General features: G+C 68.9%; 51 protein-coding genes and 2 pseudogenes (1 of these 53 only partly in view). 30 read left to right on the top strand and 23 right to left on the bottom strand.

Going from position 1 to position 57,240, the window contains the following annotated elements:
• The coding region (locus AOQ37_RS42110) for a hypothetical protein (protein WP_445407019.1) at positions 1–256 on the top strand (256 nt) is incomplete at its 5' end.
• A 105-nt stretch (positions 257–361) separates the two neighbouring features.
• Here the strand turns inward: AOQ37_RS42110 and AOQ37_RS07605 are convergent.
• From AOQ37_RS07605 to AOQ37_RS07650, 10 genes are all read right to left on the bottom strand, one after another.
• On the bottom strand, positions 362–724 hold the full coding sequence (locus tag AOQ37_RS07605) for a glutamate ligase domain-containing protein (RefSeq protein WP_107085136.1): 363 nt from the start codon (positions 722–724) through the stop codon (positions 362–364).
• Positions 724–1,272 (bottom strand): cysteine peptidase family C39 domain-containing protein, encoded by a 549-nt coding sequence (locus tag AOQ37_RS07610; RefSeq protein ID WP_234436835.1) that lies wholly within the window; start codon positions 1,270–1,272, stop codon positions 724–726. Before AOQ37_RS07610 ends, AOQ37_RS07605 begins: the two co-directional genes overlap by 1 nt.
• Positions 1,273–1,284: 12 nt before the next feature.
• Positions 1,285–2,376 carry a D-alanine--D-alanine ligase family protein gene (locus AOQ37_RS07615; RefSeq protein ID WP_062642542.1) on the bottom strand — a complete coding sequence of 364 codons (1,092 nt, stop codon included), beginning with the start codon at positions 2,374–2,376 and terminating at the stop codon, positions 1,285–1,287.
• Positions 2,373–3,173 (bottom strand): diaminopimelate epimerase, encoded by an 801-nt coding sequence (dapF, locus tag AOQ37_RS07620; protein ID WP_062642543.1) that lies wholly within the window; start codon positions 3,171–3,173, stop codon positions 2,373–2,375. The genes AOQ37_RS07615 and dapF overlap by 4 nt, the downstream gene beginning before the upstream one ends.
• A gap of 61 nt (positions 3,174–3,234) precedes the next feature.
• Positions 3,235–3,480 carry a hypothetical protein gene (locus tag AOQ37_RS07625; protein WP_062642546.1) on the bottom strand — a complete coding sequence of 82 codons (246 nt, stop codon included), beginning with the start codon at positions 3,478–3,480 and terminating at the stop codon, positions 3,235–3,237.
• 82 nt (positions 3,481–3,562) lie between these two features.
• The gene (locus AOQ37_RS07630) at positions 3,563–4,105 is read right to left on the bottom strand and encodes an NUDIX hydrolase (protein ID WP_062642548.1); all 543 of its coding nucleotides are present in this window, start codon (positions 4,103–4,105) and stop codon (positions 3,563–3,565) included.
• Positions 4,102–4,488, bottom strand: a complete 387-nt coding sequence (locus AOQ37_RS07635; RefSeq protein ID WP_234436836.1) for a hypothetical protein — start codon at positions 4,486–4,488, stop codon at positions 4,102–4,104. The genes AOQ37_RS07630 and AOQ37_RS07635 overlap by 4 nt, the downstream gene beginning before the upstream one ends.
• Before the next feature lie 95 nt (positions 4,489–4,583).
• Complete coding sequence (locus AOQ37_RS07640; protein ID WP_062642552.1) at positions 4,584–5,429, bottom strand: helix-turn-helix domain-containing protein; 846 nt, start codon at positions 5,427–5,429, stop codon at positions 4,584–4,586.
• Between the two features lie 27 nt (positions 5,430–5,456).
• Positions 5,457–5,969, bottom strand: coding sequence for a DUF6879 family protein (locus AOQ37_RS07645; protein ID WP_199824955.1), 513 nt, complete (start codon positions 5,967–5,969; stop codon positions 5,457–5,459).
• Positions 5,947–6,177, bottom strand: a complete 231-nt coding sequence (locus AOQ37_RS07650; protein ID WP_062642556.1) for a hypothetical protein — start codon at positions 6,175–6,177, stop codon at positions 5,947–5,949. The genes AOQ37_RS07645 and AOQ37_RS07650 overlap by 23 nt, the downstream gene beginning before the upstream one ends.
• Before the next feature lie 967 nt (positions 6,178–7,144).
• On the opposite strand from AOQ37_RS07650, the gene AOQ37_RS07655 reads away from it, so the two are divergent.
• From AOQ37_RS07655 to AOQ37_RS07665, 3 genes are read left to right on the top strand one after another with little or no spacing between them, the layout of a single operon-like run.
• Positions 7,145–8,539: a CapA family protein gene (locus AOQ37_RS07655; protein WP_062642558.1), complete on the top strand. Its 1,395-nt coding sequence runs from the start codon at positions 7,145–7,147 to the stop codon at positions 8,537–8,539.
• A 27-nt stretch (positions 8,540–8,566) separates the two neighbouring features.
• Positions 8,567–10,300, top strand: coding sequence for an ABC transporter permease (locus AOQ37_RS07660; protein ID WP_062642561.1), 1,734 nt, complete (start codon positions 8,567–8,569; stop codon positions 10,298–10,300).
• Positions 10,301–10,357: 57 nt separating this feature from the next.
• A complete protein-coding gene (locus AOQ37_RS07665; protein ID WP_062642563.1) occupies positions 10,358–11,593 on the top strand; it encodes an ABC transporter ATP-binding protein in 1,236 nt (411 codons plus the stop codon).
• Between the two features lie 47 nt (positions 11,594–11,640).
• Here AOQ37_RS07665 and AOQ37_RS07670 read toward each other — a convergent pair whose 3' ends face one another.
• Both AOQ37_RS07670 and AOQ37_RS07675 read right to left on the bottom strand, forming a co-directional pair.
• A complete protein-coding gene (locus tag AOQ37_RS07670) occupies positions 11,641–12,636 on the bottom strand; it encodes a LysR family transcriptional regulator (protein ID WP_062642565.1) in 996 nt (331 codons plus the stop codon).
• A 104-nt stretch (positions 12,637–12,740) separates the two neighbouring features.
• On the bottom strand, positions 12,741–13,856 hold the full coding sequence (locus AOQ37_RS07675; protein ID WP_062642568.1) for an ABC transporter substrate-binding protein: 1,116 nt from the start codon (positions 13,854–13,856) through the stop codon (positions 12,741–12,743).
• A 293-nt stretch (positions 13,857–14,149) separates the two neighbouring features.
• On the opposite strand from AOQ37_RS07675, the gene AOQ37_RS07680 reads away from it, so the two are divergent.
• The 6 genes from AOQ37_RS07680 (at position 14,150) to AOQ37_RS07705 (ending at position 23,009) form a co-directional block, all read left to right on the top strand.
• Positions 14,150–15,364: an MFS transporter gene (locus tag AOQ37_RS07680; protein WP_159401315.1), complete on the top strand. Its 1,215-nt coding sequence runs from the start codon at positions 14,150–14,152 to the stop codon at positions 15,362–15,364.
• Between the two features lie 141 nt (positions 15,365–15,505).
• Positions 15,506–16,648, top strand: coding sequence for an alpha/beta hydrolase (locus AOQ37_RS07685; protein WP_199824957.1), 1,143 nt, complete (start codon positions 15,506–15,508; stop codon positions 16,646–16,648).
• Positions 16,645–18,303 (top strand): thiamine pyrophosphate-binding protein, encoded by a 1,659-nt coding sequence (locus tag AOQ37_RS07690; RefSeq protein ID WP_062642571.1) that lies wholly within the window; start codon positions 16,645–16,647, stop codon positions 18,301–18,303. The genes AOQ37_RS07685 and AOQ37_RS07690 overlap by 4 nt, the downstream gene beginning before the upstream one ends.
• A 26-nt stretch (positions 18,304–18,329) precedes the next feature.
• Positions 18,330–19,349: an LLM class flavin-dependent oxidoreductase gene (locus AOQ37_RS07695; protein WP_159401316.1), complete on the top strand. Its 1,020-nt coding sequence runs from the start codon at positions 18,330–18,332 to the stop codon at positions 19,347–19,349.
• 47 nt (positions 19,350–19,396) lie between these two features.
• The gene (locus AOQ37_RS07700) at positions 19,397–20,995 is read left to right on the top strand and encodes a carboxylesterase/lipase family protein (RefSeq protein ID WP_062642576.1); all 1,599 of its coding nucleotides are present in this window, start codon (positions 19,397–19,399) and stop codon (positions 20,993–20,995) included.
• A gap of 394 nt (positions 20,996–21,389) precedes the next feature.
• Positions 21,390–23,009, top strand: coding sequence for a subtype B tannase (locus AOQ37_RS07705; RefSeq protein WP_062642578.1), 1,620 nt, complete (start codon positions 21,390–21,392; stop codon positions 23,007–23,009).
• Positions 23,010–23,109: 100 nt separating this feature from the next.
• Here the strand turns inward: AOQ37_RS07705 and AOQ37_RS07710 are convergent, their stop codons facing one another.
• The 3 genes from AOQ37_RS07710 to AOQ37_RS07720 form a co-directional block, all read right to left on the bottom strand.
• On the bottom strand, positions 23,110–26,346 hold the full coding sequence (locus AOQ37_RS07710; RefSeq protein ID WP_306305207.1) for an efflux RND transporter permease subunit: 3,237 nt from the start codon (positions 26,344–26,346) through the stop codon (positions 23,110–23,112).
• 181 nt (positions 26,347–26,527) lie between these two features.
• The gene (locus AOQ37_RS07715; protein WP_062642588.1) at positions 26,528–27,202 is read right to left on the bottom strand and encodes a response regulator transcription factor; all 675 of its coding nucleotides are present in this window, start codon (positions 27,200–27,202) and stop codon (positions 26,528–26,530) included.
• Positions 27,199–28,416, bottom strand: coding sequence for a sensor histidine kinase (locus tag AOQ37_RS07720; protein ID WP_063781130.1), 1,218 nt, complete (start codon positions 28,414–28,416; stop codon positions 27,199–27,201). Before AOQ37_RS07720 ends, AOQ37_RS07715 begins: the two co-directional genes overlap by 4 nt.
• Before the next feature lie 154 nt (positions 28,417–28,570).
• Between AOQ37_RS07720 and AOQ37_RS07725 the strand changes: the two genes are divergently transcribed.
• The gene (locus AOQ37_RS07725) at positions 28,571–29,185 is read left to right on the top strand and encodes a TetR/AcrR family transcriptional regulator (RefSeq protein ID WP_062642592.1); all 615 of its coding nucleotides are present in this window, start codon (positions 28,571–28,573) and stop codon (positions 29,183–29,185) included.
• Between the two features lie 48 nt (positions 29,186–29,233).
• A complete protein-coding gene (locus tag AOQ37_RS07730; RefSeq protein WP_062642594.1) occupies positions 29,234–30,844 on the top strand; it encodes an MDR family MFS transporter in 1,611 nt (536 codons plus the stop codon).
• Between the two features lie 133 nt (positions 30,845–30,977).
• Here the strand turns inward: AOQ37_RS07730 and AOQ37_RS40365 are convergent, their stop codons facing one another.
• On the bottom strand, positions 30,978–31,145 hold the full coding sequence (locus tag AOQ37_RS40365) for a hypothetical protein (protein ID WP_159401317.1): 168 nt from the start codon (positions 31,143–31,145) through the stop codon (positions 30,978–30,980).
• A 664-nt stretch (positions 31,146–31,809) separates the two neighbouring features.
• On the opposite strand from AOQ37_RS40365, the gene AOQ37_RS07735 reads away from it, so the two are divergent.
• From AOQ37_RS07735 to AOQ37_RS07780, 10 genes are all read left to right on the top strand, one after another.
• Entirely contained in the window at positions 31,810–32,649 is an 840-nt protein-coding gene (locus AOQ37_RS07735) for a polyphosphate polymerase domain-containing protein (protein ID WP_234436854.1), read from the top strand.
• Positions 32,646–33,323 (top strand): DUF4956 domain-containing protein, encoded by a 678-nt coding sequence (locus AOQ37_RS07740; RefSeq protein WP_062642596.1) that lies wholly within the window; start codon positions 32,646–32,648, stop codon positions 33,321–33,323. The genes AOQ37_RS07735 and AOQ37_RS07740 overlap by 4 nt, the downstream gene beginning before the upstream one ends.
• Positions 33,323–35,080: a CotH kinase family protein gene (locus AOQ37_RS07745; RefSeq protein WP_062642597.1), complete on the top strand. Its 1,758-nt coding sequence runs from the start codon at positions 33,323–33,325 to the stop codon at positions 35,078–35,080. The genes AOQ37_RS07740 and AOQ37_RS07745 overlap by 1 nt, the downstream gene beginning before the upstream one ends.
• An 85-nt stretch (positions 35,081–35,165) precedes the next feature.
• Positions 35,166–35,912: a response regulator transcription factor gene (locus tag AOQ37_RS07750; RefSeq protein WP_062642599.1), complete on the top strand. Its 747-nt coding sequence runs from the start codon at positions 35,166–35,168 to the stop codon at positions 35,910–35,912.
• The gene (locus tag AOQ37_RS07755) at positions 35,909–37,507 is read left to right on the top strand and encodes a sensor histidine kinase (RefSeq protein ID WP_199824958.1); all 1,599 of its coding nucleotides are present in this window, start codon (positions 35,909–35,911) and stop codon (positions 37,505–37,507) included. Before AOQ37_RS07750 ends, AOQ37_RS07755 begins: the two co-directional genes overlap by 4 nt.
• Before the next feature lie 42 nt (positions 37,508–37,549).
• Entirely contained in the window at positions 37,550–38,386 is an 837-nt protein-coding gene (locus tag AOQ37_RS07760; protein WP_062642601.1) for a fumarylacetoacetate hydrolase family protein, read from the top strand.
• Between the two features lie 153 nt (positions 38,387–38,539).
• Positions 38,540–39,829 (top strand): bifunctional glycosyltransferase family 2/GtrA family protein, encoded by a 1,290-nt coding sequence (locus AOQ37_RS07765; protein ID WP_062642603.1) that lies wholly within the window; start codon positions 38,540–38,542, stop codon positions 39,827–39,829.
• 17 nt (positions 39,830–39,846) lie between these two features.
• Complete coding sequence (locus AOQ37_RS07770; protein ID WP_078890071.1) at positions 39,847–42,045, top strand: glycosyltransferase family 39 protein; 2,199 nt, start codon at positions 39,847–39,849, stop codon at positions 42,043–42,045.
• Positions 42,046–42,095: 50 nt separating this feature from the next.
• The gene (locus AOQ37_RS07775; protein ID WP_062642607.1) at positions 42,096–42,839 is read left to right on the top strand and encodes a response regulator transcription factor; all 744 of its coding nucleotides are present in this window, start codon (positions 42,096–42,098) and stop codon (positions 42,837–42,839) included.
• Positions 42,836–44,374, top strand: coding sequence for a HAMP domain-containing sensor histidine kinase (locus tag AOQ37_RS07780; protein ID WP_062642609.1), 1,539 nt, complete (start codon positions 42,836–42,838; stop codon positions 44,372–44,374). The genes AOQ37_RS07775 and AOQ37_RS07780 overlap by 4 nt, the downstream gene beginning before the upstream one ends.
• Positions 44,375–44,395: 21 nt before the next feature.
• On the opposite strand, the gene AOQ37_RS07785 is transcribed toward AOQ37_RS07780, so the two are convergent.
• The 4 genes and pseudogenes from AOQ37_RS07785 to AOQ37_RS07800 all read right to left on the bottom strand — a co-directional run bounded on the left by AOQ37_RS07785 (position 44,396) and on the right by AOQ37_RS07800 (position 48,387).
• Positions 44,396–46,045: a sodium:solute symporter family transporter gene (locus AOQ37_RS07785; RefSeq protein ID WP_062642611.1), complete on the bottom strand. Its 1,650-nt coding sequence runs from the start codon at positions 46,043–46,045 to the stop codon at positions 44,396–44,398.
• Entirely contained in the window at positions 46,042–46,284 is a 243-nt protein-coding gene (locus AOQ37_RS07790; protein ID WP_062642613.1) for a hypothetical protein, read from the bottom strand. The genes AOQ37_RS07785 and AOQ37_RS07790 overlap by 4 nt, the downstream gene beginning before the upstream one ends.
• A 186-nt stretch (positions 46,285–46,470) precedes the next feature.
• Positions 46,471–47,874: an MFS transporter gene (locus AOQ37_RS07795; protein WP_062642615.1), complete on the bottom strand. Its 1,404-nt coding sequence runs from the start codon at positions 47,872–47,874 to the stop codon at positions 46,471–46,473.
• 307 nt (positions 47,875–48,181) lie between these two features.
• Positions 48,182–48,387, bottom strand: a pseudogene (locus tag AOQ37_RS07800) (dsRBD fold-containing protein).
• A gap of 158 nt (positions 48,388–48,545) precedes the next feature.
• Between AOQ37_RS07800 and AOQ37_RS07805 the strand changes: the two are divergent.
• From AOQ37_RS07805 to AOQ37_RS07820, 4 genes are all read left to right on the top strand, one after another.
• A complete protein-coding gene (locus AOQ37_RS07805) occupies positions 48,546–49,007 on the top strand; it encodes a hypothetical protein (protein ID WP_062642617.1) in 462 nt (153 codons plus the stop codon).
• Between the two features lie 37 nt (positions 49,008–49,044).
• On the top strand, positions 49,045–49,722 hold the full coding sequence (cseB, locus tag AOQ37_RS07810) for a two-component system response regulator CseB (protein WP_062642619.1): 678 nt from the start codon (positions 49,045–49,047) through the stop codon (positions 49,720–49,722).
• 4 nt (positions 49,723–49,726) lie between these two features.
• Complete coding sequence (locus AOQ37_RS07815; protein ID WP_062642621.1) at positions 49,727–50,932, top strand: ATP-binding protein; 1,206 nt, start codon at positions 49,727–49,729, stop codon at positions 50,930–50,932.
• A gap of 145 nt (positions 50,933–51,077) precedes the next feature.
• The gene (locus AOQ37_RS07820) at positions 51,078–52,094 is read left to right on the top strand and encodes a ribosome-inactivating family protein (protein ID WP_062642623.1); all 1,017 of its coding nucleotides are present in this window, start codon (positions 51,078–51,080) and stop codon (positions 52,092–52,094) included.
• A gap of 26 nt (positions 52,095–52,120) precedes the next feature.
• On the opposite strand, the pseudogene AOQ37_RS39670 reads toward AOQ37_RS07820, so the two are convergent.
• Positions 52,121–52,213 (bottom strand): annotated as a pseudogene (locus AOQ37_RS39670) (EamA family transporter); the annotation flags it as partial.
• A 234-nt stretch (positions 52,214–52,447) separates the two neighbouring features.
• Positions 52,448–53,158, bottom strand: a complete 711-nt coding sequence (locus tag AOQ37_RS07825; RefSeq protein ID WP_062642625.1) for a TetR/AcrR family transcriptional regulator — start codon at positions 53,156–53,158, stop codon at positions 52,448–52,450.
• A 158-nt stretch (positions 53,159–53,316) separates the two neighbouring features.
• Between AOQ37_RS07825 and AOQ37_RS07830 the strand changes: the two genes are divergently transcribed.
• The 4 genes from AOQ37_RS07830 to AOQ37_RS07845 all read left to right on the top strand — a co-directional run bounded on the left by AOQ37_RS07830 (position 53,317) and on the right by AOQ37_RS07845 (position 56,782).
• Positions 53,317–54,567 carry an acyl-CoA dehydrogenase family protein gene (locus AOQ37_RS07830; RefSeq protein WP_062642627.1) on the top strand — a complete coding sequence of 417 codons (1,251 nt, stop codon included), beginning with the start codon at positions 53,317–53,319 and terminating at the stop codon, positions 54,565–54,567.
• 37 nt (positions 54,568–54,604) lie between these two features.
• Positions 54,605–55,180 (top strand): flavin reductase family protein, encoded by a 576-nt coding sequence (locus AOQ37_RS07835; protein ID WP_078890106.1) that lies wholly within the window; start codon positions 54,605–54,607, stop codon positions 55,178–55,180.
• Positions 55,181–55,252: 72 nt separating this feature from the next.
• Positions 55,253–56,134 carry a nuclear transport factor 2 family protein gene (locus AOQ37_RS38485; RefSeq protein ID WP_078890072.1) on the top strand — a complete coding sequence of 294 codons (882 nt, stop codon included), beginning with the start codon at positions 55,253–55,255 and terminating at the stop codon, positions 56,132–56,134.
• A gap of 48 nt (positions 56,135–56,182) precedes the next feature.
• Complete coding sequence (locus AOQ37_RS07845) at positions 56,183–56,782, top strand: NADPH-dependent FMN reductase (RefSeq protein ID WP_062642628.1); 600 nt, start codon at positions 56,183–56,185, stop codon at positions 56,780–56,782.
• 87 nt (positions 56,783–56,869) lie between these two features.
• On the opposite strand, the gene AOQ37_RS07850 is transcribed toward AOQ37_RS07845, so the two are convergent.
• Positions 56,870–57,240: the 3' end of a carotenoid oxygenase family protein gene (locus AOQ37_RS07850; protein ID WP_234436838.1), read on the bottom strand. It continues 1,189 nt past the right edge of the window; the window shows 371 of its 1,560 coding nt (coding positions 1,190–1,560); its start codon lies beyond the right edge, outside the window; it ends in the stop codon at positions 56,870–56,872.

Here is a 57,240-nt window from a genome sequence, read left to right on the forward strand (position 1 = left end):
TGTTAGGAGTTCTAAGGGCTTGCAGGGAATCAAGGTGTTGCCTCCCGTCCTGAGGCTCGTTGGTGTCGTAGGCGCATCGCGGATGAGACTCGGTGACCAACTCGCCGTGAAGTTCGCGGTGTTGCCCCCGCATCTGGATGAGCGGCAGCGACTGTTGTTGATGGCCGTGGAGGCCCGGGTGCTGGGGCACGGCGGTGTCGGGGCCGTGGCGGCGAAGGCCATGTGTAGGCGCTTCGCGGAGATGAAGAGTTCGTAGCCGGACTCCAGGGGAATTGACCCATCGCTCAGGAAGGGGTGGGAGGCTTGGAGTTCGGTGACGCCGGGGGACACAGTGGCGACCGCGTCCTGGACGATTTGGAACTCACAACCCTGTAACAGGTTGCCCTGTGAGGGCTTGGGCGATCTGCCAGAGCTGGCCGCCGCGGGACGCCTTGACGAGTACGACGTCGTCGGGGCGGAGGATGGAGTCGAGGTAGGCGGCGGCGGTGGCGTTGTCGGCGACCATTGCGATGTCCGGCACACCTGCCGCACCTGCCGCGAGGGCGAGTTGCTTGGCGAGGTCTCCGCCGACGGCCACGACGAGATCGACGCCGTTCTCGGCTGCCATGCGCCCGACCTCGCGGTGGGCTTCGACGGCAGCGTCGCCCAGTTCCAGCATCTCTCCGAGTACGGCGATCCTTCGGCCGGCTGCGGCCTCGGTCGTGTCGCCGTTTGTCTCGGTCATCAAGACTCTCCGTTGTGAATGAGGGGCGCGAAGGTGATCGCGCGGCCGGTGTAGGAGGGGGACAGTCGGCTGAGGCGGATGTGATGGTGTGTCTGGCCCCAGGCCGACGGGTCTCGGAAGTGGATCGTCGGGTCGGGGCCGTCCTCGTAACCGCGAAGGATGACGAGGTGGCCGCCGACGCGGCCGTCGTCGGGGAACTGCTCGGTCACGGACACGATGAGCGGGGCGTCATCGAGCCGCCTCGTCAGGTCTTCGACCGGTACGGGCTCGGCCGTCGAGGGGACTCCGAGGTCGGTCGCCAGGCTCGCGATCCCCGCGTGAACGGCTCCACGCGGGGTCAGTACCTCATGCTTCACCGCGAGTTTCAGGAGCTCCGTGATCGTGGGTGCTTCGCGCCCGTAGGCGAGCAGGATCATTCTCAGCGAGGCCAGGCCACACGCCCGGTTGGACCATTCGATCCTGTCCCCGAGTGCCCATCCGCCGTGCCGATCCCATTCGGCGGGGGCGATGAGCTGACGGCACAGGGGGACATCGTGGACGCGCGGCACAGCGGCGGGCTCCTACGGTGAGACGGCAGCCTCCCGAGCCCGTGTGGTGCTGGCGAACGCGGGAGTGGGCAGGGGGACATCGTATGGCGGGCGGGCCAGGGCCTCGTGGAGCATCGCCAACACGACGTCCGTGTGCGTGAGTCCGACCATCGCGGCGCCCACCGCGAAGTTGCTGTCTCGGGACATTCCCGGTGTGCTGTTGACCTCCAGCACGATCGGGTCGCCGTTTTTGGTGAGGATGAAGTCGATGCGTGCTGAACCGTGCAGCCCGAGTCCGTCCCACAGCGTCTGGGCGTGCCCGGTGACCTTATCCAACACCTCGGGCTCCAACTCCGCGGCGCGCACGGTGACGGCGCCCCTGGAGTCCACGTCGAGCTTTGTGTCGGCGTCGTAGAAGTCGGCGTCGGTGGCCTCGGTGGCAAGCGGCGGGAAGACGACGACCGAGCCGCCAGGCAGTTCCAGGAGCCCCACCGTCATTGGTGTCCCCGCCACGTACTCCTCGACGAGCACCTCCGCGCGCTCGTCGCCGGCCGCCTCCGCGAGAGCGCCGGGCAGGTCCGCCGGATCGTGTACGAGGCTCATGCCCACGCTGGATCCGCCGAAGGGCGGTTTGACCATAGCGGGGTGCCCGTTCCAGGTCACCGGGCCGCCGGACCAGACGTGCCAGCCGGGCGTGGGGACGCCGAGGGTCAGCATCACCCGCTTGCAGAGGATCTTGTCGGCGGCCACTGCGGATGCCGCGACTCCACTGCCGCAGTAGGACACGCGCAGGTAGTCGAGCAGCCCCTGCAACCGGCCGTCCTCGCCATAGGGGCCATGGAGATTGGAGAGGGCTACGTCGTACCCGACCAGGTCGATGATGAAGTCGGGCTCGCACGGGTCCAGCACCTTCCACCGGACTCCGATCTCTTCCAGCGCCGTGCCCAGGGCGGTGACAGATCGCTGCTCGGCCGGGCATTTCGAGTGGTAGAGCCTGTCCTCGGCGGACACGGGCCCGTAGATGAGGGCGACCCGGAGGCCCTGGCGGCTCTGCCCCCACTTGCGAAGTTCCTCGGTGGCCTTCTGCAGCGAGAGATCCGAGCTGGGTGTGAGGAAGAGCGTCATGCGAGTACCCCTTCGAAGGTGTCGGTGACTGGGCCGCCGACCCAGTGCGTTCGGGTCGGCCGGGCGTCGTGCGGCCGGATGGTGAGCGGTTGGCCGGCGAGGTTGTGGACGGTGACGGCGCGGGCGGTCACCAGCCCGCGCATGGTGGCGACGACGACGGCTGCCACCGCCCCGCTTCCGCACGAGAGGGTTTCGGCCTCGACTCCGCGCTCGTAGGTGCGGATCTTCAGTGCCTGATGGCCGGCGGACTGAACGAAGTTGACGTTCGTCCCGAGCGGGGCGACGTCGGCGTGGTGGCGCACGAGGCGCCCGACCGTCACCGCGTCGAGGGCGTCCACGTCGTCCACGATGGCGACGACGTGTTCTGTGCCGGTGTGGGCGCTGTCGAACCAGGTCGGTCTGCCGTTGATGACGGCCTGTAGACGCCGAGGGTGGACTGCGCCGACCTCGGCTGTGACCCATACGGAGTCGTCGGACACGACCGCCTCGTGCTCCACGCCGGCCATGTGGAGACTCAGCTCGCGAAAGCCGTGATCACGGTGCGCGGCCCAGGCGGAGCACCGCAGGGCGTTGCCGCACATGGTCGCGGTCGAGCCGTCCGCGTTGAAGCAGGTGACGTCGAGGATGGCTGGGCTGTGGCTGACCAGTCTGCTGATGACCAGGCCGTCCGCACCCACGCCGGTACGCCGGGCGCACAGGCGTTCTGCCTCCTTTTGCCACTCCTTGTCATCGTCCGGTCTGAGGTCGGAGAGCAGGATGAAGTCGTTTCCCGCGCCGTGGATCTTGCGGAAGCGCATGGCGAAGCTCCTCGCGTGGTGAGGTGAGAGTGAGGGTGCGGCGCCCAAGCAGGGCCGGGGGTCAGCGGAAGTCGATGGGCCGGTATGTGGTCCGGGCTTCTCGCATGACCCAGGGCTCCCGTCCGGCGAAGATCAGTACGCGGTGGGCTGCGGTGCCGGCGGATCTCATGTCCCGGACTCGCCGGTACTCGCCGTCGAGGTAGACGAAGTCACCGATGCGGACATCGCTCGGCGGTCGGGTGTTTCCCACCGTTCCGGCGGGCGGCGGGGGCAGGGGAGGCGGCTCCTTGGTCCTGTGCTCGTACATCAGCCCCTCCAGATGCCGAGCAGGAGAGAGCCGCCGAGTGCGACGAGGCTTACCACGTAGGCGAGTTGCTGGTTGCGGGGACTCATAGGGTTCCGATCAGGTGGTGCTCCACGCGGCTGCGGACTGACGGGATGCCAATGTTGGGGAGGGGCACCCAGGCCGCTGCACCGGTCTCGATCATTGACGGGAACACGGCGCCGGAGTGGGCCCGGAAGAGGTAGCGGATGCCGACCCGGAGGCGGGGCCCGTACTGGTGCTGTCCTGGTCTGGTCACGTCGACCAGGAAGGGTCCCTCGGCGCCGGGCTGCGTCCATACGTCGCGGATGCCGATTTCCTCGGCCAGCAGGCGCAGGGCCGCCTCACTGAGGGAGTCGTCCACCTCCTCCGGCTCCGCCTCCGCTAGGGCATAGCCTCTGTCGTGCCGCAGGCACAGGACGCGATTGTGCTCGTCGACGACGACCGCGCCCGTTGTCACGAGGGGACAGCGCTGGTCGTGGGTGCAGGCTCGGCGCTGTGAGTGGTCGCGGGCCGCGTCGTAGACCGGCATCAGCGCCATCCTGTCGTCGGGGTGCTCGTAGATGTAGTGGGAGAGTTCCCGCACGATCTGGTCGTCCCTCACGCTCACGGGGCATCCAGCCCGTTCCGCTCGGAGTAGATCCACAGCAGGCGCCGCGTCAGGAGGGCGGCACTGCGGAGGTAGAGGTAGGTCCCGAAGGTGGGCGTCTCGGGGGTCGGCCGGTTGGTGAGGTCGACCAACTTGGTTCCCTCGCGGAGGAGTTTGCGCACCTCGCTGTCGTCGTCGGCGCCCAGGTCCTCGCGGAGCAGGCGATTCAGGTGACGGGCGATCGCCGGCAGCTGCTGGTCCATCGCCGCGCGGGTCGTGGTGCCCATCCGCAGGCCGAGGACGGTATTCGTCTGCGAGGAGATCGCTTCTACGTCGATGAGGGTGTCGTCACCCTCGATGTCCTCGGCCGTCTCGAACGTCTTGCCCGTACTTGCCACAGTCATCACTGGCCCCTCCGGAGCACGCTTTCTGCCGTGCCCACAACGCTAGGAAGGGAAGTGGATGGGGCTCCATGAGTGTGCCGGAACTTGCCGGGCATTCACCCTAGAGATTCGATGGCAGCGGTGATGATTTCACGCGCTGCGGCGCCGTAGACGGCTAGTTCTGTCAGCTCGCCGAATGTTTTGGCATACATGGCAAGTTCGGGCTTCTGGACGACGGTGAGATGAGCCGAGACCAGTTCGACATTCACCAACTCGTCGTCGTACAAGAAGAATCCCTCGACCGGCCACAAACCCGAGCGGTCGGCGTCCTGGGGGATGATGCCGATGCTCACCGACGGCAGCGCCATGACGCTGAGCAGGTAGCCGAGTTGGCCAGCCATCACGTCGATTCCGCCGATGCGGTACCGCAGCACGCTCTCCTCCAGCAGGATCGCGAACTTGTGGTTCCCATAGACGACCTGCTGCTTCTCCACGCGCACCTTGACGGCCGCCGGAACATCGTCGATGAGCCCTCGGCGGTTACGAATGGAGGTCAGAAGCGCGGTGATGTACGAGGCCGTCTGAACGGGGCCGGGGATGAGCCAGGGCGAGTAAATACGGAAGCGCTCGGTGCGCTCCCATAGAGGAACCACGGACTCCTGCGCCCACTTGAGCCCGTGGCGCTCCATCTTGCGCCACTCGACATACATGCCCTCAATTCCGCGAGCCGTCGAGATGAGGTCCTCTGCTTGCTCCTCCGAACCGCACGCGGAACACCAAGCGCGAAGGTCGCGCTCCGAGGGAGCGCGCGTGCCGCTCTCGAAGCGCGAAGCCTTCGACTCGTGCCAGCCCAGGCTTTGGGCCAAAGCTCGCTTGGTAAGTCCGGCGGTCTTTCGGATTTCGGCCAGACGTTGTCCGAGCGCCTTGCGGGCTTCCTGGACACTCGAAGAGGGCGATGTCATCTCGGTGCGGCCGTGCTGTTCGGGCTGTCAGACAAGCTCGAACGCCGCGTGGGGTGTCGCGCGCTGCCACACGGCCTCGAAGGCCGACTCGCAGAGCTTCGCCACCTCAGGGTCTTCCGTGAGCTCGACCTCCATGTTCTCGCCCTCGCCGTCGAAATGGTTGACGAGGACGAGGTGGGAGTCGAACAGCCAGAAGTCGTTGCCCGGAAGCGCGATGTCGGTCGCGGAGCGCCGCGAGAGCCACCGCACGCTTTCGCCGGCCGAGATGTTCAGCCCGTCCGTCACGTCGTACTCGAAGCGGATGTACTCGCTGACCGGTGTCGAGACGACGCGGGCGCGTCGGACCTCGACGCCTCGCGATGTCGCCTCCGTGACGATGGCGTGCCAGTCGGCCCAGCGCTCGGCGGGGTCGAGGACCACACCGGCCTTCCAGTCGATGAAGGCCGGGTCCGACTTCATGTAGGCGTCGCGCATCTCCAGATGGACAGCCGTCCTCTGGCAGTCGCGGAACAGCTCCTCAAACGTCGGGGTCCTCGTCATCCTTCTTCACCTCCAGGAAGAACTGCACCATGCGCCGGGGGATCTCCACCACCGACTCGTGGCCGGGGATGTCCATCTGCCCGAGACGCTCGGCGTCCTCCACCTTCCACCCCTGCACGAGATAGCTGTCCTTCTCCTCGTCGAGGTAGATGGTGGGCGAGCCGCCACTCGGACTCTCCGGGTCCTTGCCGAGCCTGCGCAGGGCCATGATGTCCTCCTCGGATGCCGGTAAGGATCTCTGTGCCAGAGTTTGCCCGCGACTGAGCTGCCGAGCCAGGAACTTGCCCAAACTTGCCAGGACTTGGGCCGGCGACCCGAGCAGGGACGTCGGCAGACGGCGTAAGGCGCGTGGATGCCGTCCGAGTCGACTGACCACCAGCTCGCCGAAAGCAGACAGGGAAGACTCCCCAACCAAGCCCACCCTTAGTCGGGCTCTGATCTGCGGCGGCAGCAGGCTAGGAGACGTTGATCAGCATCCCTATGGGTACCTCTTAGCAGCTGGGCCTCTGGCCTGTGTTCTGCCTGTTCAGAGGGTGCTCTCTCAGTTTTCGATCTTGGTGGTTCGTGGCGGTCGGAAGCGGGTTACGGCGGTGTTGATGCTGGCCTTGATGGCGGGTCGTCAGGTCTATGGCGTAGCCGGACGCGGGTCGCCGGGAGCGCATCTGTGGGAAGTATCGACCTTGCGGCAGCGAAGGTCACATGGATGGACCGTCATGGGTGCGCCGGGGTGCTCGGGACCGCTCTGCTGGTTGCGCCCTGTGGCGGATCAGACTGGAGAGGTGTGTCCTGCCGCACGGCTCTCGTCACGGGCGCCGCCTGCGGCATCGGCCGGGCTGCCACCCTATCGCTTGCCGCCGCGGGAGCCGCGGTCACTCGCGTCGACGGGGATGAGTCGGGCGTTCGGGAGATGCCGAGTATGCGCTCCTGCCGCGTGGCTTTCCTCCCAGCCCCGTGGAAGCGGACGCGCTCCTGACTTCGAAATGCCGAGCTTTTCTTTCGCTGCTGACGGCCGGCCAGAAAGGCAACCGATAACCATCGCTGATGGGTGGAGTAGCAACTGTGGACTTCTCCGGGGGATCGGCGCTGCCCTAGCCTGGCGGAACGTGATGGCAGAGGTAGTCGCCGCGCCGCCCGGTGTGGCTGCGTCCGGCATTTCGAAGGGAAGTGCAGGTCATATGGCCCATACCGGCGACTGGTCGGTCGCGATTGCAGGCGAGTGCATGGTGACCAGGCCGTTCTCGATTCACCGTGAGCATGAATTCGAGGGTATTCGGGAGCTGTTCGCCGCCGCGGACGTCGGATACGCGCATCTGGAGATGAACTTCGGGAAGTTCTCAGAGGTGTATCCGGCCCGCGGTGACTGGTACGGCAGTTACATGCTGGCCGATCCCGGTATCGCGCGGGAACTGCGCGGGCTCGGCGTGGACGTGATGTCGACGGCGAACAACCACAGCCTGGACTTCGGGGCAGGGGCCCTGTTGTCGACCCTGGAGGCTCTCCGGGGCGCTGGGCTGGCCGGTGCCGGAACAGGCCGCGACCTGGACGCCGCGCGGGCCCCCGCTTTCGTGGAGACCCCTCGGGGCCGGATGGCGCTGATCTCGACCACCTCCGGCAACCGGCCGCACGAGTGGGCGGGCCGACCCAAGGAGACCATGACAGGCCGCCCGGGCATCAACCCGCTGCGGGTCACGACCACTTACGTGGTGCCCCGAGACTCCGCACAACACCTGCGGTCCGCCGCGGACCGGTTGAACATCCTGCGGACCAGCAAGGACTGCAAGCCGGGCACGACGGGCCGGAAACTCGACGCGAACGAATTCCAGTACAACCTGCCGGGAGGCCAGTCGGCCGCCGGAGAGATGGTCTTCCGCCAGGGCGACACATTCGAGATCCTCACCGAATGCCACGGCGGAGATCTGGAGGGGAACCTGCGGTCGATACGGTCGGCGGCGGCGATGGCCGACCTGGTCATGGTCGCGCATCACTTCAACATCTCCGAGGGGCCGCGCGGCGACCGTCCGCCACGGTTCGTCCGGGAGTTCGCCCACCGTGCGATCGAGGCCGGTGCGGACGTCTTCGTCGGTCACGGCTGGCACAAGACGCTCGGCATCGAGATCTACCGAGGCAGGCCCATCTTCTACGGGCTGGGCAACTTCTTCGCCCAGTCAGAGTTCCTGGAGCGCGTTCCGTACGACAGCTACGAGACGTGGGGACACGACGTGGACGCCCTGCCCACGCTCACCCCCGACGTCCACCCGCTGCACCCGGGGCTCGACACACCCTCCACCACGTGGTGGAGTTCGGCCGTCATCGACGTGCGCTTCACCGACGGCCGGCTCACCGATGTCATGCTCCATCCCGTCGAACTCGGCCGAGAGGTCTCCAAGGAGGCGAAGATCACCCGCGGTACCGGCAAGTCGGCCGAGCACCCCTTGACGGAGGGCCGGCCGCTGATCGCGGACCAGGTCAACGGCGCCCGCGTACTGGAGCGGTACCAGCAGCTGTCCGCCGAGTACGACACACCAGTGGAGATCGACGGGACCGTGGGCCGAGTGCGGCTCGAGGACTGACCGCGTCACGATCGGAGGCAGTGACACATGGCCACCCTGGCTCGGGAAGAGACCGCCCAACGGTCGCACGAGATCACAACGGCGGTCAGGGCGCGGTGGGGGCCCCGGGTCCTTCTGCTCCTCGTCGTCCTCCTCCTGGCCGTACTGGTGTTCCTTCCCACGGCCATGGTGTTCGTCCGCGCCTTCTCGGACGACCCCCGCAATCCCCTGTCCACCTTCACACTCCACGCGCTCGCCGACTCGTATGGATCTGCTCGGATCTGGCGGATTCTGGCCGAGACCATGGCCATGTCGGTGGCCTGCGGGATCCTCTCCACGGGCCTGGGCGGCGCCCTGGCCTGGGTTCTGGCCCGCACCGACGTGCCTATGAGGCGGACCTTCGAACTCGTGGTGATCGCGCCGCTGTTCCTGTCGCCGTTCATCGGCGCTCTGGCGTTCCTGGAACTCGGCGCACCGCGTACCGGCCTGCTGAACCAGATCGCGCGCGATCTCGGTCTGCCTGGCTGGGTGTCGATCGACGTGATGACGTTCCAGTGGCTGATCGTCATCCTGGCGCTGCACTACGTGCCGTACGGCTATCTGCTGGTGTCCGGGAGCCTGCAGAACATGGACGCGAGCCTGGAGGAGGCTTCGCACATGAACGGGCGGGGGACCGTGCAGACGGCGCTGCGTATCTCCCTGCCGGCCATCCGGCACGCCACGCTCTCCTCGGTCATGTTCGTCACCATCAGCGCCACCGGCATGTTCTCGGTACCGGCCCTGCTGGGTGCCAAGATGTCCTTCCACCCCCTGGCCGTGACGGTGTACCGCGCCACCAACGGCTACCCCAGCGACTACGCACTCGCCGCGGCCCTGGGCACCATGCTGGTGCTGCTCAGTGTGATCGGCCTGTGGCTGTACCAGCGGAGCCTGCGGCAGTCCTCGAAATTCGTCACGGTCACGGGCAAGTCGCAGAACAGGAAGCGGATTTCGTTGGGCCGCACCAAATACGCGGTGATCCTCCTGCTGTTTCTCTACGCTCTCGTCACCACAGTCCTGCCGTACGCCGCACTGTGCCTGCGTGCCTTCAGCACCTCGACCAACCTCGACGAGATCAACCTGACCACGCAGACCGTGCGCGATGTACTGGGCACACCCGAGTTGGAGAACGCGCTGGCCAACACAGTGATGGTGTCGGTGGCAACGGCTGTCGGCGCGGTGGCCGTGGGCATCCTGACCTCGTACGTCACCGAACGAGTCCGGCACAAGGGCTCCGGGCTGCTGAACGCCGTCGCGATGTCGCCCCTGGCCGTGCCAGGAATCGTCTTCGCCACCGGCGTGTTCGCCCTGTACCTCGGCACGCCGTTGTACGGCTCGCTCTCGATCATGGTGCTGGCCTACGTGGCGTCGTACCTGCCGCACGCGACCCGCGTGATCGGCAATGGGTTCGCCCAGATCGACAAGTCCCTGGAGGAGGCGTCGAGGATGTGCGGGGCGGGCCAGGCCCGCGTGCTGTCCACGATCCTGCTGCCGCTGATGCGGCCGTCGATAGCGGCCGGCGTCATCATGGTCTTCCTGTTCACGGTCCGTGAGATCAATACCGCGATCCTGCTCTACACGCCGGACACCATGCTGCTGTCCATCCTGTCCTTCAACTACGCCCAGCAGGCCTCGCTGCCCGCCGCCGCGGTCGTCGGGCTTCTGGAGACCGCGCTGATGATCGCGTGGATCGTCCTCATGCGCGCCCTGCTCCGGCCCGGGAAGCTGCACCAGCGGGCCTGACCCGCACGGACAACGCCGTAGAGACAGCACAGACACACGAACGAGGTGAGCAGATCGATGGACGAGCCGCACGGGAATCCGTCGTCGGACGACGGCCTGGTGGTGGAGGGACTCTTCGCCGACTACGGCGGCACGATGGCGGTCTCGGATGTGAGCCTGCGGATCGGCCGGTCGGAGTTCGTGACCCTCCTGGGCCCCAGCGGCTGCGGGAAGACGACCACGCTGCGCTGCGTCGCGGGCCTGCACACACCGAGGTCCGGGGACATCTCCCTGGGCGGCCGACGGCTGTACTCCCCGGGCACCAACATCCCGCCGCAAAAGCGGGACATCAACATGGTCTTCCAGTCCTACGCCGTGTGGCCGCACATGACGACCCTGGAGAATGTCATGTACGGACTCAAGGCGAAGAAGACGCCCCGGGCCCAGGCGCGTGAGAAGGCCCTGCGGATGCTGGAGCTGGTCGGCCTCGCGGAGTTCACGGGCCGCAACGCGACCGATCTGAGCGGTGGACAGCAGCAACGCGTCGCACTGGCCCGGGCGTTGGCGACCGAGCCGAGCCTGGTCCTCATGGACGAGCCGCTGAGCAACCTCGACGCGCAGCTGCGCGCCCGGATGCGGGACGAGATACGGCAGATCCAGCGCAGGACCGGGATCACGGTGCTCTACGTGACGCACGACCAGTCCGAGGCGCTCTCCATGTCCGACCGCGTCGTCGTCATGAACCACGGTGTCATCCAGCAGGCCGGGGCTCCCTGGGAGTTGTACCACCGGCCCGCGAACGCGTTCGTGGCGACGTTCGTCGGGGAGGCCAACGTCGTACCGGGCGTCGTCGCCGGCGTGGGGAGCCGTATGTTCACGGTGCGGGTGCCGACGCTCGGGCCGGACATGGTGGTCGACATCGCCCGCGGGACGATGGACGACTGCCCTGCCGTGGGCGACGCGATCTCCGTGGTCTTCCGTCCGGAGTGGGTGTGGGTCTCCAGGGAGACGGGTCCGCTTCCGGCGGCTCTCGACGGGAACGAGTTCCGGGCCAGGCTGGTCTCCAGCGAGTTCCTCGGCGACCACTTCGAGCGCACCTACGAGGCGGGCCGGCACCGGCTGCGGGTCCTGGCCGTCACCGGACCGACCTCCCCACCCCCGCGGATCGGAGCGGAGCAGGCCCTGCTGCTGACGCCGGAGAACCTCACCTGGTTCCCCGGCCACGACGAAGCAGCGCGCGCGGGCGACGACGCGGAGACGGCCCTGGACGACGGGCTCTCTGCCGGTGTGCAGACCGAAATGCTCGGCCGCTGACCCGTCGACCTGGGTGCCCGGCCGCTGCCCCGGAGGGGCCCGGGCGGTCAGGCGGGAGTCGGCATCGCCGTACGGGGGGAGGGGTGCGGCGAGGAATCGACCTTGGCCGGCAGCATGCTGAGGAACACCCGGGCCGCCCGGGTGACCTCACGGTCGGGCGGGCTCAGAATGACCGCGCCCCGCAGGAGGGGCAGCCCCGGGGCCGCCACGGCCCGCAGGAGCCCGGCGCCGAGGTCCTCCCGTACACAGAACTCGGGCAGAACGGCAAGGGCCAGCCCGTGGGTGACATAGGTGCGCATCGCCTCCAGGCCGCGGGATTCGAGCACCACGTGCAGAGTCGCGCCCACCTTCTCCGCCCAGCGCTCGACCAGTTCGCGGCTGCGCATCCCGTCCGCGAACGTGGCGAAGTCCACCTGCGCGAGGTAGTCGACGCGATCGGCCTCCGGCAGTGTGTGGATGCGGTCCTCGGGCCGGGCATAGAGGTACATCCGCTCCTCGATCGTGCCCAGGGCCGGGAACTCGCTAGGTGCCGGGTAGCGGCAGATGCCGAGGTCCGCGCGTCCGTCGGACAGCGCCTGTGTGCACGCCTGCCGCGACGGCTCGTGCCGGATGACCACGCGGACGGAGGGCGCCGTCTTCTTCATGGCCATGACGGCCTCGACGAGCAGGTGCCTGATGTGGTCGGAGTCGCTGACGACGGTGAGGGACGAGTCCTCCGGGAGGTCCTTCATCTGCTCCAGCCGGTGGTGGAAGCGGTCGGTGTACGACAGCACCTCCTCGGAGAACGCCAGCAACTCCCGCCCTGCGGCCGTCAGTTCGGACCTGGCTCCTTGTCGGCGTTCGAGCAGCGTGCAGCCCAGCAGGCGTTCGAGGTAGCGAATGCGCTGGGACACGGCCGGCTGGGTGAGGGTCAGCTCGGCGGCCGCGGCCCGGAAGGACCCGGCACGCGCCAGGGTCTGGAAGGTGAACATCTGCTCGAACGTCAGGCCCGCGATGAGCCGCTGACGGCTGGTGTGACGCCAATTGCCGCTGGGGAACGCCATCTTCTCTCCTGTCGCCGTGGACGGCCGTGGACAGTCGTGAACCCGGGAAGGGCCGCGTCCCGGGCGGCTCTTCCCGGGGTGTCGAGTCTTCGGGAGGTGAGTGGTCACTTTCCGAGGGTGGCGTTGACCTTGCTGACGAAGTCGGCGAAACCGTCGCCTTGCAACTCGGGTTGAGTGGCCATGCCGTACCAGATCTCGGGCTTCTGGTACCACGGTTCCCTGGCCACCTCGCGCTTGTCGACCCATCCGGTCCGGGTGCCGGTGCCGGAACCGTAGGTCGCCATCAGGTCGTGGCCCTCGTCGGACGTCGCCCATTCCATGAACAGGCGGGCGGCGTACGGATGGGGGATGGCGGTCGGCAGCCCGACCATCCAGAGGGCGGCGTTGGTGGGCTTCGGGTAGGCGTACTCGATCGGTGCACCGTCGGCGAGGTAGTCGTTGTAGAGCGTGTCGGTGCCGAACGTCACCGCGTACTCGCCCTTCACCAGCTGCTCGGCGATGGGGATCTGACTCTCGAAGAGAGCGGGATCGTTGTCGGCGACGCCCTCCAGCCACTTCCACCCGTACGTGTCGGACTGGTGGAGGATGACGTTGGCGTAGTTCCCCGCCGTGGTCGCGCCGCCGGTGTCACCCAGTGCGATCTGGCCCTTGAACGCGGGATCGGCCAGAGCCGCCACGGGGTCCTCGCGCAGCAGCTTCTCCTGCTCGGGGGTGGTCACCTCCGTGTTCCACGCCACCGCCCCGATGCTCTGGTGCAGGGGGTAGACGAGTCCTGTCAGCCCGGTGCCCGGCAGGACCTTGGCGAAGTCGTAACTGCCGTAGTTCTCGGTCTTGTAGTCGGTGATCCAGCCCTTCTTCTCGGCGTCCTGCCAGAGCTGGTACACGTTCTGGATGACGATGTCGGCGTTGTCGACACCGCCGCCGACTTCCTGGGCCCATTTCTGGAAGAGAGTCGTGCTGCCGTCCCGGTAGAGCTTGACCTGGATGCCGTACTTCTTCTCGAAATGCTTTACCCACGCGGTGGTTGATTTCTCCGTGGTGGCGGCGTAAAGGCTGACCTCGCCTTCCTTCTTCGCCTTCGCTATCAGGGCGGCCATTCCGCCGGCGTCGGCCGCGCTTTTCGGCAGGTTCTCGGTGCTGCCGCTTCCGGAGCCGCCGCAGCCCGCCAGCAGCAGGGAAATCGCGGCCGTGATCCCGACGAGTGCGGTTCTGATTCTCATGCTGACCAGCCTCCAACTCCGGGTTATCGGCAAGGGGATGGTCGCAACTGTCCGTAACCCGCCAGAAACAGTAGGGCCGCTCATCGACGGCTGAAAGCGTCGGATCCCTACTCGACTGATAAGGCCGGTCTTATCGCCCGATCGAAGTTCGGTGGCGTGGCTGTCCGCGCGATCACAGCATCTCCGCCCCTGAAGGTTGACAACATTGTCCACAGTCGGCAGGGGGACAGTACACGGATGTGCCGTGTCTGCGGAACGGTGCGGACGTGACCTTCCAGATGATGGAGGCACACATGACGGCAGGGCCCCGGCGGCCGACCGTTCCCTGGCGGGAACTGCTGCCGACCGCGCTGATACCCAACGTCCTCCACGGTTCCGGCCAAGGGGCGGCGGTGCCCGTCACGCTCCTGACGGCGCTGTCGTTGACGGGGTCCTCGGCGGTTGCGGCCGTGGTCGCGGCCCTGCTCACCGTCGGGCAGCTGTTGCTCGCCCTTCCGGCGGGGTGGCTGGTCTCCAGGTTCGGGGAGCGGCCCGCCATGCTCGCGTCCACGGCGGTCACGGGTCTCGGTGGTCTGGTGGCCCACCTGGCATCCTCGCTTTGGGTCCTCGCGGTCGGGGCCCTCCTCATCGGCAGCGGTGTCGCCGTCTTCACCATGGCCCGCCATACGTGGGTGACGGTGGCGGTGCCTGCGGAGGTGCGCGGCCGGTCGCTCTCCGCCCTGGCCGGGGCCACCCGGCTGGGACTGTTCACGGGCCCGCTCCTCGCGTCCGCTCTCATCCGGTTGACGGGTGAGGTGCGGGGCGGCTTCCTGGTCGTCGTGGCGGCGTCCGTGCTGCTGGCGGTCATCGTCGCGCGTGCCTCCTTTCCCGGAGCGGAGCCGGAGAAGCGCGACGACGGGCCGCGCCGGAGCGTCTTGGGCGTCGTCCGGGAACGACGGGACGTCCTGCTGACGCTCGGCCTGACCCTCTCGGTCGTGAACACGATGCGCAGCGCCAGACGCGTCCTCGTACCCCTGGTGGGCACGGCCGTGGGTCTGGACGGAGCGACCATCACGCTGGTCGTGGGCATCGCGGCCGGCCTCGACTTCTCCCTGTTCCACGTCGGCGGAGTGGTGACCGACCGATGGGGTCGGCTGGCGGTCGCCGTGCCCGCCCTGGTGGGGTTCGGGCTCTCCCACCTCGCTCTCGCCGCGGCGCCCCGACTGCCCGCCGGGCTCTGGTGGTTCCTGGCCGCCACGACGGTGATGGCCGCGGCCAACGGCTGGAGCGGCGGTGTCGTCGCCACCGTGGGCTCGGATCTCGCAGACCCGAGAGCGCCCGCGGTGTTCCTCGGCTCGTGGCGACTGACCACGGAACTGGGCCCCTCCACGGCGCCGTTCGCCGTAGCGGCCCTCGTCGGTGCCCTCTCCCTGTCCGCGGCGTGCGTGGCACTCGCCCTCCTCGCGGGGACGGCGGCCGCCGTGCTTCCGCCGTATGTGCGCAGACACCTGCCGAACGAGCGGCGTTAGCGCCTGGGGCTCAGGGCATCGACGACGTCGGACGTGCCCGTGCTTATAGCTCGATCACGAACGCTTTCGTACGGACTGTTGCACTAACTCGGCTTGCTCACTTTCCTGAGGGGGAAGTCTCCGCGACTTGAGGAGCGACTCGTGAGGCCGATTCGGAAAAGAGGGCGTATGAGAAGACGGCTCGGTGCGACATGGCTGGTCGGCGTTCTCGTCGCGGTATCACTGGGCGCGACATCGCTCCAGAGTCCACAGGACGCCCCGAATGCGTCAGTTGCTCAGGGAGAACAGAACTCGAAGGGAACTGTTCTGCGGGTCCGGGTACATGCGAAGTCGCTCGAAGGGAACCTCGAAGGGGACTCCCCGGACCGTGACGTGTCGGTCTATCTGCCTCCCGGCTACAAATCCGACCCCCAACGTCGTTACCCCGTCCTCTACATGCTGCACGGATTCACGGAAACGGATCTGAGCTATTTCGGCGCAGGCGCCCGGACGAACATTCCCGCAGCCGCCGACCGCACGCTCGCCGCCGGCACCTCACGAGAGATGATCATCGTGACTCCGAACGCGATGACCGTCTACGGCGGCAGCAACTACTCCAGCGGGGCGACCACCGGGGACTGGGAGACCTTCATCTCACGTGAGTTGGTGTCGTACGTCGACCGGCACTTCCGCACCATTCCGAAGGCGGCGGCGCGAGGGCTGGCCGGTCACTCCATGGGCGGTTACGGCACGACGAGGATCGGGATGAAGCACCCCGATGTCTTCTCGGCCCTCTACATCCTGAGCGCCTGCTGCATCTCGCGGACGAGCAACATCCCCGACACCCCCGAGGAAATGGCGGCGTTCGAGGCGTTCACTGAGCGGCCGGACGACTACACACAGATTCCCGCCGGCATCCGTACCGCGGTCGCCGCGGCGGCGTCGTGGGCACCCGACCCGGCGAACCCGCCGCTCTACTACGACTCTCCCGTCAAGAACGGCGAGCTGCAGGAGTCGGTCGTCGCGCGCATGACCGCGAATCGGCCCCTGGCCATGGTCGACCAGTACATCAACAGCCTGAGGAAGCAGCAGATCGCGTTCGACGTCGGCGATCAGGACACGAACATCGCCGCCAACCTCACCGAACTCGACCGCGTCCTGACCACCTACCAGGTGCCGCACACCTTCGAGGTGTACCAGGGCAACCACATCAACCGCATTCCCGAACGGTTCGAGGAAAAGGTGCTGCCCTTCTTCTCCGACCAACTGCAGCGCTCCTCCCGGGCATCGAAGGAGTCCTCTTGAGCGAGGCCGAGGGAATCGACACCGTCAGCCATGCGGAGGAGTTCGCCGACGCCGTGGCGCGGTCCGGGGTCACTCACGTCTTCGGACTCATGGGCGACGGCAACATGCACCTGCTCATCGCGCTCGGACATCGGGGCGTCTCCGTGGTCGAGGTACGGCACGAGAGCGCGGCGGTGGCGATGGCCGAAGGCTACGGCTGGACCTCGGGCCGGGTCGGCATCTGCTCGGTCACCCATGGCCCAGGGCTCAGTCATGTGGCGACCTCGCTGCTGGTGGCGGCCCGCAACCGGTCGCCGCTCGTGCTCCTCGCGGCCGAGACACCGAACGGTTACCAGGGAGCCCAGACCTTCGACCAGGCTTCCTTCGTCTCCTCGTGCGAGACGCGCTATCGCAGGATGACGCCGGGGGAACGCCCGGCGGACGTGCTGGCCGAGGTCGTCGAGCTCGCCCGGGAGGAGTCCGGCCCTGTGGTCCTGGGCATCGCGGCCGAACTGTTCGTCGCTCCCGTCACCGGGCGGGCCCGCGGCGCAGTGCCGTACCGGCCGCGAGCGGTGCCCACCGACGACGACAACACAGCCGCGGCGCAACGCATCAGCCGACTCCTGACCGATGCCGAGCGGCCCGTCCTGATCGCGGGCCGCGGTGCCATGGACAGTGCCGCGCCCGCTCTGATGCGAACGCTCGCGGACCGTTTCGGCGTCGGCCTGGCCACGACACTCCCCGCCAAGGGCCTGTTCGACGGACACCTCCATGATCTAGGCATCGCCGGAGGGCTCGCGCATCCGGCGGGGGAGCGCGTGCTGCGCTCCGCCGACCTGGTCGTGGCCGTCGGTGCCACCATGGGCCGTAGCACCACGCAGTCGTCGCGCCTGTTCGAGAAGGCACACGTCGTCAAGGTCGTCGACGACGCCGACGTGACGGGAAAGACCGAGACGCTCCGCGGCGACGCGACGGGCACCTTGAGGCAGGCAGTGTCGCTGACGGGTGACGCGCCGGACACCCGGCGGCCGTGGTTCACCCCGGTCGGTCCGTCCGCGGACTGCTGGCGGGAGGACCTGCGCGACTTCCGCCCGCCCGTATCCGAAGGCACCGTCGATCCACGGAGGGCGCTCGCGGAGATCAGCCCGTACATCCCCGACGACGCGACCGTGGTCATCGGCAACGGCCACTGCTCGGGCTTCGCCACCGCGTTCATCACCGTGCCGGCCCGGGGCCGGTTCTTCGCCGCGCAGGGCTTCGGATCCATCGGACAGGCGCTCACGACCGCAGTCGGCGCGGCCCTCGGAGCACCCGCACTCAAGACCGTCGTCTTCGAGGGCGACGCCGCGTTCATGATGCACGTGCAGGAACTGGACACCGCGGCGCGGGCCGGGGCGAACCTGACCGTGTTCGTCCTCAACGACCGCGCTCTGGGCACCGAGTACCAGCGGCTCCGGCTGGAAGGCGGTGACGCCGAGACGGCCATCGTGCCGCCGCCCGATCTGGCGAGGCTCGCGGCGGCGTTCGGCGCCCGTTCCTTCACTGTCGACTCGCCTGACGCGCACACGCTCGCGGATGCCGCGTTGCGTCCCGGTCTCGCGGTCGTCGACGTCCGTACAGCGCGCTCGGTGCTCAGCCGGCACCTGCGTCTGCCGGTGCCGCGTGAGGCGGGCTGAAGGCGGGCGGGCCAGTGGAGTTCGCGATGCAGTTCACGCTCACCGACCCCGTCCTCACCCGACAGCACGCCCGCGGACTGGTCGAGTTGGCCCGGAAGGCGGACGACTACGGCCTGCACTCGATCGGCGTGGGCGACACCGGATTCCGGCTGAACGAGGCGGCGTCGAGGGTGACCCTCCTGGCACTCGGCACCACAAGGACGTACGTCGGCATGCGCCCGACCAACCCCTGGACCCGCGACCCCCAGATCACGGCGGCGTTCCTCGCCACGATCGACGCCATGACCGAGGGCCGCGCCTTCATGGAGATCGCCACCGGCGACTCCGCCGTACGCAGCGTCGGGCGCCGGCCGTCGACACGTGCCCGCCTGGAGGAGTACGTCACCTGCGTCCGCGGCCTCCTCGCCACCGGCCACGGACACTTCGAGGGACGCGAGATCCAGGTGTTCGGCGACCAGCGGCCACCCGTGCGCATCTCGGTCGGCGCCGAAGGCCCCCGCATGCTGGAACTCGCCGGAGGCATCGCCGACGCGGTCTCCATCGGCACCGGACTCATGGCCGACGTCGTCGCCTGGTCGCTGGAACACGTACGGCGCGGCGCACAGCTGCGCGGGCGGGAACCGGCGGACGTCGAACCCTGGTTCACCGTGCGCAGCGTCCTGGACGCCGACCGGGACACCGCACACAACCGGGTCCGCCCTTCGCTCGCCTCGATCCTGCACCACAGCATGCGAGGCGGGGCGGACGGACGGCTGGTGCCCGAGCGCCACCAAGAGGCCGTCAGGGAGTACGTCCGGCACTACACCCTGGCCGACCACCAGCGGCCCGACGGGGCCAACGAAGGCCTCATGGAACGCCTCGGGTTGACCGGGTTCGCCCTGGACCGCTGGGGGTTGGCCGGAAACGCAGGGGACTGGATCGAACGCATCGAGGCGCTCCAAAACGCGGGAGTACGGCGGATGTGGCTGGCCAACCGGGGCAGCCTGACGCAGCTCGAAGAGGCGTTGCGGATCTTCGGGGAACAGGTGCTGCCCCGGGTCCGGTGAGCGCCGTAGCCCGTAGCTCAAAGGCCGTATGACAGAGAGGAATTGCCATGTCCGGGAGAAGAACGACCGCTCTGTGGGCGCTGATCGCAGCACTCTTCGGCATCGTGTCACTGTCCCCGCCCGCGGCGACCGCGCAAGCCGACAGCAGGTCCGAATCGACCCTGCCCACCGTAGTGAGCACCACCGGCGGTTCCCTGCGCGGAACGGTCACCGACGGCGTGCGCGAGTTCAACGGAATCCGCTACGGCCAGGCCCCCGTAGGCGACTTGAGATGGCAGCCCCCGGTCGCGGCCGCGTCCTGGCAAGGAACCAGAAGCGCCAGCACCCCCGGGTCGGCCTGTGTGCAGATGGCCGCGGCCTGGCGCCCGGCCGCCGCCAGCACCGACGAGGACTGCCTCTTCCTGAACGTCTGGACGCCCACCCGGCAGACGTCCGGGGCGAAACTGCCGGTGACTGTTTTCTTCCATGGCGGGGGCTTCGTCAACGGCGCCGGAACGGACATCGACCCGGCTGTCTACGTGAAGAACGGCGGAATCGTCGTCACCGTCAACTACCGCCTGGGCTCGCTCGGCTGGCTCACCCTCCCCGGCCTCGACGCGGAGAACGCGCAGAGTACGTCCGGCAACTACGGCCTGCTCGACCAGGAGCTGGCCCTGAAGTGGATCAAGGCCAACGCCGCCGCGTTCGGCGGTGACGCGTCCAAGGTGATGGTCACCGGGCAGTCGGCGGGAGCCGAGTCCATCTGCGCCCTGCTGGCCTCGCCCTCCGCGGCCGGATTGTTCCAGCGGGCGGCCATGGAGAGCAGCCTCCGGTGCGCGGTCAACACCCGGTCGGCGGCCCAGACATCCGACGCCGGGTTCGCCACAGCCGCTGGCTGTACCGGCACGGACGCGGTCGTCGTGGCCTGCCTGCGCACCAAGTCACCCGCGGTGCTGCTCGACGCGCAGAAGACCGCGGGGGCGTGGCGGCCGGTCGTCGACGGCACCGTGCTGCCCCTCTCGCCGACCGCCGCCTTCGCCGCGGGCCGGTTCCACAAGATGCCCGTCGTCATCGGTTCCACCCAGAACGAGGGCGGCGCCTTCGTGTATGAGCAGAACGACCTCGTCACCCACCCGGTCACCGACGCGCAGTACGAAGCGGCCATGAAGACCTCCTACGGCGCGAACGCCGAGGCTGTGCTGGCCCGTTACCCGGTGTCCCACTTCACGAACGCCGGCCAGGCACTGGCCACGGTGCGCACGGACAGCGGGTTCGCCTGCCCGGCACTGGTGCACGCGGGCTCCCTGTCGGCGCATACCTCCACCTACGTCTACGAGTTCCGCGACACCACCGCACCCCTGCGCTCCTACCAGCTCGTTCCGCCGTCCTTCAACGTCGGCGCCCAGCACTCCGCCGACCTCCTCTACCTGTGGGGAGCGCCCACACTCACTCCGCTGACGAAGACGCAGCGCGTGCTGGCCGACGAGATGATCACCTACTGGCAGCACTTCGCGAAGACCGGAAACCTCGCCCCCGACGGGCTTCCCCGCATCGCCGAGTACAGCACCAGCCGCAGCATCCAACTCGCCTTCACCAGCCACGGCTCAAAGGCCGTGAGCGACGAAGCGGCCAACCACCAGTGCTCCTTCTGGGCTGGGCTGGCCTGACCTGACCGCCGGCCTCACCGGGGCGGCGTGCGCCGGAAATCAAACCGAGATGAAGAGTTCCGCAGAATTCCATGAAGATGCCGCCGTACCCCTCTTTTCGGGGTGCGGCGGCATCCTTGATTCGGCACATGGTGATTATCGAGCCGTCGGTGGCGCAGAATGCGTTCTTCCCGAGACCTGTTTTGGATCCTGATGATCTCCGGATATAGCCTGGTGGAAACCGTCTGGTCGTCCGAGACGATCCGGTCCATTGGAAGGCCGTCATGATGCTTGGTGAATGAGGAAAGCATGAAAGCGGCGGCATAAGAACGTGAGAATTGCGGCCGGATTCGAATCGGCCGCATTGAGGAGACGAGCTGTGCGGAAAAAGGGAATCAAGCGCAGGAACGTGGTCATGGGGATCGGCACCGTGGCCGGCGCCGCGACACTCGGCGGCGTCGCACGGAGCGCGCAGGCCGATGACGGGACCTCGACGAGCGGCAGCGCCCATGGCAGTGCGGCGTCCTCGGACGCCCTGGTCTTCGACAAGGACGACTACACGACCCTGACCGCCACGATCAGCACCGATGACGGCGACAAGGAGGTCAAGTACCGCTTCTACAAGGCCGTCACCTACGTCGCCAACCCGGTCGACGAGGCGTACCAGAGCCTGACCGTTAGCGTTCCCGTCGAGATCGACGGCAAGGCCGTGGACGCGAGTGACGCGCCGATCCTGTTCGCCAACTCGATCGCCGGGTTCATGCCCGTGAGCGTCCAGACCGCCACCAGCGTGAACGCCATGGGCGGGGGAGGCGGGCAGGGTGGCGGCACCTGGCCGAGCGCCAGCGCCTCGGCCAGCGCCTCGGCGTCCGGTGGTACCGGCGGGTCGGCCTCCGGCGGCGGAGAGTCCGCCCAGGCCAACACCAACCTGCCCGAACTCGGCCTGGCGGCCGGCTACGTGGTCGTACAGCCCGGATGCCGCGGCCGCACCCTGGTGAACTCCGAGGGCGTCTACTACGGCACCGCGCCCGCGGTCATCGTGGACCTGAAGGCCGCGGTCCGCTATCTCCGCTTCAACAAGGACCGCATCCCCGGCGACACCGAGCGGATCATCTCCACCGGCGGCAGCGCCGGCGGCGAGGTGTCCGCCCTGCTCGGCGCGTCCGGCGACAGCCGCCTGTACGACTCCTACCTCAAGGAACTGGGCGCGGCCGACGCATCCGACGCGATCTTCGCGACCGGCGCCTGGTGCGCCATCGTCGACCTGGAGAACGCCGACGGAGCCTACGAGTGGAACTGGGGCAGCCTGACCGCTGTGAGCACCGGCGAGACGGTCGACGCGGCCGACTCCAAGGAGCTGACCAACCAGTTCGTCGACTACCAGGCGTCCCTCCACCTCAAGGGCCTGAACGGGTTCGGTCCGCTGACCGCGCGTAACTACGACCGGTACCTGCTGGAGACCTACCTCCAGCCCGCGGCCGCCACCTACCTCAAGGGGCTGTCGGCGGCCGACCGTACGGCCTACCTCGCAGGCAACACCTTCATCACCTGGAAGAACGGGCGGGCGACCTTCACCTGGGACGACTACCTCGCGCACGTGGGTACCCGGCAGAAGAACCTCCCCGCGTTCGACGGCTTCGACCTCTCGGTGTCCATCAGCGCGCTGGACACCAACAACGAGTTCGGCCTGGGCACCACCGCGGGGCGGCACTTCACCGAGTACAGCCAGAAGCGTGACGCGTCGGGCACGGCCGGCAAGCGCCTGGACAGCGACATCCCCGAGAAGCTTCGCCTCATGAACCCGATGTACCACCTCCGCAAGGGCAACCCCGGCCGGTCCAAGCACTGGTGGATCCGCCTGGGCACCATCGACACCTACACGTCGCTGACGGTCTCCGCCAACCTCACGGCCACCGTCGACGGCCTCGGTGACAACGTCAGTCACCTCATGTACTGGGACCAGGGGCACATGAGCGACCTCGACCCGGGCGACTTCATCAAGTGGATCGCGAAGGTGACGGGTTACAGGGGCTGACCCTCCCATGGTCGCCGGCCGATGACTCGGTGCATCGACAGGTGTGCCCTGCGGCCTGGCACACCAGGACCGCAGGGCACACGATGTCCTTCTCGGAGCGTTACGGCTGCGGCTGCAGCGTGGAATCCTCCTGTGCCGCGGGAGCGGTCTTGCGCGCGGCCCGGCGGGCACGGCGTTGTGCGCGGCGCTCGCGCCGGGTCTCGACCATCGTGTACAGGGTCGGGATGAGGACCAGGGTGAGCAGGGTGGAGCTGAAGAGACCGCCGATGACCACCACGGCGAGTGGGGTGGAGATGAAGCCACCCGAGTCGGTGATGCCGAGGGCCATCGGGAGAAGCGCGAAGATGGTCGCCAGCGCGGTCATCAGGATGGGGCGGAGCCTGCGACGACCGCCCTCGCGGACCGCCTCCTCGATACTCATGCCCTGCGCCCGGTACTGGTTGACGAGGTCCATCAGGACGATGGCGTTGGTGACCACGATTCCGATGAGCATCAGCATGCCGATCAGCGCTGCCACGCCGAGGGGAGCGCCGGTGATGCGCAGCAGGGCGAACGCGCCGGTGAAGGCGAAGGGAATTGAGGCCAGCAGCACCAGGGTCTGGCGGATGCTGCGGAAGACCCCGACCAGCAGCAGGAAGACGATCGCGATCGCGGCCAGAATCGCCAGGCCGAGCTGACTGAAGGCGTCGCCCTGGCTGGCCGTCACACCGCCCATCTCGTACGTGACGCCCGACGGCAGGTCCAGCTTGTCGATCGCCTGCTGCACCTGCGTGCTCGCGGTGCCGGTGCTGTCTCCGACCGGGGTGGCCGTGACGGAGGCGGCCCCGGAGCCGTCGACGCGCTGGCGCTTGGTCGGCGCCTCCGTCTGCGTGACCGTGGCGACCTTGTCCAGCCGAACCTCTCCCTGAGAGGTCGAGATCGTCAGCCCCTTGAGGGCGCTGACGCTGTTCGGCGCGGTGGAGGTGGTCTTGACGAGCACGTCGCGCGTCGAGCCGTCGACGGTGATCTGCGTGACGGTGCTGCCCTGGACGGCCTCGCTGACGGCCGAGGCGATGCTCGTGTCGCTCAGTCCGTACGAGGCGGCCTCCTCACCCTTGGCTCGGATGCTGATCTGCGGTGACTGGGTGGAGAGATCGCTGCTGACGTCGGTGACCTCCTGGACGCCCTTGAGCGCGTTCTCGATCTTGTCGGTGGCGGTCTTGAGGTCCGTGTCGTCGTCGGACTTGACGTCTACCTGGATGTCGTTGTTTGACCCGAAGCCACTGTTGGAGCCGATCGTCAGGTCACCGGCGCCCTTGAGGTCGTCGAACCTGTGCCGCAGCGTGTCCTCGACCGTCGAGGAGTCGGCGTCGTCCTTGAGAGCGATGCTGTACGAGGCGCTGTTGGCGCTTCCGCCGCCGCCCATGACGGCGAAGCCGCCCGAGGAGCCGATGGTGACCTGGTAGGAGTCGACCCCGGCGACAGCGGAGATGGCCTTCTCGACCTTCTTCGCAGCCCCGTCGGTGGCCTGCAGGCTGGTGCCTTCGGGCAGGGTCTGGGTGACGCTCACCGAGTCCGAACCGGAGTCGCCGAGGAAGCTCGTCTTCAGGCCGGCGGTCAGGCTGAAGGTGAAGACGAGCAGGACGGCCGCGATACCGAGGACCGACTTGCGGTGACCGACGGCCCAGTCGATGACGGGGACGTACGCACGTTGCAGTACGCCGCTTCGTTCCTCTTCCTCGACCTTCCTGCGGAACTCCTCCGGGTCGGCGCCCTCGGCCTCCTTCGGCGGCTTGAGGAACCAGTAGGCGAGCGCGGGCACGATCGTGAGCGAGACCAGCAGCGATGCCAGCATCGCCGCCACGACCGTGATCGAGAACGGGCCGAACAACTCCCCGACCAGCCCGCTGACCAGCGCTATGGGGACGAACACCGCCACCGTGGTGAGGGTCGAGAGAGTGACCGCGGTGGACACTTCGCGCACCCCGGTCAGGATGGCGGTGTGCTTGTCCTCGCCGTAGCCGAGGTGCCGTTTGATGTTCTCCAGGACCACGATCGAGTCGTCGACGACCCGGCCGACCGCCAGGGTGAGGCCGCCGAGAGTGAGGACGTTGAGCGAGTAGTCCTTCATCCACAGTGCCGTCAGCGCGATGAGTAGGGACAGCGGGATCGAGACGGCTGTGACCAGGGTGGAGCGGACGGAGCGCAGGAAGAGGACGATCACGACGACCGCCATCAGCAGTCCGAGCAGGCCCTCCTCGAACAGGCCGACGACGGACTGCCGTACCTGCGGGCCGTTGTCGGAGACGACGGTGATCCGGGCGTCATGGCCGAGGTCCTTCTCCAGACCGGACAGCTTGCCGCGGACGTCCTCGGAGATGGAGGACGAACTGCCGTCCTGGTCCATCGTGATCGAGACACCGAGGCTCTCCTTGCCGTCGGTCCGGGTCAGCGTCGTGGCGTCGCTGTCCTTCAGCTCGACCTTCGCCACGTCCTTGAGCTGTACGGGGCTCTGAGAGGAGGAACCGCCGGCGGAAGCGGAGGATCCGGTCGACGGCGTTCCGCTGATGCCACTCGCCCCCGAGGCGTTGCCGGAACCGGAGTCCGCGCTCAGCCACAGGTCCTCGATCTGCTGGACGGAGGTCAGAGCACCGCCGATCTGGATGCTGAGCGACTTGCCGTCGGAGTTCACGGACCCGCCGGGAGAAGCCGAGCCGTTCGACGTCAGCGCACTCTTGATGGACTGGACGGAAAGGCCGTTGTCCTCGAGTTCGCCGGCGTCCGGCGTGATGACGACGACCCGGTCGCGCTCCCCGGTGACCGTGGCCTGGTTGACCCCGTCGACGGCCTTGAGGTCGGGCACCACCTTGTCATCGAGCACCTTCGCCAGGTCCTGCTGGTCCTCGTCGGAGGTCACGGCCAGCGTCATCGTCGGCTGATCGTCCGAACTGCCCTTCTGGACCTGGGGGTCGACGGTGTCGGGCAGTTGCGCGGAGGCCTTCGAGAGTGCCTGCTGGACCTCGTTCGACTTGGTGTCGACGTCGGCGTCGTAGTCGAACTGCAGCTGGACGGAGGCGGAGCCCTGGCGGGACGTGGAGGTGACCGTCTCGACCCCGTCCAGGCTCTTGACCGCGTCCTCGATCGGCTTGACGACCTGGTCCTCCACCACCTGCGGTGAGGCTCCGGCGTAGGTGGCGGTCACGGTGACTGCGGGGAAGGAGATGTTGGGGATCAGCTGCTGTTTGAGCGACGAGGCGGCGTACGCCCCGAAGGCGACGACGATGATCGTGATCAGCGCGGCCAACTTGCGGTTGGCCAGACTGACCCGGGACAGCCAGGACATCGAGACGAGTCTCATTTCTGGGAACGGATGGAGTCGTACGAGCCGCCTCCCGGCCGGATTCGCCCGGCCTCGGGGCGGCGTGCCCCAGCCTGTCCCGCACTCGGTCGCACGGTCGTCAGCCGCTCGCGGTGCTTTTCTCGTACCGCGGACGCGTTATCCGTACGGTGTCCTACCGCGTCCGAGGACCCATGCGCTTCTAGAGCATCTCGCCCGGCTCCACCAGGCCGCTCTCGTAGGCGAGCGTCACGAGTTGCGCGCGCTCACTGACGCCGATCTTGGTCATGGCCCGGTTGACATGCGTTTTGACGGTGTGTCGGCTCAGCCGCAGACGCTGGGAGATGCCGTCGTTGGTCAGGCCGCTCGCCACCAGAACCAGCACCTCGCGCTCCCTGGGCGTGAGTTCTGCCAGCCGCTCCGTTTCCTTCGCCCAGTGACGCGGTGCATGAGCCTGGAAACGCGCCATGAGGGCGGCCGTCGCCGCCGCCGACAACATGGGCTCACCGGCCGCGACGGTCTCGATCGCCGCCAGCAGTTCCTCCGGGTCGGCCCCCTTGCCGATGAAACCCCTCGCTCCCGCCCGCACCGCCTCGGCGACGTACTCGTCGATCTCGAACGTGGTCAGGATCAGCACCTTCACGTCGGCGAGAGCTGGATCCGCGGTGATGGCCCGGGTGGCTTCGATGCCGTCGGTTCCGGGCATCCGGATGTCCATGAGCACCACGTCCGCGCCCCTCGCCCGTACGAGCTCGACGGCCTCCGCGCCGTCCGCGGCCTCACCCGCGACGTCCATACCCGGAGTGTTGTCGACGAGCCGTCTGAGCATGCCGCGCAGCAGCGCCTGATCGTCCGCCAGCAGGACCCGGATCGTCACTGGTCGCCCTCGTTCCCCACTCGTTCACGTACCGGGACCCGCGCGGGGCCGAGCGGCAGCCACGCCTCCACGACGAACCCGCCGCCGGGGCGCGGGCCGGTCGCCGTGCTCCCGCCCACCGCGGCGGCGCGTTCGCGCATGCCGATCAGGCCGCGTCCGGTGCCGCCCCCTCCACCGGGACGCCGAAGCGGATTGCCATCGTCCTCCACCATGACGTGCAGCACGTCGTGGCCGTAGCGCAGCCGTACCCTCGCGGTGTCCACCCCCGCGTGCTTGCGGACGTTGGTCAGTGCTTCCTGGACGATCCGGTACGCCGCCACGTCCACCGCGGACGGAGCCGGCCGTTCCTGTCCCTCCCGGTCCACGGCCACCCGCAGTCCGGCCCGGTCGAAGGAGACCACGAGGTCCTCCAGCCGGCCCACCCCTGGGCTGGGCTCGCGTGGCGCCACCGGGTCCCCGGGCTGGCCCAATAGCCCCACGATGGAACGCAGTTCGCCGAGTGCGCCCTTCGAACCGTCTCTGATGGCCTCGAGGAATTCGGCCATCTGGACCGGATCGCCTCGTCCCACATGGACTCCGATGCCGGCCTGGGCGTTGATCAGCGTGAGTTCGTGGGCGACGACATCGTGCAGCTCTCTGGCGATCCGCATCCGTTCCCCGGCCACGCGGCGGGCGGCCTCCTCCTCGCGGGTCCGTTCGGCCCGGTCGGCCCGTTCCTCCAGAGCCCGCACGTAGGCGCGACGGTTGCGGACCGAGTCGCCGACGGCCGTGGCCAGGCCCATCCAGGCAATGGCCCCCACGCGTTGCGGACCCAGCAGCGGCCCGGCCTGGAAGAACATGGCCGTCAGGGACAGGGCGGCCATGGTCAGCGCGGCGGCGGTCCAGGCCTGACGCCGACCGGAGCGGAGCGCGACGGTGTACAGGGCGACCATGAGCGGCGGCAGCGAGGGGACGAACGGACCTCCACCGGCCTGATGGACCACGGACAGCGCGGAGACCGCCGCGAGTACCCCGAGCGGACTGCGGTGGCGGGCCGGCAGCACGGCGCTCGCCAGGCAGGCGAAGACGATGTCCAGTGGGGTGGGCCACCCGGGAAACCGGGTCGGATCCCCGCAGGCGGTCGCCAAGGACGTCAGGCCCACGCATCCGACGAGGCGAGCCTCCCTCAGCCGGCCGTGGACCGCCGCCCTGCCACGGCGGCCGATCGTTCGCATGGCGTCAGCGTAGGTGGCGGCACGGCGACGGCTCGTCACCCAGGTGCGGCAACCGTCCGTACCGCGATCGCGGTACGGACGGCGGCTCAGGTATCGAATCAGCGGCACATCTTGCATAGTCCGCAAAGTTTGCAGAGCATGCAAGAATTGCCCCATGACTCCCCAGGGCGAAGGTCTGCGTGACCGACGGCGGCGCGAGACGCGGCTGGAAATCCACCGGGCCGCACTGCGACTGGCCCGGAAGCACGGCTTCGACAAGATCACCGTCGACATGATCAGCGCGGAGTCCGGGGTCTCGCCCCGTACCTTCTTCAACTACTTCCCGAACAAGGAGGCGGCGCTGCTGCTGGGGCCGACCGAGTTGCCCTCGGCGCTGGCCGCGGAGTTCGTCGCGGCCGGCACCGCGTCACCCAGGGAGGTACTCGCGGACGTGACCCGGCTGCTCCTGCGGGAAATGGCCGACAACTCGCCCGAGCGCGCGACGATGCACGACGTCTTCGCGCTGGCGCAGACGCATCCCCCCATCCACGCCGCGCTGCTGGCCCGTATCGAGGGCTTCCAGAAGTCCCTCGCCGACGCGGTCGCCCAGCGGATGGGGCAGCGGCCGGAGGACGAGATGCCGAGCCTGATCGCGGCACTCGCGCTGACCGCGGTGCGCACCGGCCTGGAGCGCTGGTCGCGCGAGGTCCCGCAGAGCGCCGAGAACGACTCTCCGATCCCGTACGTCGAGCGGGCCATGGAACTCCTGCGGACCCTGTCGGCCGACTGATCCCCGTCCCCTATGTGACCTTGTCCCCCTTCGTTGTTGAGGAACTTCATGACTGAACTGAGCCCGGCGGAGACGGAGGAGCAGGGCTTCTCCGGGGTTCCGCAACACTTCGGCCTGATATTCGCGGGTCTGATGACCGCGATGCTGCTCGCCTCGCTCGACCAGACCATCGTCAGCACCGCGCTGCCGACCATCGTCGGCGAGTTGCACGGCGTGAACCACATGGCCTGGGTGACCACCGCGTACATCCTGGCCGCCACCATCGCCATGCCCGTCTACGGTCGCCTCGGCGACCTGATGGGCCGCAAGACGCTCTTCCTGGGTGCCATCGTCGTCTTCGTCGCCGGTTCCGCGACCGCAGGCATGGCGCAGGACATGACCGTGCTGATCATCGGCCGTGCCGTACAAGGCCTCGGCGGCGGAGGCCTGATGATCACCGCGCAGGCGATCATCGCCGACCTGGTGCCGCCGCGGCAGCGCGCCAAGTACATGGCGCCGATGGGTGCCGTCTTCGGCCTCTCCTCCGTTGCCGGACCGTTACTCGGTGGCTGGTTCACCGACGGTGTGGGTTGGCGCTGGGCCTTCTGGATCAATCTGCCGCTGGGCGCGCTCGCCCTCGCAGTCGCCGCGTTCGCGTTGCGCCTGCCTCGCCGGAGCGTCAAGGTCGCGGTCGACTACCTCGGCATCACGCTGATGGCAGTCGCCGTCACCTGCACCGTGCTCGTCGCCGACTGGGGCGGCACCGATTACGCCTGGACCGACCCGCTGGTCCTCGGCCTCGCCTCAGGCGCCGTCGCCGCCTGGGCCCTGTTCCTGTTCTCCCAGAGCCGCGCGGCCGAACCGATCATCCCGCTGCGCCTGTTCCGGAGCCGGATCTTCAACATCGCCACGCTGCTCGGCATGGTCGTGATCGGCGTCGGGATGTTCGCGGTCATCGGCTATATGCCGACCTACCTGCAGATGGTGTACGGCAAGAGCGCGACCGAGTCCGGACTGCTGCTCATCCCCATGGTCGTCGGCATCATCGCCACGGCCCTCCCGTCCGGACAGCTGATCAGCAGGACCGGCCGCTACAAGATCTACCCGATCCTCGGCACCGCGGTCGCAGGCGTCACCGTGTGGCTGATGTCCACCCTGGACACCGGCAGCTCGATAGCGGTCGTCTGCGGGTACCTGTTCCTCTTGGGCGCGGGCGTCGGCCTGATCATGCAGAACCTCGTCCTGGCCGTGCAGAACGCCTTCCCGCCGAGTGACGTCGGCACCGCCACCTCCGCCAACAACTTCTTCCGCGAGATCGGCGCCACCTTGGGCACCGCCGCGGTCGGCGCCGTGTTCACGCACCGCCTCACCGATCAGCTCACCAGTCGGCTCTCGGCCGCCGACGCCAAGGTCGTGGGTTCGACCGACTCGCTGACCCCGGCCCTCGTCCACGCCCTGCCGGACAAGATCCAGGAAGCCGTGATCCTCGCCTACCAACAGGCCTTGACCCCGGTGTTCCGCTACATGGCCCCGCTGTTCGCCCTCGGCCTCGTGCTGGCCTTCCTCCTCCCGGAGAAGAGGTTGGCCGACGGCAGCGGCCCCGGAACGGATCCGGTGACTCCAAGTGCCGGTGATACAGGACCTGATGCGAGTGAGGCAGCGGCGCTGAGGCGGAAATGAAGAAGCTGAGGCGGAAATGAAGAAGGGGAGCCGAGAAGAGCGATCGTCGGGTTCCCCTGCTCCCCGCTGACACGTCCGCCCGGTCATGCGGGTCACGCGCCAGGTGCGTGACCGCGTACGAACGTGGCAGCCTTCAGCCAGGCGACGAAGTCGGGGCCGAGATCCTCGCGTTCGTGGGCCGGCCGGACCACCATACGCAGTGGTCCGCCTTGTCGCCGGTGTCGCAGGCGACGAACTGGCCGATGACCGCGTAGGCGCTCAGCGCGTTCTTGGGGGAGGGCTTGTCGACCAGCAGGGTCACGGGGTGGGTTCCACGGCCGCAGCCGTAGAGATGGATCTGCTTTCGGGCACCCGTCTCAGGGTGACCACGTTTCCGCCGTGCTGGCCGCGGACGCCGAGCCCCGTGTGGCCGAGGCCGAGCGGCTCGCCCTGGCGGATGTTTGCCACGCGAGCGGAGTCGCGTACCGCGTTGACCAGGCCAGGAGCGGCGTTGGGCGAAGCTGCGTGCCATGCGCGGCGGACGTGGCGGCGTGCCGATCATCCAGGAGGCGCTCACCAACGTGCGTAAGTCCGCTGGTGTGGACGCCGCCCGGGTGCCTCTGCGTCACTGACACGACGCGCTGCAATTGGCTCGGAGAACGACGATCCGGATTCCGGGGGCGATGCTCGTCGCAGCGAGGCCGCAGGCGGTAGGCCCACGAGCACGCGCAAAGCAGATGTGTCAATTTGCCCGTTCTGGCGCCTCGGCGTCAACGCGCGCAGTTCACCTTTTGGTCACTTCAAATACTCCTGGAATTACCCCGCAATTCTCAGCGGCTTCTCACGTACCACCGGTTTCGTGTGCTGCGTCGCCCGACCGGGCCGTACGACGAAGGAGGCGCATGGTGGCACTACCGGTGACGACATGGCGGAAGTCCCCGAGTGAGGAGGAGGACCAGGACCCGGCGGGGGAGCAGCCGTTGCACGTGGCCAGCAGGCTGCACGCGTTCAACCGGTTCGAGCTGAAGTACCTCGTGCCGGTCGAGGAGGCGGCCGAGATCCGGGACGAGCTGGCCGAACGGATGGACCGCGATCTGAACAGCCCGGTCGGAGGCTACGGCGTCTGGAGCCTGTACTACGACACCCCGCAGCTGCGGTTCTACTGGGAGAAGATCGAGGGTCTGAAGTTCCGGCGCAAGCTGCGCATCCGCCACTACGGGGACCTGGACGGCGTCACGGACGAGTCCCCGGTCTGCGTCGAGATCAAGCAGCGCGTCAACCGCGTCACACAGAAGCGCCGCATCACTCTCCCTTACGGCACCGCCCGCCGGCTGTGCGACGGCCGTGACCTGGTGGAGCACTCGCCCCAGGAACGTGCCTTCATCCACGAGGTGCTCGAACTGGTCGTACGGCTCAACCTCCAGCCCACCGCGATCACCGGCTACCAGCGCGAGGCCCTGGTCGGCCGCGACGCGGACACCGGACTGCGGGTGACCTTCGACCGGCGTATCCGCGGCCGGGACCGGGACTTCCACTTCGGTATCGCCACACCCGAGAACCGGTTCACCATCCCACCCCACATGTCGGTGATGGAGATCAAGGTCAACGAGCGCACCCCGCACTGGATCACGGACCTCGCCGCACGCCGGAACCTCAGCCTCGTCCGGATCTCCAAGTACGTGCAGTCCGTCGAGGCGTTCGGCCTGGCACCCCGATCCGTCTTCCATGTCAACGAGGCGGACTACCCGCCGCCCACCCCCACCGAGCAGTCGCTGCCCCAGCAGCGGTCGGCGCCCGAGGCGCCCTTGAAAGCAGGAGCACAGTGAACTTCGATCTGCAGGAACTCAGCGGTACGTTCAGCGTCACCGACGTGGTCGTGGCCATGGCGCTGTCGTTCATCCTGAGCACGGTGATCGGTTACGTGTACAGGTACACGCACCGCAACGTCTCCTACAGCCAGTCCTACGTCCAGACCCTCGTCATCGTCGGCATGATCGTCGCGCTGATCATGCTGGTCGTCGGGTCCAACCTGGCCCGGGCGTTCTCACTGGTCGGAGCACTGTCCGTGGTCCGGTTCCGCAACGCCGTCAAGGAGACCAGGGATGTCGGCTTCATCTTCCTGGCGATGGCGATCGGCATGGCCTGCGGTGCCCGTTTCTACACGCTGGCCGCAGTCGGCGCCGTGGTGATCTGCGTCGTCATCGTCGTGATGTTCAAGTTCAACTGGTTCGCGCTCAACGTCCAGCGTCAGGTCGTCAAGGTCCAGGTTCCGGCCGGCGAGGACTACTCGTCCGGCATTCGGGACGTCCTCATCCGCTACACCAGCGAGTTCGAGCTGGTGAGCACGGAGACGATCCGGGGCGGCGCGCTGACCGAGGTGTTCTACGCGGTGCGCATGAAGAAGGGCACCGAACCCGGCGACCTGGTGACCTCGCTGCAGGAACGCACCTCCGGTCAGCGGGTGACCGTCCTGACCGGTTACGACACGACCGACCTGTGATGAGCGGCGAGGCGACGGCACGCAGGCCGCGGCGGCTGCGGGACCGTGTCCCCGTACGGTTGCGGCATCACTGGAAGCCGGCCGCGGCCCTGTGCGCGGGTCTGGCCCTGATGGTCTTCTTCTTCGGTGACGCCCGCATATCGCCGTACGTCACCTCGTCCTCCAGCGTGGAGGCCGACACGATCACGGATGACGTGCGGGGCACGGTCGGCCTGTACGACACGTCCGTGTCCCACTCCGTCCAACTGGAGTACGACCAGACCGAGTTCGACAAGATGATGAAGGAGTTCCGGGAGGACGGCACCAAGGAGTACATCGAGGCCGACCTCACCATCGACGGCGTGTATCTCGAGGACGTCGGGATCCGTCTGAAAGGGAACTCCACTCTGATGTCCCTGCGCGGCAGCAGCGGGACCATGCCCGGTGGCGGCCGGGACATGCCCGAAGGCGCCGCGCAGGGCGACCCGGCCCCGTCGCAGAGCGACGGGGCCGGGGGGCAGGGCAACGGTGGAGGAGCCGGCGGTATGGCCGGGGGCATGGGTGGGATCACCCAGTACAACCTCTCCGAGAAGAAGCCGGAGGAACTGCCCTGGCTCATCAAGATCGACGAGTATGTCGAAGGCCGCGCCTACCAGGGCGAACGAGAGATCTCGCTGCGGCCCGGCAGCGGCGGCCAGGTGCCGGTGAACGAGGCGCTCTCGCTGAGCCTGACGGACACCACGGGCCAGAAGAACGAGCGGTACGCCTTCACCTCGATGAAGGTAAACAACCGCCCGGTCACCACCCGCCTGATGGTGGAGAGCCCCGACACCGAGTACGCCGAGTCCATCGGGGATGGCAACGGGGTGCTCTACAAGGCCCGGGCCGGCGGCAGTTTCGAGTACCGCGGAGACGACCCGACCGACTATGAAACCTCCTTCGAGCAGCTCAACAAGGTCGGCAGCCGGGACCTGGAGCCGGTCATGAAGCTCATCAAGTGGGCCGACCAGGCATCGGACAAGGAGTTCGAGGAGGAACTCGACCAGTACGTGGACGTAGAGTCCCTGGCCACGTACCTCGCCGCGCAGAACCTGCTGCTGAACTTCGACGACATGGCTGGCCCCGGCAAGAACTACCTGCTCTATTACGACCTGGACACCAAGAAGTTCTCGGTTCTGGGCTGGGACTACAACCTCACCTTCACCGGCGACGCGACGTCGGGGCCCGACGATGAGATAAGCATCGGCGGTGCCTTCGGTGGTGGCGAAGGCACCGCCGATGGGCAGGGCGAGCAAGGCGGCCAGGGCACAGGCGGCCAGAGCGAGCAGAACGCGCCCTCCGGGGCGCCGTCAGGGATGCCCGAGAACCTGCCGGAGGGAGTGCCGTCAGGGATGCCCGAGGGAATGCCATCGGGCATGCCTTCAGGGATGCCAGAAGGAATGCCGTCGGGCATGCCGGGCGGCGCGGCAGGCGGAGACCAGAACGGCCAGGGCGATCAAGGCCAAGCCGGTGGGTTCGGCGGCATGATGAGCCACCCTCTGAAGGATCGCTTCCTGGACTCGGACGCCTTCGATTCCGTCTACAAGAAGGCGTACAAGGAGCTGTACGAGAAGTTCTACGGCTCCGGCACCGCCCTGAAGGCGCTGGACGGCATCGCCGAACAGGCCAGGCAGGCCGGCGCCGACGGCAAGGAACTGAACTCCGCTGTCGAGAAGCTGCGCAAGACGGTCACCGAGCGCACCGAGGCGCTGGCGAAGGACAAGGAGGTGACCGGCTGATCTCCGGGGCCCGGACGGCGTTCCCCGTGGGACGCCGTCCGGGCCCTCGGTACACCTCGAACCCCGTACCAGCGAAGGAACTTCCATGCCCGTCGCGCCGTCAGGGCCCGCGCTGCCCAGGCACACCGTGCTCGTCGTCGAGGACGACCCCAGCATCCGCACCCTGCTCACCTCAGCCCTTCATGCCGCCGGATACGCGGTGAGCACCGCCGACACCGGCCAGAAGGCCATGTTCGAAGCGGGCCGCGGCCAGCCTGATCTGATCGTGCTTGACGTCGGTCTCCCCGACACCGACGGCTTCGCGGTGACCCGCAACCTGCGGGCGGAGGGCGTCTACACACCCGTGTTGTTCCTGACGGCCCGTACCGACGTCGAGGACCGCATCATCGGCCTCAGCTCCGGTGGCGACGACTACGTCACGAAGCCGTTCCACGTACAGGAGGTGCTGCTGCGTATCCGCGCCATCCTGCGCCGCAGCGACATGCCGCCGGGTGGCGGGGCCAAGCGGGTGCCGCTGCGGTACGCGGATCTGGAACTGGACGAGCAGACCCACGAGGTGCGGCGGGCCGGCCTGCCCATCCAGCTGTCACCCACCGAGTTCCGGCTGCTGGTCTGCCTGCTGACTCAGCCCGAACGCGTGGTGGGCAAGAAGGAGATCCTGTCCCAGGTCTGGCACTACGACTTCGCGGGCGACGCCCGCATCGTCGACACCTACGTACGCAATCTGCGGCGCAAGATAGACCGGTTCGAGCCTCAGCTCATCCAGACGATCCGTGGCGTCGGATACTGTCTGCGGGCCGAACACCACGGCCGGGGAGCAGCGGCGCTGTGAGGCCCTGGCTGCGGCGACTGAAGCCGCGTTCGCTCCGGGCCCGGCTCGTTCTCGGGGCCACGCTGCTGGCCACCTCGGCGGTGCTGCTCTGCCAGGCCGCAGGGCTCGCCCTGCTCCACACGTGGCTGACCGACCAGGTCGACGGCAGGCTCACCCGTTTCCAACCAGTGCCCCAGCTCTACCAGGACGCGGTCGACGGCCGGACGGCAGCACGGGAGCCCGCCGGGAAGGCCGCGCTCCCCTCGGACTACCGGGTGTACTTCTACGACAGCGGCGGTCACAGGTTGGCCACGTCGCTGAACGGTGGCGGGGGCAGCGCCGGGCCACGGCTGCCGCGAGCGGAGTCGGCCCTCGGCCTGAAGAACGGCCGGCCCACCACGGTCGCCGCGACCGACGGCGGCAGCACCTGGCGGGTGATCGCCCGAACCGGCACCGACGGCACCAGGGTCGTGGTGGCGCTGCCTCTGGAAGAGGTGGACGACGCGACTTCCAAGATGTTGTGGTTCAGCCTCGTTGTGGGAGCGGCCGTCGCGGCCGGCGTCATCGTCTTCGGCAGTCTCGTCGTGCGACTGGGGCTGCGGCCGCTGGCTCGTGTCGAGCGCACAGCCCGACGCATCTCCGATGGTGAACTGCAGCTGAGTGTTCCGGACCGGCACGTGGTCACCGAGGTCGGTCACCTCAGCCGCGCGTTGAACACCATGCTCGACCGGTTGCGGGCCGCCCTGCACCGGGCCGAGGCGTCCGAGCAGCGGCTGCGGCACTTCCTGGCGGACGCCGGCCATGAACTGCGCACGCCGCTCACCTCGCTGCAGGGCTTCGCCGAACTCCTCGAACAGGATCCGGGGATGAGTCCGGAGCGACGCCAGGAGGCGCAGCAGTTGATCGTGCGGAACGCCGAGCGCATGAGCCGTCTCGTCGACAACCTGTCCCAGTTGGCCAGGCTGGGAGACGTGCCCGCGGCGCGATGGCAGTCCGTCGACCTGCTCTCGCTGGCCGCCGACAGTATCGCCGCCGTCGCCGTACGCCATCCCGATCGCGGTATCGGCCTCGATGCCCTCGTGGACCGCCGGGACGACTCCGGTGACGAGGCCGCGCTGGACGTAGTGGATGCCGTCGGCGATCCTCATCAGCTGGCGCAGATCCTGTCGAACCTTCTGACCAACGCCTGCCTCCACACCCCGACGGGGACACGGATCCAGGTGCGCGTCGGCACCTTCCGCGTCCGCCCGCACGGTCAGGGCACGGATGTGCCGGGCCGTACAAGCGTCAACCCACCGCTGGCCCCAGGCACTCGGGTCTGTGCCGTCGAGGTGGCCGACGACGGGGTCGGCCTCGCCGCGCCGGACGCGCGGCGGGTCTTCGAGCGCTTCTACCGCGCCGACTCCGCCGCGCGGGCCGTGGCGGGCTCCGGCCTGGGACTGGCGATCGCCGCCAGCGCCGCGGAGGCCAACGGCGGGCGTCTGGAGCTCGACACCCGGCCGGGCGAGGGCTGCACCTTCCGCCTGCTCCTGCCGCACCGGCTCGCCACCGAGTCCCCCCGACACCCAGAGGAATGGGCGGACCCACCGCTGCCCATTCCGGCCTCCAGTACCTGACGCAGACCCTTGTCCGTTCTCCCTACCGAAGGAGTTCCACCGGTGAAGCTCAGCACCGTACGACTGGGACGAGACCGCACGGCCGCCGCGCGTCTGCAGAAGAAGCACTGCGTGGTGCTGCCCTACCGGGACGTCGGAGCGCTGATCGCGTCCGGCGACGGCTGGCGGGAACGGGCCGCCGCCGAGACCGGAGAGCGTCACAGACTGGACGATGTCTCGTACGCGCCACTGATCGTCCGGCCGGGCAAGGTCGTCAGCGTCGATCCCGGCTACGCGGCCCGTGCCCGGGAGACGGGGCGGCCCCTCCCGGCCGTTCCGGAGTTCAGCGTGCGGGACGGCCGTCGTGTCGTCGGTGCCCACGACGACATCTGTCTGGCGTCCGAGGAACAGGACGTGGACTGGGGGGTGGCGCTGGGCCTGGTGATCGGGCGCCGGGCCCGTGGGGTCACGGCTGAAACCGCCCTGAGCCATGTCGCCGGCTACACCGTGGTCAACGACGTCACCGTACGAAGTCGCCCGGGCGGTGTCCTCGACTCCGGGCCGTCTCCAGCCGTCGCCACCGCCGTGGGGCCCGCCCTGGTCACCATCGAGGACGCGCCGATGGGTGGTCGTGGCCTGACGTTGAACGGCCTCGTCGACGGGCGTGTCAGGCAGAAGGCGAACACCTCGGAGCTGATATTCGACGTCGCCACGGTCATCGCCCACCTCAGCACCGTCGTCACTCTGCTGCCCGGAGACCTGATCACGACCGGAACGCCGGCCGCCTCGCGCACCGGCCGCGAACCCGGCATGTGCCTCCAACCGGGAATGAAAGTGGTCGCCTCGATCAAAGGTGTCGGTGAACTCCGGAACGCTGTGGTGCGGTCGTTCCCACAGTGAGCTGTGGGAACGATTCCGGCCATTGATCTGACTCTCCGTCAGTTCCCTGCATTCTCCCCCCACCCCCACAGGCGAGGCGGCAACAGTGAGGCCGCGGCCCTGGACCAGGGCCTGTGAGCCGCAGTCTGCCGTCCCCTCATGCCTGAGGAAGCCATGACTCCCACCCCCCACCTCACCGCATCCGCCGTCCGTACGGAGCGTCCGGCCGAGTTCCAGCCCGCCGAGCGCTCTGTGCTCCCGCACGCCGGTAACGCGACGGTGGACATCGTCGTGCCGGTCTACAACGAGGAACGGGCCCTGCCCGGCTGCCTGCGCACGCTCCACGCCCGCCTGAGCGCGGGCTTCCCCTTCCCCTGGCGGATCACCGTCGCCGACAACGCCAGCACCGACCAGACCCTCGCCACCGCCCGCCGCCTCGCCGACGAGCTGCCCGGCGTCGGCGTCGTCCATCTGGACCGCAAAGGCCGCGGGCTCGCCCTGCGCACCGTCTGGGGTGCCAGCGACGCGGACATCGTGGCGTACATGGACGTGGACTTGTCCACCGGACTGGACGGGCTGCTCCCACTCGTCGCCCCGCTGGCCAGCGGCCACTCGGACATCGCGATCGGCTCCCGGCTGGCCCCCGGCGCGCGCACGGTGCGCGGCCCGCGCCGCGAGTTCGTCTCCCGCTGCTACAACGGCATCATCCGGCTCACACACGGAGTCCGTTTCACCGACGCCCAGTGCGGATTCAAGGCGGCCCGCACGGAGGTGCTCCGGCCGCTGCTGAAGGTGACCCGCGACGACGCGTGGTTCTTCGACACCGAGCTGCTGCTGCTCGCCGAGCACAACGGACTGCGCGTCCACGAGGTGCCGGTCGACTGGGTCGAGGACGTCGACACCCGGGTGGACGTGGTGAGCACCGCCACGGACGACCTCCGGGGCCTGTGGCGCATGGCGCGCCTCAAGGCCTCCGGCGACGCCCGGGTCGAGGTACCGGCCCGCCCCGAACCGGCCGCCGAGCACCCGGACGCCGTCCTCGCGCCCGCCACGCGACGCGGCGCGCTGTCGTGGGAGGTCGGCTGTTTCGTTGCGATCGGCATCGTCTCCACCATCGGACAGGCCCTGCTCTACTGGCTGCTGCGCGGCTGGTGGACACCCGCCATGGCCAACCTGGTCTCGCTGTTCGTCCTCACCGTCCTCAACACCGAGGCGAACCGACGTCTCACGTTCCGGCACTCCACCGCCCCGCCCGCACGTGCGCACCTCGGCGCCGGGGTCCTGTTCGTCCTCGGCTATCTGGTCACCTCGGGGGCGGTGCTGTGGTTCAAGTGGCTCGATCCCGGAGCCTCACCGGCCGCAGAGACCCTGGTCCTCGCCACGGCTTCCGTCGTCGTCACCGGCGTGCGCTTCGCCGTGCTGCGGCTGGCCGTCTTCGCAAGCCCCCGTCGTCGTACCCGTTGATGAGAGCGAAACCCGACATGAGTAATTCCGCGCACATCATGCCCGTACCTGCGGCATCGGCTGACGACGGGAGGCCTGCGGGTACGTCCGTCCGCTCGCTGCCCGCCTGGGCGGCACCCGCGGCCCTCGGAGCCGTCCTCGTGCTCGCGGCCGTCCTGTACGGATGGGCCCTGGGCTCCCTGGGGTGGGGCAACAGCTACTACTCGGCGGCCGTGAAGTCGATGGGGCAGAGCTGGACCAACTTCCTCTTCGGCTCCTTCGATCCAGCGGGCGTGATCACGGTGGACAAACCACCGGCCGCGTTGTGGCCCCAGGCGATCAGCAGCAAGATCTTCGGGATGCACGGCTGGGCGCTGATCCTGCCGCAGGTGCTCGAAGGCGTCGCCGGGGTGCTGGTGCTGCACCGCACCGTGCGCCGCTGGGCGGGGGAGGGGGCGGCTCTGCTTGCCGCGCTGGTGCTCACCCTGACGCCCATCACCGTGGCCATCAACCGGGACAACAACCCGGACACACTCCTGGTCCTGCTGCTGGTGTCGGCGGCGTACGCGCTCACCCGGGCGCTCCAGGCCGAGGGACGGACCGCTACCTGGTGGCTGTGCGCGAGCGGCTTCCTGATCGGGTGCGGGTTCCTCACCAAAATGCTCGCCGCCTGGATGGTCATCCCCGCGTTCGCCGTCGCCTGGCTCGTGGGAGGAAGCGGCCCCTGGATACCGCGAGTGCGGCGTCTGCTGGGCGCGGGAGCCATCCTGGCGGCGTCCTCCTTCTGGTGGGTCGCGATGGTGGCCCTGTGGCCGGGTGACCGTCCGTACATCGGCGGCAGCGAGGACGGCTCGGCCTGGGATCTCGTGATCGGCTACAACGGGCTGGGCCGGGTCTTCGGCTCCAGCGACGGCACGTCTCAGACGATGGGCGGACTCGCGGGCGGATTCGGCGGCCAGTCCGGCCTCGGCCGGTTGTTCAACGCTCAGGTGGGCGGTCAGATCAGCTGGCTCCTGCCGGTCTGCGCGCTGGCTCTGGCCGTCGCTGTCGTCGGCGTCGTCCTCCGCCGCGGCAGGCTGCCCGACTCCGCCGTGCTGCCGGCCTCCGGCTGGCTGCTGTGGGGGACCTGGCTGGTGGTCTGCGCCGCTGTGTTCTCGACCCAGAAAGGCATCTTCCACCCCTACTACACCACGCAACTCGCCCCGGCGATCGCCGCCTTGTGCGGCGGACTGTTGGCCGCCCTCATCCGTGCTCACCGCGCGGGCCTGCGCTGGGCGCCCCTGGTCGGCGTGGCTGCGGTCGCGGTGAGCGTGGTCTGGGCCGTGGTGCTCATCCGCCGTGAGCCCGACTGGAACGGCTGGCTGATGTGGCCGGTGCTGCTGGCAGGTTGCGCCGCGGTCGTCCTGCTGCTGCTCTCCCGTCGCCGTGGCCGACTGCTCACGGCAGCCGCGGGCGCCGCCGTCGTATCGGTCCTGCTGGCCCCGGGAGCCTGGGCCGTGACTGTGCCCGCCACGACCAACATGGGGGGCACCAACCCGACGGCCGGTCCCCTGACGTTCGGATTCGGTGGAGGTGGCGGAATGCCTCAGCAGGGTTCGAACAGTGGTGACCTTCCTTCGGGCATGCCCTCCGGAATGCCGTCCGGGATGCCTACGGGCGGTGGGATGCCCTCAGACATGCCCACGGGTGGAGCGACCGGCATGCCCGGCGCTCCTGGAGGCTCGGGCTCCGACGACAGCGACACACCCTTGTCCCCGAGTGCGGACTCGGGAACGGCCCCGAGCGGGCGTGGCGGCTTCGGCGGAAACGCGGAACTCACCACCGAACAGCGCAAGATCCTTCAGTACGCCGTCGAGCACGCACCCGACGCCCGGATCAAGCTCGCCGTCGAGGGCGGGGCCACCGCGGCCAGCGTCTTCATCCTGGGCACGGACGAGACCGTCATCGGCATGGGCGGCTTCACGAACAGCGACAACGCGCCGTCGGTGGCTCAGCTGGAAGAGTGGACCAAGAACGGCGAACTGCGATACATCCTGGGATCCGACACGAACGGCGGCGGACTTCGGGCCCTGTCCGGCGGATACACCGAGCAGCGCTCCGACTGGATCGCCGACAACTGTACGAAGGTTCCGGCGTCGGCGTACGGCGGCACCTCCGGCACGTCGTCGCAGGAAGACGCCGGCGGTGCGATGGGATTCGGGGGAAGTAACGTGCTCTACGACTGCGCCGCCAAGTAACCGACGTCAGAGCGACGGCCGTCGGACGGCAGAACGGACCAGCAGAAGTCATGACCGAGCAGCCCGCAGTGGCGAGGCCGCGACACCGGCTCCTCGTGGTTGAGGACGAGCCCAGCATCCGCACCCTGCTGGAGGCGACGCTTCGTCTGACCGGATACGAGGTGAGCAGCGCCGAGACGGGGCGGTCGGCCCTCCTGGAGGTCGAACGCATGGCGCCGCATCTGGTGCTGCTCGACGTGATGCTGCCCGATCTGGACGGATTCGAGGTGACCCGCAGGCTGCGGGCGGCGGGAAACGACTGTCCCATCCTGTTCCTGACCGCCCGCACCGGCCTCGACGACCGCCTCAGCGGCCTGAGCGCCGGCGGGGACGACTACGTCGCCAAGCCGTTCAGCATCGACGAGGTGCTGCTGCGTATCGAGGCCATCCTGCGTCGCACGGCGCCCGCCGCCGAGGTACTGGTGGCGCAGAGCGTGCTGCGCTTCGCCGACCTGGAACTCGACGAGGGCGCCCACGAGGTGCACCGCGCGGAGCAGTACATCCCGCTGTCACCGACGGAGTTCAAGCTCCTGGCCTATCTGCTGGCCAACGCCGGCCAGGTGGTGACCAAGGTCCAGATCCTCGATCATGTCTGGAGCTACGACTTCGCCGGTGACGCCCGGATCATCGAGACGTACATCAGGTACCTGCGCAAGAAGATCGACTGTTTCGACCCTCCGTTGATCCATACCGTGCGCGGCGTCGGCTACTGTCTGCGCCTGCCCCGCGACCACGGAGGAAACCCCGACCAGTGACCCGGCTCCTGCCCCCGCCGCCCAAGTCGCTGCGCCGGCGCCTCGTCCTCGGCGTCACCCTGCTCGCCACCGCGGCCGTCCTGGCCTCCCAGGCCATCGGCTTCGTGGTGCTTCGCACCTGGCTCCTGGACCGTGTCGACGAGCAGCTCGTCGAGTTCCATCCACCGGCTCCCGCCTTCCAGGACGCGCTCGACGGCAGGCTCCCGGATCCGGGGGAACGCCCGGACGTACTGCCCTCGGACTTCCATGTCTACTTCTACGACTCCTCCGGGCGCAGTCTGAACGTCTCCCTGGGCTCCGAGACCAAGCCAGGACCTCAACTGTCCGATGACGCGCAGGACCTCGGGCTGCGGGACGGGCACCCCGAGACCGTGCCCGCCGTCAGCGGCGACGGCCGCTGGCGGGTGCTGCTGAACCCAGGCCCGGACGGCATGAGCGCGGTGGTCACCCTGCCGCTCGACACCGTCGACGGCGCCACCTCGAAGATCCTCTGGCTGAACGCCGTGCTGCTCGCCGTCACGATCGTCACCCTGCTCGCCCTGGGCCGCTGGGTGATCCGGCTGGGCCTGCTGCCCCTGACCAGAATGGAACGGACCGCACAGGACATCACCGCGGGCCGCCTCGATGTGCGGTTGCCGGACACCGATCCGCGCACCGAGATCGGACGCCTGGGCCGGGTCCTCAACTCCATGCTCGACCGTCTGCAGAAGGCACTGCTGGCCCGGGAGACCTCGGAGGCCCGGCTGCGCCGGTTCGTCGCCGACGCCGGGCACGAACTACGCACCCCGCTCACCGCCATTCAGGGCTACGCCGAACTCGCCCTGCGTCCGGAGCGGCGCTCGGACCACGAACGCGACGAGGCCAACCGGTTCATCGCCCAGAACGCGGAACGCATGAGTCTGCTCGTGGACGACCTCCAGCTCCTCGCCACGCTGGACAAGGAGCCCTCCTACCGGAGCGAGCCGGTGGACCTATTGTCCCTCGCGGCCGACGCGGTCAGCGCGGCAGCCCTGCACAGCGCCTCCCACCCCGTCGACCTCGGCCCGCTCCACACCGCGGCCGATCCGACCGGGGCCGAGGAACTCGACCTCGCGGAGACCGTCGGCGACCCGCATCGCCTGCGCCAGATCCTGGAGAACCTGCTCTCCAACGCCCGTATCCACACCCCACCGGGCACCCGCGTCCACGTCCGGGTCGGCACCGCCGAGGCCGGTCCCGGCACCGGCGGCACCGACCGCCCCGGGCGCACCTCGGCCTCCCCGCCCCTGCCGGAGGGCCTCCCGATCGGCGTGATCGAGGTGGCGGACGAGGGACCGGGCCTCGACCCCGTGGACGCCGAGCACGTCTTCGAGCGCTTCTACCGGGCCGACCTCGCCCGCTCACGCAACCACGGCGGCAGCGGACTCGGCCTGGCCATCGTCGCGGTCATCGCCGAGGGCCACGGAGGCCGGCTCGAACTCGACACCGCACCGGGGCAGGGCTGCACTTTCCGCCTCGTGTTCCCCACAGCCGATCCCGGCCAGGAACCCCGCTGATCCTCCCGTCCGGGCGCGCACTCACCGGCGGCGAAGGGTGACAGATGCGGGCAGGCGACCGGTCAGGAGCAGCATGTCGGTGTCAAGCGGATCCTCTCCCACGGCCGGGGTTCGTCCGGCACGGCGTCGTCCCACCACGCTGCCCACCCATCCCAACAGGAAGGCGGCAGGCACGGAGATCGCGGCGGGGTTGCTCTGGCCGAACCACGCGAAGTCGGCGGCCGGGACGAGTGCTGTCCGGCTGCCCGACACGGCGGAGGAGAACAGGTACAGGCCGACCGACAGGGACGCTCCGCCGTAGACCGTCCACAGCAGCCCGGTCTTGTTGTACCGGCTCCAGTAGAAGGTGTAGAGCAGGGCCGGTGCCACGGTCGACGCGGCCACGGTGGTGGCGAGTTGGGCCAGGAAGCCGGCGGAGTGCCCCTGGGCGATCACCGCGAGCACGATGCCCACGGCACCGAAGAGCGCCACGGCGACCCGGGCTGTGGTCAACTCGCTCGCGCGGCTCGGCTGTTCGCGCCGTGCGCCGTGCTGGTAGGCGTCGCGGGCGAGTGCGCCGGCGGCCGCGAGCGTGGTGCCGCCGACGACCGCCAGGACGCACAGGAAAAGGGCGCAGGCGACCGCGGTGAAAAGCAGGCTGCCGAGTCCGTTCTCCATGCCCTCTGCCAGGCTGCGAGCCAGGAGCATCAGCGCGTCGTCACCGTTCCCCCACTCGCCGATGATCTCGCGAGCGCCGATCCGCGCCGCGGCCCCGAAACCCAGCAGGACCACGGCGGCGCACAGGAAGGCGACCACACCGGTCGCGTATCGAATGGAGCGCCGTGCGGTGGCGGTGTCCTTCATCGCGTAGACCCGGTTGAGGACATGGGGCATGCAGGCGCCGCCCAGGATCAGCGAGAGTTGGCCGCCGGCGAAGCCGAGGCGTGTCGTGCTGCCGTTGCCGACCATGCCGCCGGAGTCGAGGTACTGGCTCGGGCGGGTGCTGCCCTGGGCGGCGGCGCCGATGAGGGCGTCGATGTCTCCGTGGAACGCCCGGATCGTGCATACGCAGACCACGAGCATCGCCGCGCCGACCACCGTCGTGGCCAGTACCTGCACCGACGTGAGCCCTTTGGCGCCGCTGAGTACACCGCAGGTGACGACCAGACAGCCGATCAGTACCGTGCAGACCTTCTGGATTCCGACACTCGTGAAGCCGAGCAGAGAGGCGGTCACACTTCCCGCGGCCATCAGCTGCACGATCAGGAACGGCCCGGTCACGAGGAGCGTGGCCACCGTCGCGGCCATCCGGGGAGCGGTGCCGGATGCCCGCAGTGCGAAGAGATCGCCCAGGGTGCGGGCGCCGCTGAGCCGGATGGGCCGCGCGAGGAGAAGAAGCAGGCCCAGCGACAGGAACATGCTGGTCGCCATGGTGATGCCGTCGAAACCCACGGTCGCCACCACACCGGTGACGGTGAGCAGCAGGGACGTCGAGGTGAAGCTCCCGGCCAGCGCGAGTCCGCTCCGCCACGCAGGCAACGTTCGGTCGCCGATGTAGAAGTCCCGCGCGGAGTGCTCGTCCAGGCTGGAGAAGACCGTCAGGAAGAGCGTCAGCATCATGAACAGCATGAAGCCGACCAGGACATGGGTCATGCCGCCGGACGCGGCCGCGTGCAGAGTCCCATCGGTCATCGTGCCTCTCCCGCGCCCGGCACGTCCGCCCACTGCCAAGGGTCCAGCAGACGGGCGCTACGACGGTCGAAGCGTCGGGCTGTTTCCAGCAGGACCAGCGCTTGGGCGAGGTAGAGCAGCAGGCCCACGGTCACCTGTGTGCCGGGCAACCGCTGGGCGAGCAGATCGTCGGCTGTCACGCCGAGAACGACCGAGACGGCGAGGCCGATCGCGTTGGGCGCCAGAAAGGCTCGGTCCACCCGCGACGCCTGCTGGTGTGCGCGTAGCGGAACCGGTGCCCCGTCGTGTGCGTCGCGCGGTCTTGGGGACGAGGGCGGGGGAGGTCTGTGGCGCATCGGGTTTCTCCTGGTAGGCAGGGCGAGGGGGAGGGGCGGCCGTCCGGCCGAACGGGCTCCGGGTTGTGATCGGGGCAGAGCAGCGGACTGCTACGCGTCGGCGACGGGTTGCTCCGCTTTCCCCGCCGTCGGGGCAGCGGCATGGCTTCCGTCCTCGGTCGCTGTCGCGGTCCGGTCGTCGTGGGGGTATCGCGGCAGTACGAGGGTCAGGACGAGGGCGAGCAGGCTCACGCCGAGCAGGGCGAACAGGGTCACGTCGTAGCCGCCGGTCTGCTCGGCCGTGCGCTGTGCGAGGACCGGGAACAGGCCGACGCCCACCAGGGTGACCAGTCCGAGCGTCATGCCCTGGATCTGCCCGAAGTCCCGCAGCCCGAAGTAGCGGCCCACCAGATAGGGGCCGACGCTGGACTCGGCGCCGATCACCGCGCCGAGGAGTGCCATGGCGAGGAACAGCGCCCACTGCCCGCCCTGGGCGGCGAAGACCACGGTGATGCCGGCCACCAGGCAGAGCATGAAGGGAACGAAGGCGCGTGCGCTCCGCGACCGGTCCAGGACCACGCCGGCGAGGATCTGCCCGACGATCGACGCCACCAGCAGAACCGAGACCGACAGGGACACGTCTGTAGCCGAATAGCCTCGGTCATCGAAGAGGGACACGGCGTTGAGTCGCACGCTCATCGCCACGCCGGCGGCCAGGACCAGTACGGCGGCCAGGACGAGCCAGGCCCGTGTGCGCAGCGCGGCCCCGAAGGACACGCCGGGCAGTTCCTCCCGGACGGGGGACCGGTCCGTACCGCCTCCGTCGTTGGCCGATCGCGGGGCCGGAGCCGGTTCGGAGAGCAGGAAGAGCTGGGCCGGGAAGACGATCAGCAGAATGCTCGCCGCCAGCAGGAGGTAGGTCGTCCGCCAGCCGAGGCCGTCGACGGAGAGCTGGCACAGGGGCGCGAGAACGGCACCGCCCAGGCTGGAGGCCGCGCCGATGAACAGGGAGTAGCCCGAAGCCCGGTGGGCGGGGAACCATTCGGAGACGACCTTGTAGACCACGCCCAGAATGGCGACGTATCCGAGGAGGGTGAACGCCAGCAGGGCCAGGAGCAGTTGCGTGGCGCTCGCGCCGACGACGGCGACGACGGCGGTGGCCAGGGCGTAGAGGGCGGTGCCCGGTACGGCTATGGTCCGGGCGCCCCAGCGGTCGACCCAGCGCCCGGCTAGCGGCAGCACGAGTGGGGCGAGCATGGTCGGGACGTTGAAGATCGTCAAGGTCTGGGACTGCGACCAGCCGAAGTCCTGAGCAATGGGCTCGACGAGGAAGGTGGTGGTCGTGACAAGAGCGGCTGGGCTCAGGGCCATGGCCAGAGTGCAGGCCGCGGCCGCCTTCCAGGCCGACGGTGGGTAGCGGCGGACGGTCGCGACGTAGTCGCGCCAGGGTGTCTTCGTGGGGACGGTGTCTTCGGCGGGCTGCAGCGGGCTCGGGCCGGACCGGGTGGCGGACATCGTCGTCCTTCCTCGGAGGCGGGGGCGCCCGTCGACGGCCTGGCACTCGGCCAAGTCGTGGACGGTTGCGCGGGTGCGGGGAGCACCAGATACTGAACTGTACGGTGCAGTGCATATTGCGCGTCAATACCTCTGCGAGATGGTTGTTTCCTGGTTTTGGCGGACCGGTCATCCTTGTGGCGACTCAGAAGCTGGACTGTCGGCGACTCGCGGCTGTAGCCGGTCCCGGCGAACGTGGAAGGGGTGCGATCGACGGCGAAGCGCCTGGCCGCGCGGGGCTGGCTGGCAGAGGAACGCCCGGGACTGTTCAGCGTGCCCGTCGAAGCCGCATCGCGAGCTCGTTCAGAGCCTGCGCGCCCGCGGTCTCCTCCCCGACGCGTGGCTGGATGCCGTCGCCCGGCCGTGCGCCCGGACCTCGCTGCCGTTGGGCAGCCGCACCATCGCGACGGCCCGGGTGTGCTGATCGCCCTCCAGGAACTCCATCTCGACGTGCCATCCCACAGTGGCGCGCATCGTGACGGGCACCTCCGGAACACCTGCGTCCAGAGTGCTCCTCGCGGCCGGTCCGCGCGCAGGGCGCTATCGCCAACATCACGTACCGTTCTGGCTGGAATTCCATGTCACGACATGCATGATGCAGTCGGAAGGATCATTCGCCCGGGGAGACAGCCATGACCCTGCGCCGCTCCGCGCTGAGTTCGTCGCTCGCCGCCTGTCTGCTGGCCTGCCTCACCGGCTGCGGCGCCGCGGACGGTGGCACGCGCGTCGAGGGCCCGGCTCCCACCCGGATTCCATGGACCGGATCGGTGTACGTCCTCGACTGGCGGTCCGTGACCTGGCAGCGCCCGGATCTGATGGACCTCACCGACTCCACCGTCCTGGACCGGATGACCTGGCACGACTGGGGCGCGTCACGGGCCACCGCCACCGGCTGGGTGATCGACCTGCCCTGTGCCTCGGGCTGCCCGCACGGGAGCCTGCCCGGCTACGCGGTCACGATCGTCTTGAGCGGCCTGGTGAAGCGTCAGTACGCGGCCTACTACAGCCGGGCCGCCGTGACCCCGGTCCACCCGCCGGCACCCGACTGGGCGGAGGACGTGAGCGCCGTGTCGCTCCACGTCCCCAAGGCCTGACAACGTTGCCACACGCCCCATCCCGGAGAGGACTCCCATGTACGACGTTCTCCTCGTCGAGGACGACGAGCTGATCCGCGAGGCCACCCGGCTCACGCTGGAGGAGCGCGGCTACCGCGTCCGTACCGCGGCCGACGGCGTGAGCGGACTCGCCCTCTTCCGGGAGCACACCCCGGACGTGGCCGTGCTCGACATCATGCTGCCGGGGCTCAACGGGGTGAGCCTGGCGGGCCGGATTCGCGAGGAGTCCGGGGTGCCGGTGCTGCTGATCTCGGCCCGCAACGACCCGGTGGACGTGGTGATGGGGCTGGAGGCCGGCGCCGACGACTACGTGACCAAGCCGTTCGACGGCCCGGTCCTGGTCGCCCGGATCCGCTCCCTGCTGCGCCGCGCGGCACCCGCAGAGCCGCGGCCCCAGGCGGCACGGCCCGAGCTCCTGCGCTTCGGGGACCTGGCCTTCTGCCCCGTGACGATGGCCGTGTGGCGCGGCGCCGAAGAGGTGTCCCTCACCACGACCGAACTGAAGCTGCTGCGCGAGTTCGCCGCCTCACCGGGGACCGTGTTCACCCGCGATCTGCTCCTGGAGCGGGTGTGGGACTACGCATGGTCCGGGGACACCCGGGTCGTGGACGTCCATGTGCAGCGGCTGCGCGCCAAGATCGGCCGGGAGCGGATCGAAACCGTCCGCGGCTTCGGCTACAAGCTGCGTGACTGAGCCGATGGCCCGTCCGAACCTCGGGGCGAAGGCCGCCCTCGTCGTCGCCGTCACGGCCCTGGTGGTGTCGACCGCGATCGGCCTTCTGGTGCACCACCTCACCGCCTCGGACCAACTCGCCACCGCCCGCACCGACCTGGACGGCCAACTCCTCAACGACGCCTACGACTACGCGGCCGGCCGCCAGTCCCCGGCCCGGATCAACCCCGCGGACCTGCCCGACCCGCTGGCGAGGGCCGTACGCGCGAACGTACGCGTGACCTACCTCCAAGGCGGCCGGCACCCCGTGCTGTGGGCGGCGACCCGTGTCTCGGACCGTGACGTGCTCGCGCTGTCGCAGTCGTACGGCCCCGAGACGCGGGCCCTGGCCTCGCTGGACCGGACACTGGTCGCCGTGGGCGGGACCGCGACCGTCGTGGTGTCCCTGGCGGGGCTGCTCCTCGGGGTGCGGGTGGGCCGCCGTGCCACGGCCGCCGCGCAGACGGCGGAACGCATCGCGGACGGTGAGCTCGACGCTCGCGTCGACCCGCGCGGCCGGGACGAGATCGCCCGTCTCGCCGCCTCCGTCAACACCATGGCGGACGCGCTCGGCGCTCGTCTTGAGGCCGAACGCCGGGTGACCGCCGACATCGCGCACGAACTGCGCACCCCGGTCGCGGGCATGTCGACCGCGGCCGGGCTGCTGCCGCCGGGCCCCGCGACCGAGCTGATCCGGCGCTCGGTGCAAAACCTGCGCGGGCTGGTCGAGGACGTGCTGGAGGTCGCCCGCATGGACGCGCAGGTGGTGGCGCTGGAGACCGAGGAGCGGCAGGTGAGCGCGATGGCCCGGCGGGCGGTGGCCGGGCTGGACCGGGTGGAGGTGCGGGTACCCGCCGACACGGTGGTGACGACCGACCCGCGCCGCGTCGAGCGGATCCTGGCCAATCTGGCCTCGAACGCGCTGCGACACGGCGCCCCGCCGGTCGTGGTCGAGGTGGCCGGCGCGGTCGTCCGCGTCCGCGACCACGGCCGGGGTTTCCCGCCCGATGTCCTTGCGGTCCTGCACACCTCCGGCCCCCAGCGCTTCCGTACGACCGTCCCGGGCACCGGGACCGGGCTGGGACTGACGATCGCGGTTGGCCAGGCCCGGCTGCTGGGCGCCGAGTTGACCTTCCGCAACCATCCGGACGGCGGCGCGGAGGTGGTGCTCACGCTTCCGGACGGGGACTGAAGGTGCCCGGCCCGCAGACTGTGAACAATCTCGTCGACGATGAGAGGCCGTTACAGGACCGAGGGACCACCGAGACGTTCACTTCCTAACTTCCGTGTCAGCCCGAACAAGGGCCCTGTTCGGAGAGAAAAGGAACGAACGCCCCATGAGTGTCATCATCTTCCGCCGTCTGGCCGCGTCCGCCGCCCTGCCCACTCTGCTGGCCGGAGCGATCCTCGTCGCCAACGCGAACCCGGCGCACACGCACACCACCCAGGCGGGGTCGGCCAGTTCGGCGACGGCGAGCACCCACCTGGCACAGCACAGCATCGAGGTGGCCGCGAGCACCAAGGACACCTGGCACTCGCTGACCTGGGACGTGGACAGTGGCGTACCGGCCTACCAGACGCTGATCTCCGAGCTGCGCGACCGGGGCATCCAGGCCGGCGGCAGCAGCGAGAACGTCGCGTCGTCCAGCAGCAGGACGGTCCGGGTCGACACCCTCAGCAACACGGCGAGCAATCAGTACGTCGCCCTGCGGGTCGTCGCGGGCAGCACCCATGTCACACTGGCCATCAGGCTCAGCGACCTCTACGTGGTGGGCTTCTGGTACTCGTCCGCGGCCAACGCGCGGGTCTTCCACTACTACCCGATCGCTCCCTCGGGCACCGCCCCCGCGTTTCCGGCCTCGGGCGTGGTCGAGACCTGGTCCAGCGTCACCACCGAGTCGACGATGCTCGGTATGGAGAACTACAACGACCTGGCCCGGCGGGGCAACGTCGCACTCAACGCGGTGGGCATCAGCGCCAGCAGCCTGGAGCAGTCCGTGCGCGACCTCGCCACCGGCGGCGCGAACCGCGCGATGACCCAGAGCACCGCCCGCGCTCTGCTGCGCCTGATCATCGCCGTCTCCGAGGGCACCCGCTTCCGGCCGCTGGCGAACCAGGTGGCCTCGGCCATCAACAACGGCGGCACCTTCACCACGGGTGATCGGTACGTCGTCCTGATCCGCGACTGGGACGGCATCAGCACGGTCTACCGGGACCACCTGGACAACCCGCACTCCACGACGGGCCACACCGTGCAGGGCTGGGGAAGCGTCAACAGCGTCGCCACCGCAGCGGCGCTTCTGCTGGCGGCCATGGGCGCGGGGTCGATGACCTTCCCCAAGACCGAGCTGTGATCCGGCCTTCGGTGCGGCCGTAACGCCTACACGGCGTACAGCATCACCCCGATTCCGACGACCAGGAGCCCTGCGGCCGCGATCCGCAGGGCTCCGAACCGTTCCTTGAAGAACACGGCAAGGTCGGCGTCCCGCGGCGTATCCTCGGCCGGCTCGGCCGGCGGTTGCGGCTGCACCGTCGATGGTGCCCCTGGCCGGTCCGGGTGATGGTGGACTCGCAGTCCGGTCGAGGTTGCGTGCGTCTGCCGGAGTCGGTGGTGTGTCCTCCGTGAGGCCGCCGGGCGTGTGACCGATGTGCGGACGGGGGTTTCGGTCAAAGCGGGGTGAGTTCGCTGCCCGCGGGCGGAGCTGCGTCAGTCCGTGTGTGGTGGTTCGGTCCAGGGGAAGATGTCACCGGTCGTGCGGAGCGGTGCCGCGGGCAGGTCTCCGGAGCCGGAGGAGCGCAGGGCCCGTAGGAAGAGCGTCGTCGTCCAACGGGCGTGAGCCGTGGCGTAGGCGGGGTCGCGGACCGGCTCCGGGCTCAGCAGGGCGTCCATCTGTAGGCCGGCCGCCGCCATGCGGACGAACAGTGCGGCGTAGGAGTGCGCGTCCGGCAGGGTGTAGCCGTGCCGTTGGCTGTCCTCGAGCAGGGTCGCGGCCACGACGTCGACGACATGCGGCACGCCGAGCGCGCGCATCGCCTCGGTCAGTTCGGGGCGCCGGGTGGTCTCGGCGGCCAGCGCGCGGATCAGGGCGAGGTACTGCGGATCAGTCGTCGCGTCGAGGAGCTTGGTGACGATGTGGGTCAGCCGCTCCTCCGGGTCGTCGACGGACGAGAGCATCGTCTGGTCCAGGTCGAAGTCCAGGGACGAGCTGCCGCGCTCGATCACGGCGCGGAAAAGTTCCACCTTGTCGCCGAAATGGGCGTAGACGGTTGTCTTGGAGACGCCCGCCTGGGCTGCGACGACGTCCATGGACGTCAGGTCGAAGCCCCGGGTGAGGAACACGTCGACGGCCGCGTCGAGCACGGCCTCCCGCTTGCCCCGGGACCCCACCCCCGTCCGGGGGCGCCCCTTGACCGCCATCTTGCTCCTCCTTGGGCTCCTGACCCGGCAGATGCCCATGTCTGTCTGTCTGTTGACCTCGGTTCGACCTTACCGTAACGTCAAAACTGTACTGGACGGTGCAGTCCAACTTGGATGGTGGATACGGCAATGACGCGAATCCCCGAAGGAGTAGTCCGATGAGTGAGCAGGACCCGTCGTCGCAATCGCCGGATGACCGCGGCCGGGTGATCCGGGACGCGGCACGCGCCCTCGTGCCACTGCTGCGGCGCAACGCGCTGGAAGGAGAGGAGATCGGCGCGCTGACGCCGGACACGCTGCAGGCGATGCACGAGGCCGGCGTGTTCAGGATCATGCTTCCGCCCGAGCTCGGCGGGGATGCCCTCGGGGCGCGTGACACCGTCGAGATCACCGCCGCCCTGGCGGAGGGGGACGGGGCGGCCGCGTGGACCGTGTTCGTGGCCGGTGGCATCCGCAATCTGCTGGGCTTCCCCGAGCAGACCGTCGAGGAGGTGTTCAAGGAGGTCGACACCTGGGTCGGCCCGCTGGCGGTGGGCGCCTCGGTGTTCTCCCCCGTAGTGGGGTCGGCCCGGCCGGTGGACGGGGGCTTCCTGGTCTCGGGCAAGTGGGCGTTCGGCAGCGGATGCAAGCACGCAGCCTGGGCAGTCGTGGGCGTGGGCTATGAGGACGCGGAGGGCAGCCCCCACCGCGCGATGGCAGTTCTGCGGCGCGAGCAGTTCACGATCCTGGACGACTGGCACGTCATGGGGCTGAAGGGCACGTCGAGTAACGGCCTGACCGTCGAGGGGGAGGTGTTCGTCCCGGAGCATCGCGTCCTCGACATGGCCGATCTCCCCGCGTCCATGAACCGCGTCCGCGAGCGCTACTCGGGCATCGGGTTCCGCAACGGGGTGGGCGCCCTGATGCTCGTCACTACCCTCAGCAACGTCGCGATCGCCCTTGGGATGGCTCGTGGCACGCTGGACTGTTTCGCCGAACAGGCAAGGGCCCGCAAGCCGTTCAACCTGCCCTACCCGACGGTGGCGGACATGCCGTCGACCCAGGTGTCCGCCGGGGCGGCCCGAGCGATGATCAACGCCGCCGAGGCGGTGATTCTGCGGCACGCGGACGAGGTGGACCGGCGGGCGCTGGCAGGGGCGGACTTCACGCCCGCGGAGGAGTCCGAGATCACCATGGATCTCGTCTACGCGGTCCGGCTGTGCTCGGACGCCATCGACCGGCTCCAGCTCACCCTCGGTTCCTCCGCGGTGTCCCTGAAGAACCCGATCCAGCGCTTCGTGCGGGACGTGCGTGTGCTGGCCACGCACGGTGCCATCCGGTTCGACCCGATGGCGGAGATCAGCGGCCGTCAGGTCCTGGGGCTGCAGCCGTTGTCCATGTTCGCCGGCGGTCTGCCGCAGGTCGGCTGAGCCCGCTCGCGTCCGCAACAGGAAAGAAGTGATCTCCATGGTGAACAGGGAGCGCGCTGACCGTGTGCAGCGCGACGCGGTGGGCGCCGTCGAGCGGCGACCGGAGCCGGTGGCGGCCCTGACCGAGACGAACCTGAGGGAGGCGTTCGCCTGCTTTCCCAGCGGAGTGATCGCGGTGTGCGGGATGGACGGCGGCGGCCCGGTGGGCATGGCCGTCAGTTCCTTCACCTCCGTGTCGCTGGCGCCCCCGCTGGTCTCGGTGTGCCTGCAGACCTCGTCGCGTACCTGGCCCAGGCTCAGGGCACTTCCCCGGCTGGGGCTGAGCGTGCTGGGCGAGGGACAGGACGCCGTGTGCCGTGCGCTGGCGGGCAGCGGCGAGGACCGATTCGCAGGGGTGCGCTGGGAGGAGGGGGAGCAGGGCGCTGTGTTCGTCCACGGCGCGGTCACCTGGTTCGACTGCACCCTGCGCGCGGAACTGCCCGCCGGTGACCACGCCATCGCACTCCTGGAGGTCGGCCGGCTGTGGACGGTGCCGGCGGCCGACCCCTTGGTCTTCCACGGCAGCCGGTTCCGGCGCTTGGACAGCGGTGAGCGATCGGCGGTGCCGGCCTGACGGGGGAGGAGCGGGCCATGACACATCCGCCCCTCCCCGCCCCTGGTTCGAGAAACGAAAGCGAGCACCTTCATGCCCTCTTCACTCGACTCCGTTACCGCCGCCAACAAGCGGCTGGTGACCGAGTTCCGCACCGTCGTCGTCGCCGCCCGGAACGCCGACGCGGTCGTCGAGTACGTCGCCCCCGATCTGGTCCAGCACGGCGCGGACCTCCCGGACGGGGTGCAGGCGTACGCCGACCATCTACGAGACTGCTTCCGGCGTGAGACGGAGGTTGCGGGACCGGATGCCGCCGGTCGGACACCGGAGCCCGTCTTCACCATCGCGGACGGCGATCTGGTCTGTGTCTGCCGGTACGTGCCGCAGCCTGATCCGGACGCTCCCGGAGCCACCTTCGACCACTACGCGTTCACCACCTACCGAGTGCGCGACGGGCGGATCACGGAGCGGTGGCCCTCCCTCAACAAGATCGCCCCGCCGTGGCCGCCCGCACCGGACACGCCCTCGCGGGCGATCCTCGTGTCGACGTCCCCCGGGATCGACACCGAGGCGAACAAGCGCCTGGTGCGTGATTTCTACCGCTGCATCTTCGACGCGCGGAATCCCGCCGCCGTCAAGGACTTCGTCACGGACGACTACCGGCAGCACGTCTCCTTCTTCCCGACCGGCCGGGCGGGGCTGGAGCGGCTCGTTCGCACACAGTTCCCCGACGGGCCCGTACCGACGCCGGCCGAGCAGTCCAACCCGCCGGTGCTGCTCCTCGCGGAAGGAGACATCGTCGTGTGCGTCGGGCTGCTGCCCCAGCCCGAACCCGACGGCAGCGGCGGGACGTACCCGTACTACGTCTATGACGCCTTCCGGGTGCGCGGGACGCTGATCACCGAGCACTGGAGCGGTGTCAACAAGGCGGCCCCGCCCCGGCACCCCGGACCACCTCCCGGCCAGGCCGGCTGACCCGCCGATCTGCCTGGTCCCCCTCTTACCGACAAGAAAGGTTCCTCCATGCCCAAGTTGCACATCGTGGTCGGCAGTACCCGTCCTGGCCGTCTGGCGCTGCCCATCGCACAGTGGACGGCGAAGGCCGCCGAGCAGCACGGCGGCTTCGACGTCGAACTCGTCGACCTGGCCGAGGCCGCTCTTCCGCTCCTCGACGAACCGGCGCACCCGCGAACGGGGCAGTACGCCCACGAGCACACCCGTGCGTGGAGCGCCACGGTGGACGAGGCGGACGCCTTCGTCTTCGTGACGCCCGAATACAACTACGGCCCGCCGGCCGCACTGCTGAACGCGATCTCCTATCTGCACCGGGAGTGGCTGTACAAGCCGGCCGCGTTCGTCAGTTACGGCGGCGTCGCGGCCGGCCTGCGCTCGGTGCAGGTGCTCAAGCAGATACTGACGACTCTGAAGGTGATGCCGATTCCGGAGGCCGTCGCGATTCCCTTCGTGTTCCAGCTCATGCAGGACGGCCGGTTCCAGCCCACTCCGCCGCTGGAGGCGGCGGCCACGGACATGTTCGATGAGCTGCTGTGCTGGACCGACCCTCTGCAGATCCTGCGCAAGAGCGCCGCGGAGGCGCCGCCGCGCGGGCCGGTCGCACCGTAGCCCTTGGTCGACAGGCTCTCCGCATGAGGAAGGGAGGGGGGCTTACGGCGGATCCGCCGTAAGCCCCCCTCCCTTCCTCATGCGGTGTCAGCCGGTCTGCTCACCCTGTGCCGCGACGGCCTGGTCGAGGGTGGCGTGGTCGGCCCAGTTGCCGTGAAAGCCGAACGGGACGCGGCTGGGGAGCCTGACCCGGGCCAGCGGGGTGCGGACCAGGTCGGCGGCGTCGTGGATGAGGAGTTCGGAGAGGCCCGTGAGGTGGTTCCACCACAGGGTCAGCAGGTAGCCGTCGTCCTCGGAAGCGGCGTTCTCGCGGGCGACGAAGACCGGTTCGCCGGGACTGGTGAGCCCTGCGGGGCCCTCCACGACGTGGGTGCTGCCGAGCAGGAAGTCGTGCTTGGCCAGGCCGTCGCTCATGGTGTCCGCGGCCAGTGAGCGGGTGGTGACGAAGTAGCCGTAGC

The organism is Streptomyces maremycinicus (genome assembly GCF_001184025.1).
Lineage (GTDB): Bacteria > Actinomycetota > Actinomycetes > Streptomycetales > Streptomycetaceae > Streptomyces > Streptomyces maremycinicus.

Excerpts from the sequence above, each read along its gene's own strand:
- AOQ37_RS07605 (WP_107085136.1), bottom strand. The coding sequence starts at position 724 with ATGACCGAGACAAACGGCGACACGACCGAGGCCGCAGCCGGCCGAAGG.
- AOQ37_RS07615 (WP_062642542.1), bottom strand. The coding sequence starts at position 2,376 with ATGACGCTCTTCCTCACACCCAGCTCGGATCTCTCGCTGCAGAAGGCC.
- dapF (WP_062642543.1), bottom strand. The coding sequence starts at position 3,173 with ATGCGCTTCCGCAAGATCCACGGCGCGGGAAACGACTTCATCCTGCTC.
- AOQ37_RS07625 (WP_062642546.1), bottom strand. The coding sequence starts at position 3,480 with ATGTACGAGCACAGGACCAAGGAGCCGCCTCCCCTGCCCCCGCCGCCC.
- AOQ37_RS07635 (WP_234436836.1), bottom strand. The coding sequence starts at position 4,488 with ATGACTGTGGCAAGTACGGGCAAGACGTTCGAGACGGCCGAGGACATC.
- AOQ37_RS07640 (WP_062642552.1), bottom strand. The coding sequence starts at position 5,429 with ATGACATCGCCCTCTTCGAGTGTCCAGGAAGCCCGCAAGGCGCTCGGA.
- AOQ37_RS07645 (WP_199824955.1), bottom strand. The coding sequence starts at position 5,969 with ATGACGAGGACCCCGACGTTTGAGGAGCTGTTCCGCGACTGCCAGAGG.
- AOQ37_RS07650 (WP_062642556.1), bottom strand. The coding sequence starts at position 6,177 with ATGGCCCTGCGCAGGCTCGGCAAGGACCCGGAGAGTCCGAGTGGCGGC.
- AOQ37_RS07655 (WP_062642558.1), top strand. The coding sequence starts at position 7,145 with ATGGCCCATACCGGCGACTGGTCGGTCGCGATTGCAGGCGAGTGCATG.
- AOQ37_RS07660 (WP_062642561.1), top strand. The coding sequence starts at position 8,567 with ATGGCCACCCTGGCTCGGGAAGAGACCGCCCAACGGTCGCACGAGATC.
- AOQ37_RS07665 (WP_062642563.1), top strand. The coding sequence starts at position 10,358 with ATGGACGAGCCGCACGGGAATCCGTCGTCGGACGACGGCCTGGTGGTG.
- AOQ37_RS07670 (WP_062642565.1), bottom strand. The coding sequence starts at position 12,636 with ATGGCGTTCCCCAGCGGCAATTGGCGTCACACCAGCCGTCAGCGGCTC.
- AOQ37_RS07675 (WP_062642568.1), bottom strand. The coding sequence starts at position 13,856 with ATGAGAATCAGAACCGCACTCGTCGGGATCACGGCCGCGATTTCCCTG.
- AOQ37_RS07680 (WP_159401315.1), top strand. The coding sequence starts at position 14,150 with ATGACGGCAGGGCCCCGGCGGCCGACCGTTCCCTGGCGGGAACTGCTG.
- AOQ37_RS07695 (WP_159401316.1), top strand. The coding sequence starts at position 18,330 with ATGCAGTTCACGCTCACCGACCCCGTCCTCACCCGACAGCACGCCCGC.
- AOQ37_RS07700 (WP_062642576.1), top strand. The coding sequence starts at position 19,397 with ATGTCCGGGAGAAGAACGACCGCTCTGTGGGCGCTGATCGCAGCACTC.
- AOQ37_RS07705 (WP_062642578.1), top strand. The coding sequence starts at position 21,390 with ATGGGGATCGGCACCGTGGCCGGCGCCGCGACACTCGGCGGCGTCGCA.
- AOQ37_RS07710 (WP_306305207.1), bottom strand. The coding sequence starts at position 26,346 with ATGAGACTCGTCTCGATGTCCTGGCTGTCCCGGGTCAGTCTGGCCAAC.
- AOQ37_RS07720 (WP_063781130.1), bottom strand. The coding sequence starts at position 28,416 with ATGCGAACGATCGGCCGCCGTGGCAGGGCGGCGGTCCACGGCCGGCTG.
- AOQ37_RS07725 (WP_062642592.1), top strand. The coding sequence starts at position 28,571 with ATGACTCCCCAGGGCGAAGGTCTGCGTGACCGACGGCGGCGCGAGACG.
- AOQ37_RS07730 (WP_062642594.1), top strand. The coding sequence starts at position 29,234 with ATGACTGAACTGAGCCCGGCGGAGACGGAGGAGCAGGGCTTCTCCGGG.
- AOQ37_RS07745 (WP_062642597.1), top strand. The coding sequence starts at position 33,323 with ATGAGCGGCGAGGCGACGGCACGCAGGCCGCGGCGGCTGCGGGACCGT.
- AOQ37_RS07750 (WP_062642599.1), top strand. The coding sequence starts at position 35,166 with ATGCCCGTCGCGCCGTCAGGGCCCGCGCTGCCCAGGCACACCGTGCTC.
- AOQ37_RS07765 (WP_062642603.1), top strand. The coding sequence starts at position 38,540 with ATGACTCCCACCCCCCACCTCACCGCATCCGCCGTCCGTACGGAGCGT.
- AOQ37_RS07770 (WP_078890071.1), top strand. The coding sequence starts at position 39,847 with ATGAGTAATTCCGCGCACATCATGCCCGTACCTGCGGCATCGGCTGAC.
- AOQ37_RS07775 (WP_062642607.1), top strand. The coding sequence starts at position 42,096 with ATGACCGAGCAGCCCGCAGTGGCGAGGCCGCGACACCGGCTCCTCGTG.
- AOQ37_RS07785 (WP_062642611.1), bottom strand. The coding sequence starts at position 46,045 with ATGACCGATGGGACTCTGCACGCGGCCGCGTCCGGCGGCATGACCCAT.
- AOQ37_RS07795 (WP_062642615.1), bottom strand. The coding sequence starts at position 47,874 with ATGTCCGCCACCCGGTCCGGCCCGAGCCCGCTGCAGCCCGCCGAAGAC.
- AOQ37_RS07805 (WP_062642617.1), top strand. The coding sequence starts at position 48,546 with ATGACCCTGCGCCGCTCCGCGCTGAGTTCGTCGCTCGCCGCCTGTCTG.
- cseB (WP_062642619.1), top strand. The coding sequence starts at position 49,045 with ATGTACGACGTTCTCCTCGTCGAGGACGACGAGCTGATCCGCGAGGCC.
- AOQ37_RS07815 (WP_062642621.1), top strand. The coding sequence starts at position 49,727 with ATGGCCCGTCCGAACCTCGGGGCGAAGGCCGCCCTCGTCGTCGCCGTC.
- AOQ37_RS07820 (WP_062642623.1), top strand. The coding sequence starts at position 51,078 with ATGAGTGTCATCATCTTCCGCCGTCTGGCCGCGTCCGCCGCCCTGCCC.
- AOQ37_RS07825 (WP_062642625.1), bottom strand. The coding sequence starts at position 53,158 with ATGGCGGTCAAGGGGCGCCCCCGGACGGGGGTGGGGTCCCGGGGCAAG.
- AOQ37_RS07830 (WP_062642627.1), top strand. The coding sequence starts at position 53,317 with ATGAGTGAGCAGGACCCGTCGTCGCAATCGCCGGATGACCGCGGCCGG.
- AOQ37_RS07835 (WP_078890106.1), top strand. The coding sequence starts at position 54,605 with ATGGTGAACAGGGAGCGCGCTGACCGTGTGCAGCGCGACGCGGTGGGC.
- AOQ37_RS38485 (WP_078890072.1), top strand. The coding sequence starts at position 55,253 with ATGCCCTCTTCACTCGACTCCGTTACCGCCGCCAACAAGCGGCTGGTG.
- AOQ37_RS07845 (WP_062642628.1), top strand. The coding sequence starts at position 56,183 with ATGCCCAAGTTGCACATCGTGGTCGGCAGTACCCGTCCTGGCCGTCTG.